Source organism: Ruegeria sp. CF3, assembly GCF_056537365.1.
This window is the reverse complement of sequence record NZ_JBQFRK010000001.1, coordinates 789,882-846,869: the sequence shown is the minus strand read 5'-3', so window position 1 is coordinate 846,869 and position 56,988 is coordinate 789,882. Positions and strand designations below refer to the sequence as shown.

General features: G+C 57.5%; 51 protein-coding genes (2 of these 51 running past the window's edge). 28 read left to right on the top strand and 23 right to left on the bottom strand.

Translation table 11 applies throughout. The annotated features are described in order from the left end of the window. On the bottom strand, positions 1-110 hold the start of the coding sequence (locus tag ACR0KC_RS04270) for an FtsB family cell division protein (RefSeq protein WP_170626672.1). Its footprint begins 190 nt before the window's first position; only the first 110 of its 300 coding nucleotides appear in the window; the start codon lies at positions 108-110; the stop codon falls past the left edge of the window. Positions 111-240: 130 nt separating this feature from the next. Next, entirely contained in the window at positions 241-1,431 is a 1,191-nt protein-coding gene (locus tag ACR0KC_RS04265) for a phosphoglycerate kinase (RefSeq protein WP_480771524.1), read from the bottom strand. Between the two features lie 135 nt (positions 1,432-1,566). Between ACR0KC_RS04265 and ACR0KC_RS04260 the strand changes: the two genes are divergently transcribed. Both ACR0KC_RS04260 and ACR0KC_RS04255 read left to right on the top strand, forming a co-directional pair. Further along, a complete protein-coding gene (locus ACR0KC_RS04260; RefSeq protein ID WP_480771523.1) occupies positions 1,567-2,073 on the top strand; it encodes a peptidylprolyl isomerase in 507 nt (168 codons plus the stop codon). Further along, on the top strand, positions 2,066-2,614 hold the full coding sequence (locus tag ACR0KC_RS04255) for a peptidylprolyl isomerase (protein WP_170512043.1): 549 nt from the start codon (positions 2,066-2,068) through the stop codon (positions 2,612-2,614). The genes ACR0KC_RS04260 and ACR0KC_RS04255 overlap by 8 nt, the downstream gene beginning before the upstream one ends. A gap of 50 nt (positions 2,615-2,664) precedes the next feature. On the opposite strand, the gene aqpZ is transcribed toward ACR0KC_RS04255, so the two are convergent. Beyond that, positions 2,665-3,354 carry an aquaporin Z gene (gene aqpZ, locus ACR0KC_RS04250; RefSeq protein WP_170396526.1) on the bottom strand — a complete coding sequence of 230 codons (690 nt, stop codon included), beginning with the start codon at positions 3,352-3,354 and terminating at the stop codon, positions 2,665-2,667. A 238-nt stretch (positions 3,355-3,592) separates the two neighbouring features. Between aqpZ and ACR0KC_RS04245 the strand changes: the two genes are divergently transcribed. Continuing rightward, complete coding sequence (locus ACR0KC_RS04245) at positions 3,593-3,958, top strand: cupin domain-containing protein (protein WP_170403066.1); 366 nt, start codon at positions 3,593-3,595, stop codon at positions 3,956-3,958. Positions 3,959-4,133: 175 nt separating this feature from the next. Here ACR0KC_RS04245 and ACR0KC_RS04240 read toward each other — a convergent pair whose 3' ends face one another. The 4 genes from ACR0KC_RS04240 to ACR0KC_RS04225 form a co-directional block, all read right to left on the bottom strand. Next, the gene (locus ACR0KC_RS04240; RefSeq protein ID WP_170396528.1) at positions 4,134-4,634 is read right to left on the bottom strand and encodes a bactofilin family protein; all 501 of its coding nucleotides are present in this window, start codon (positions 4,632-4,634) and stop codon (positions 4,134-4,136) included. After that, positions 4,624-5,949, bottom strand: a complete 1,326-nt coding sequence (locus ACR0KC_RS04235; RefSeq protein ID WP_480762591.1) for a DUF5930 domain-containing protein — start codon at positions 5,947-5,949, stop codon at positions 4,624-4,626. The genes ACR0KC_RS04240 and ACR0KC_RS04235 overlap by 11 nt, the downstream gene beginning before the upstream one ends. A 178-nt stretch (positions 5,950-6,127) precedes the next feature. Next, entirely contained in the window at positions 6,128-6,946 is an 819-nt protein-coding gene (locus ACR0KC_RS04230; RefSeq protein ID WP_480585689.1) for a ferritin-like domain-containing protein, read from the bottom strand. An 85-nt stretch (positions 6,947-7,031) separates the two neighbouring features. Then, the gene (locus ACR0KC_RS04225; protein ID WP_170396533.1) at positions 7,032-7,493 is read right to left on the bottom strand and encodes a peroxiredoxin family protein; all 462 of its coding nucleotides are present in this window, start codon (positions 7,491-7,493) and stop codon (positions 7,032-7,034) included. Between the two features lie 68 nt (positions 7,494-7,561). On the opposite strand from ACR0KC_RS04225, the gene ACR0KC_RS04220 reads away from it, so the two are divergent. From ACR0KC_RS04220 to ACR0KC_RS04205, 4 genes are all read left to right on the top strand, one after another. Further along, a complete protein-coding gene (locus ACR0KC_RS04220; protein WP_480771522.1) occupies positions 7,562-10,945 on the top strand; it encodes a YhdP family protein in 3,384 nt (1,127 codons plus the stop codon). A gap of 44 nt (positions 10,946-10,989) precedes the next feature. Next, positions 10,990-12,036: a tRNA preQ1(34) S-adenosylmethionine ribosyltransferase-isomerase QueA gene (gene queA, locus ACR0KC_RS04215; RefSeq protein WP_480705740.1), complete on the top strand. Its 1,047-nt coding sequence runs from the start codon at positions 10,990-10,992 to the stop codon at positions 12,034-12,036. A gap of 106 nt (positions 12,037-12,142) precedes the next feature. Continuing rightward, positions 12,143-13,414, top strand: a complete 1,272-nt coding sequence (locus tag ACR0KC_RS04210) for an MFS transporter (protein ID WP_170422201.1) — start codon at positions 12,143-12,145, stop codon at positions 13,412-13,414. Between the two features lie 107 nt (positions 13,415-13,521). Beyond that, positions 13,522-14,100 (top strand): DUF924 family protein, encoded by a 579-nt coding sequence (locus ACR0KC_RS04205; protein ID WP_170396541.1) that lies wholly within the window; start codon positions 13,522-13,524, stop codon positions 14,098-14,100. Here the strand turns inward: ACR0KC_RS04205 and ACR0KC_RS04200 are convergent. Next, positions 14,097-14,531, bottom strand: coding sequence for a hypothetical protein (locus ACR0KC_RS04200; protein ID WP_480771521.1), 435 nt, complete (start codon positions 14,529-14,531; stop codon positions 14,097-14,099). The genes ACR0KC_RS04205 and ACR0KC_RS04200 overlap by 4 nt on opposite strands. Positions 14,532-14,743: 212 nt before the next feature. On the opposite strand from ACR0KC_RS04200, the gene lpdA reads away from it, so the two are divergent. Then, entirely contained in the window at positions 14,744-16,138 is a 1,395-nt protein-coding gene (gene lpdA / locus ACR0KC_RS04195) for a dihydrolipoyl dehydrogenase (RefSeq protein WP_480771520.1), read from the top strand. A 134-nt stretch (positions 16,139-16,272) separates the two neighbouring features. On the opposite strand, the gene ACR0KC_RS04190 is transcribed toward lpdA, so the two are convergent. Continuing rightward, a complete protein-coding gene (locus ACR0KC_RS04190) occupies positions 16,273-17,658 on the bottom strand; it encodes a dipeptidase (RefSeq protein ID WP_480705106.1) in 1,386 nt (461 codons plus the stop codon). 302 nt (positions 17,659-17,960) lie between these two features. On the opposite strand from ACR0KC_RS04190, the gene hemA reads away from it, so the two are divergent. From hemA to ispG, 3 genes are all read left to right on the top strand, one after another. Then, positions 17,961-19,184: a 5-aminolevulinate synthase gene (gene hemA, locus ACR0KC_RS04185; protein ID WP_480705104.1), complete on the top strand. Its 1,224-nt coding sequence runs from the start codon at positions 17,961-17,963 to the stop codon at positions 19,182-19,184. 130 nt (positions 19,185-19,314) lie between these two features. After that, positions 19,315-20,529 carry a helix-turn-helix domain-containing protein gene (locus ACR0KC_RS04180; protein WP_480771519.1) on the top strand — a complete coding sequence of 405 codons (1,215 nt, stop codon included), beginning with the start codon at positions 19,315-19,317 and terminating at the stop codon, positions 20,527-20,529. Positions 20,530-20,599: 70 nt separating this feature from the next. Next, positions 20,600-21,721 (top strand): flavodoxin-dependent (E)-4-hydroxy-3-methylbut-2-enyl-diphosphate synthase, encoded by a 1,122-nt coding sequence (ispG, locus tag ACR0KC_RS04175; protein WP_170396552.1) that lies wholly within the window; start codon positions 20,600-20,602, stop codon positions 21,719-21,721. Positions 21,722-21,727: 6 nt separating this feature from the next. Here the strand turns inward: ispG and ACR0KC_RS04170 are convergent, their stop codons facing one another. The 3 genes from ACR0KC_RS04170 to ACR0KC_RS04160 are packed head-to-tail and all read right to left on the bottom strand — an operon-like array spanning position 21,728 to position 24,961. Then, positions 21,728-22,798: an agmatine deiminase family protein gene (locus tag ACR0KC_RS04170; protein WP_480771518.1), complete on the bottom strand. Its 1,071-nt coding sequence runs from the start codon at positions 22,796-22,798 to the stop codon at positions 21,728-21,730. A 22-nt stretch (positions 22,799-22,820) separates the two neighbouring features. Continuing rightward, positions 22,821-23,579 carry a DsbA family protein gene (locus tag ACR0KC_RS04165; RefSeq protein ID WP_480771517.1) on the bottom strand — a complete coding sequence of 253 codons (759 nt, stop codon included), beginning with the start codon at positions 23,577-23,579 and terminating at the stop codon, positions 22,821-22,823. After that, positions 23,576-24,961 carry a M48 family metalloprotease gene (locus tag ACR0KC_RS04160; protein ID WP_480771516.1) on the bottom strand — a complete coding sequence of 462 codons (1,386 nt, stop codon included), beginning with the start codon at positions 24,959-24,961 and terminating at the stop codon, positions 23,576-23,578. The genes ACR0KC_RS04165 and ACR0KC_RS04160 overlap by 4 nt, the downstream gene beginning before the upstream one ends. Between ACR0KC_RS04160 and ACR0KC_RS04155 the strand changes: the two genes are divergently transcribed. The 7 genes from ACR0KC_RS04155 (at position 24,960) to ACR0KC_RS04125 (ending at position 34,259) form a co-directional block, all read left to right on the top strand. Further along, positions 24,960-26,123: a pyridoxal phosphate-dependent aminotransferase gene (locus ACR0KC_RS04155; protein ID WP_480771515.1), complete on the top strand. Its 1,164-nt coding sequence runs from the start codon at positions 24,960-24,962 to the stop codon at positions 26,121-26,123. The genes ACR0KC_RS04160 and ACR0KC_RS04155 overlap by 2 nt on opposite strands. Positions 26,124-26,189: 66 nt before the next feature. Next, positions 26,190-27,410, top strand: a complete 1,221-nt coding sequence (locus ACR0KC_RS04150) for an N-acetylmuramoyl-L-alanine amidase (RefSeq protein WP_170512067.1) — start codon at positions 26,190-26,192, stop codon at positions 27,408-27,410. Positions 27,411-27,505: 95 nt separating this feature from the next. Next, entirely contained in the window at positions 27,506-29,992 is a 2,487-nt protein-coding gene (locus tag ACR0KC_RS04145) for a penicillin-binding protein 1A (RefSeq protein WP_480585332.1), read from the top strand. An 89-nt stretch (positions 29,993-30,081) separates the two neighbouring features. Continuing rightward, a complete protein-coding gene (gene prfB / locus ACR0KC_RS04140) occupies positions 30,082-31,209 on the top strand; it encodes a peptide chain release factor 2 (RefSeq protein WP_170403025.1) in 1,128 nt (375 codons plus the stop codon). Continuing rightward, entirely contained in the window at positions 31,210-31,917 is a 708-nt protein-coding gene (locus ACR0KC_RS04135) for a M50 family metallopeptidase (RefSeq protein ID WP_480771514.1), read from the top strand. It begins immediately after the preceding gene. Positions 31,918-32,035: 118 nt separating this feature from the next. Continuing rightward, positions 32,036-33,433 carry an amidase gene (locus ACR0KC_RS04130; RefSeq protein ID WP_480771513.1) on the top strand — a complete coding sequence of 466 codons (1,398 nt, stop codon included), beginning with the start codon at positions 32,036-32,038 and terminating at the stop codon, positions 33,431-33,433. A gap of 28 nt (positions 33,434-33,461) precedes the next feature. Beyond that, on the top strand, positions 33,462-34,259 hold the full coding sequence (locus ACR0KC_RS04125) for a DUF2189 domain-containing protein (protein WP_480705091.1): 798 nt from the start codon (positions 33,462-33,464) through the stop codon (positions 34,257-34,259). Here ACR0KC_RS04125 and ACR0KC_RS04120 read toward each other — a convergent pair. From ACR0KC_RS04120 to ACR0KC_RS04105, 4 genes are all read right to left on the bottom strand, one after another. Further along, on the bottom strand, positions 34,256-34,951 hold the full coding sequence (locus tag ACR0KC_RS04120; protein ID WP_480705738.1) for a helix-turn-helix domain-containing protein: 696 nt from the start codon (positions 34,949-34,951) through the stop codon (positions 34,256-34,258). The genes ACR0KC_RS04125 and ACR0KC_RS04120 overlap by 4 nt on opposite strands. 341 nt (positions 34,952-35,292) lie before the next feature. After that, positions 35,293-35,853: an acetolactate synthase small subunit gene (ilvN, locus tag ACR0KC_RS04115; RefSeq protein ID WP_170396580.1), complete on the bottom strand. Its 561-nt coding sequence runs from the start codon at positions 35,851-35,853 to the stop codon at positions 35,293-35,295. Then, entirely contained in the window at positions 35,850-37,025 is a 1,176-nt protein-coding gene (locus tag ACR0KC_RS04110) for a glycosyltransferase family 87 protein (protein ID WP_480590063.1), read from the bottom strand. The genes ilvN and ACR0KC_RS04110 overlap by 4 nt, the downstream gene beginning before the upstream one ends. A gap of 169 nt (positions 37,026-37,194) precedes the next feature. Next, positions 37,195-38,946, bottom strand: coding sequence for an acetolactate synthase 3 large subunit (locus tag ACR0KC_RS04105; protein ID WP_170396584.1), 1,752 nt, complete (start codon positions 38,944-38,946; stop codon positions 37,195-37,197). A 425-nt stretch (positions 38,947-39,371) separates the two neighbouring features. Between ACR0KC_RS04105 and ACR0KC_RS04100 the strand changes: the two genes are divergently transcribed. Continuing rightward, complete coding sequence (locus ACR0KC_RS04100; RefSeq protein WP_170512087.1) at positions 39,372-40,217, top strand: HalD/BesD family halogenase; 846 nt, start codon at positions 39,372-39,374, stop codon at positions 40,215-40,217. Between the two features lie 43 nt (positions 40,218-40,260). Continuing rightward, positions 40,261-40,647: a bleomycin resistance protein gene (locus tag ACR0KC_RS04095; RefSeq protein WP_480705087.1), complete on the top strand. Its 387-nt coding sequence runs from the start codon at positions 40,261-40,263 to the stop codon at positions 40,645-40,647. A 74-nt stretch (positions 40,648-40,721) separates the two neighbouring features. Here the strand turns inward: ACR0KC_RS04095 and ACR0KC_RS04090 are convergent, their stop codons facing one another. Next, entirely contained in the window at positions 40,722-41,369 is a 648-nt protein-coding gene (locus ACR0KC_RS04090; RefSeq protein WP_170396590.1) for a response regulator transcription factor, read from the bottom strand. Then, positions 41,369-42,802, bottom strand: a complete 1,434-nt coding sequence (locus tag ACR0KC_RS04085; RefSeq protein WP_170646315.1) for a cache domain-containing protein — start codon at positions 42,800-42,802, stop codon at positions 41,369-41,371. Before ACR0KC_RS04085 ends, ACR0KC_RS04090 begins: the two co-directional genes overlap by 1 nt. A 246-nt stretch (positions 42,803-43,048) precedes the next feature. On the opposite strand from ACR0KC_RS04085, the gene ACR0KC_RS04080 reads away from it, so the two are divergent. The 3 genes from ACR0KC_RS04080 (at position 43,049) to ACR0KC_RS04070 (ending at position 47,547) form a co-directional block, all read left to right on the top strand. Next, the gene (locus ACR0KC_RS04080) at positions 43,049-44,131 is read left to right on the top strand and encodes a TRAP transporter substrate-binding protein (RefSeq protein ID WP_170396967.1); all 1,083 of its coding nucleotides are present in this window, start codon (positions 43,049-43,051) and stop codon (positions 44,129-44,131) included. 117 nt (positions 44,132-44,248) lie between these two features. Beyond that, positions 44,249-45,175, top strand: coding sequence for a TRAP transporter small permease subunit (locus tag ACR0KC_RS04075; RefSeq protein WP_170396594.1), 927 nt, complete (start codon positions 44,249-44,251; stop codon positions 45,173-45,175). Positions 45,176-45,192: 17 nt separating this feature from the next. Next, positions 45,193-47,547, top strand: a complete 2,355-nt coding sequence (locus ACR0KC_RS04070) for a TRAP transporter large permease subunit (protein ID WP_170396596.1) — start codon at positions 45,193-45,195, stop codon at positions 47,545-47,547. 53 nt (positions 47,548-47,600) lie between these two features. Here ACR0KC_RS04070 and ACR0KC_RS04065 read toward each other — a convergent pair whose 3' ends face one another. The 5 genes from ACR0KC_RS04065 to ACR0KC_RS04045 form a co-directional block, all read right to left on the bottom strand. Continuing rightward, the gene (locus tag ACR0KC_RS04065) at positions 47,601-48,959 is read right to left on the bottom strand and encodes a dicarboxylate/amino acid:cation symporter (protein ID WP_480771511.1); all 1,359 of its coding nucleotides are present in this window, start codon (positions 48,957-48,959) and stop codon (positions 47,601-47,603) included. A gap of 244 nt (positions 48,960-49,203) precedes the next feature. Beyond that, positions 49,204-49,611, bottom strand: a complete 408-nt coding sequence (locus ACR0KC_RS04060) for a VOC family protein (RefSeq protein WP_170396600.1) — start codon at positions 49,609-49,611, stop codon at positions 49,204-49,206. Positions 49,612-49,617: 6 nt separating this feature from the next. After that, on the bottom strand, positions 49,618-50,442 hold the full coding sequence (locus tag ACR0KC_RS04055; protein ID WP_170396602.1) for an arginyltransferase: 825 nt from the start codon (positions 50,440-50,442) through the stop codon (positions 49,618-49,620). A 74-nt stretch (positions 50,443-50,516) separates the two neighbouring features. Continuing rightward, complete coding sequence (locus tag ACR0KC_RS04050) at positions 50,517-50,948, bottom strand: RDD family protein (protein WP_170396604.1); 432 nt, start codon at positions 50,946-50,948, stop codon at positions 50,517-50,519. Positions 50,949-51,013: 65 nt separating this feature from the next. Beyond that, positions 51,014-51,436 (bottom strand): DUF2852 domain-containing protein, encoded by a 423-nt coding sequence (locus ACR0KC_RS04045; protein ID WP_170396606.1) that lies wholly within the window; start codon positions 51,434-51,436, stop codon positions 51,014-51,016. A 347-nt stretch (positions 51,437-51,783) separates the two neighbouring features. Here ACR0KC_RS04045 and ACR0KC_RS04040 point away from each other — a divergent pair, with 347 nt between their 5' ends. The 5 genes from ACR0KC_RS04040 to ACR0KC_RS04020 all read left to right on the top strand — a co-directional run. Next, positions 51,784-52,707: a hypothetical protein gene (locus ACR0KC_RS04040; RefSeq protein ID WP_480705079.1), complete on the top strand. Its 924-nt coding sequence runs from the start codon at positions 51,784-51,786 to the stop codon at positions 52,705-52,707. 112 nt (positions 52,708-52,819) lie between these two features. Continuing rightward, positions 52,820-53,209: a DUF4440 domain-containing protein gene (locus ACR0KC_RS04035; protein WP_480705077.1), complete on the top strand. Its 390-nt coding sequence runs from the start codon at positions 52,820-52,822 to the stop codon at positions 53,207-53,209. Continuing rightward, the gene (locus ACR0KC_RS04030) at positions 53,206-55,998 is read left to right on the top strand and encodes a [protein-PII] uridylyltransferase family protein (protein ID WP_480705075.1); all 2,793 of its coding nucleotides are present in this window, start codon (positions 53,206-53,208) and stop codon (positions 55,996-55,998) included. Before ACR0KC_RS04035 ends, ACR0KC_RS04030 begins: the two co-directional genes overlap by 4 nt. Beyond that, positions 55,985-56,257 carry a hypothetical protein gene (locus ACR0KC_RS04025; protein WP_170396636.1) on the top strand — a complete coding sequence of 91 codons (273 nt, stop codon included), beginning with the start codon at positions 55,985-55,987 and terminating at the stop codon, positions 56,255-56,257. The genes ACR0KC_RS04030 and ACR0KC_RS04025 overlap by 14 nt, the downstream gene beginning before the upstream one ends. 41 nt (positions 56,258-56,298) lie before the next feature. Continuing rightward, positions 56,299-56,988, top strand: partial view of an RSP_2647 family RNA methyltransferase gene (locus ACR0KC_RS04020; RefSeq protein WP_480771510.1) — the 5' portion only. It continues 513 nt past the right edge of the window; only the first 690 of its 1,203 coding nucleotides appear in the window; the start codon lies at positions 56,299-56,301; its stop codon lies beyond the right edge, outside the window.

Here is a 56,988-nt window from a genome sequence, read left to right as displayed (position 1 = left end):
AACAGACCGTAATCCCCTTGAACGGCGGCAAAGGTGAAATACACCCCCAGCATGAAGGCGATCGTGAAGAAAATGAAGGCCCCTAAACCGGGCCGATTGGAACGGGACACTGTGTTAACCGCCGTGTGAAATACTGCCTCAGAAACGCACCCTTTTTGGATGTCTCGACGCACTATGTCACAGGTGATTCGGCTTGTGAATCCCCTGAGTAGAAAAAGCTGAGACCTGAGGTTTGAGCGCTTACGGGTCCAGCGCGGCCACACCCGGCAAGGTCTTGCCTTCCATCCATTCAAGGAAGGCACCACCAGCAGTAGAGATATATGAGAAATCCGTTGCCGCGCCCGAGGCGTTCAGCGCGGCCACCGTGTCGCCCCCGCCCGCGACCGAGGTCAGCTTGCCATCGCGGGTTAGTGCTGCGGCCTTCAGCGCCGCCGCATTGGTTGCGGCATCGAACGGGGTCAGCTCAAACGCCCCCAGTGGGCCGTTCCAAATCAGGGTCTGGCTTTTTTCCAGCACTTCGGACACGGCTGCGACGCTTTCGGGACCGGCGTCTAGGATCATCGAGTCAGAAGGGCACTGATCAGCGGGCAGCACCTGATGCGGCGCGTTGGCCTCGAACACTTCGGCCACGACGATGTCGCGCGGCAGGACGATCGTACAGCCAGCGGCTTCGGCCTTGCCGAGGATTTCGGCGGCGGTATCGGTCATGGCGTGCTCGGCCAGTGATTTGCCGACATCGATCCCCTGCGCCAGTAGGAATGTATTCGCCATGCCGCCACCGATGACCAGATAGTCAACCTTCTCGATCAGGTTGCCCAGCAGGTCCAGCTTGGTCGACACTTTGGCGCCCCCGACAACCGCTGTGACAGGCCGCTTGGGCGCGCCCAGGGCGGCCTCAAGTGCGCTCAGTTCCTGCTGCATCAGGCGTCCGGCACAGGCGGGCAGCAGACGGGCCAGCGCCTCGGTCGAGCTGTGGGCGCGGTGCGCGGCCGAGAAGGCATCGTTGCAATAGATGTCGCCCAGCTTCGCCATGCCTTGGGCAAGTGGGACGCTGTTCTTGGTCTCCTCGGCATGGAAGCGGGTGTTTTCCAGCAGCAGAACCTCACCTTCCGCCAGGGCGGAGGCTGTGGTTTCAGCCTCATAGCCTACGCAATCATCGGCAAAGCGCACGGGAACCCCGAAAGCGGATTCAAGTGCTGGCACAAGCTGCTTCAATGACAGCTCGGGTACATGCTGACCACCGGGGCGTCCGAAATGGGCCAGCAGGATGGGTTTACCGCCTGCGGCGAGGATATCGCGCACGGTTGGCACGATCCGTTGAATGCGGGTGTCGTCGGTCACCACGCCATCCGCGACCGGTACGTTGATATCCACGCGCACCAGAACCCGCTTACCGCCAAGATCCATATCGTCCAGAGATTTCCAGCCCATCGCGCTCATCCTTGCCCATTGCATCCAGTTTCAGCGGTTCTTTTCCTGCATTTTGCGTTCAGGTCAATGCGTCACTTGGCATTCGCGCGCCCGCGTCATAGGTATTTGCGCAAGTTTCAAAGACAGGAGGGCCAGATGGCCGAGATCAAAGACCCCGAAAACACGATCATCATTGAGCTGAAAGACGGCAATGTCGTCATCGAATTGCTGCCTGATGTGGCCCCTCAGCACTCGGCTCGCATGAAAGAGCTGGCACGTGGTGGTGAATATGACAACGTCGCCTTCCACCGTGTGATCGACGGGTTCATGGCGCAAACCGGCGATGTGCAGCATGGCGACATGGAAGACGGGTTCAACATTCGTATGGCAGGCACCGGTGGATCGTCGCTGCCGAACGTACCTGCCGAGTTCTCGAAACTGCCTCATGATCGCGGCACGTTGGGTGCGGCACGCTCGGCCAACCCGGATTCGGCAAACTCGCAGTTCTTCATCAACTTCAAGGACAACCACTTCCTGAACGGCCAGTACACCGTTTATGGCCGCGTCATCGACGGGATGGAGCATGTGGACGCCATCGTACGCGGTGAACCGCCTGCAAGCCCCGACCGCATGATCCGCGTCAAGGTGGCCGCCGATGCATAAGCTGGCCGCTGTTTTTGCCCTTCTGGCCAGCCCTGCGCTGGCAACCGGGCTTGAGATTGAGATCGAGGGCGAGGGCGCCAATGGCACCGTCACCGTTGATCTATTCGAGGATATTGCACCCAAGCATGTAGAGCAGATCACCGCTCTGGCCGCTGCTGGTCAGTACGATGGGGTTGTGTTCCACCGTGTGATCGACGGCTTTATGGCGCAGACCGGCGATGTTGAGTTTGGCCGGGTCGGTGGCGACATGCGTCGTGCGGGTACGGGTGGATCGGATCGCCCTGATCTGCCTGCTGAGTTCTCGGATTTCAATTATGACCGGGGCGTCGTGGGTATGGCGCGGGCGCAGGACCCAGACAGCGCGAACTCGCAATTCTTCATTATGTTCGAGCCCGGCCCGTTCCTGAATGGTCAGTACACGGTTGTCGGTCAGGTGACAGAAGGGATGGACGTGGTCGATGCGATCAAGCGGGGCGATGGCCCTAATGGCGCAGTGATCGGACAACCGGATGCGATGAAAAAGGTCACTGTGACCGAATAAAAGAAAACCCCGGCGCGCTTCTGCGGGCCGGGGGTCTTGATGTGGCTGGGTCAATCGTCGTCCGACATCGCCCGCCAGATCAGTGCGCCAATCGCGCCGCCGATCAAAGGTGCCACCCAGAACAGCCACAGCTGCGCCAGGGCCGGACCATCGGCAAACAACGCCACGCCGGTTGACCGGGCAGGGTTCACCGAGGTGTTGGTCACCGGGATCGAGATCAGGTGGATCAGCGTCAGCCCCAATCCAATCGCAATCGGGGCGAAACCAGCAGGCGCGCCGCTGGATGTCGCACCGAGAATGATCACGATGAAGAAAGCTGTCATGACGATTTCGATCACCAACGCCGACATCATCGAATAGCCTTCGGGTGATGCCTCGCCATACCCGTTTGAGGCAAATCCCCCGACGCCTTCAAAGCCCGGTGCTCCGCTGACAATCAGATAGAGCACGGCTGCTGCGGCGATCGCTCCAATCACCTGCGCGATCCAATAGGGGATCAGATCCTTGGCATCGAACCGCCCGCCGATCATCAGCCCAAGGCTGACCGCCGGGTTGAAATGCCCGCCCGAGATATGACCGACCGCGTAGGCCATGGTCAGCACCGTCAGGCCGAAAGCAAAAGAAACACCCAGCCAACCGATGCCGACATCAGCAACACCTGCAGCCAGCACCGCGCTGCCACAGCCACCCAGTACCAGCCAGAATGTACCGAAGAATTCGGCCATGAGTTTTGATGACATGAAAAGCCCTCCTGAAATCAATGACTTTAAGGTTAATTCAAAAAATGCTTTTTGTGAAACTGTGGATTGTGGGGAATTTTCCTTCAAGACACGTCAGATAGGGGGACTGTTAGGGAATATGCTTATTCCGGTGAGCTGGCGATTGAGAACGACACACTCGGCCCAACTTGCGTTTTTCTCCTTTGCGCCCCAATGTCCGGTATCGGTTTTGGGCTTGTGATGTGGCGGGGGTATCAAAGTGAAGTTCAAAAAACTGTATTCGGATGCTCAAGGCGAAAGCCATTGGAAAGACATCGAAGTCGAACTTGAAGAGCAAAGCTTTGCACCACCTGCGAAAGCAATCGAGATTTCAAAGCCAGAAGCTGTCAAGCAAACCATGTTCTTGAGACTCAAGAAGGGTTGGGATGAGCCAATTCATCCCACACCTGTCGCTCAAAAGCTCATTTGTCTTTCTGGCTCAGTGCGCGTGACCGCGAGCGACGGGGAATTCAGAGATATTGGTCCGGGTGACGTCTGGCATATGGAAGACAAACACGGCAAAGGCCACCACACAGTAGTAACAAGCGATGATGATTTTCTTTCGGTGATCGTGCAGTACGAGTAGCGGGGGCAGCGCAGACCAAGCCCTCCTGATCAACCAAGCGCATTGCGGCACTTGCGCGGTGTAAGGCCGCTTCGTCCCGCATTGAGGTCATTGTCAGATTTAGACGAACACCCCAAAACAAAAAAACGCCGCAAGGTATCCTGCGGCGTTGCTGATTTGTCTTGCCGATAAGTGTTTACTGCTTCACTTCCGCCGCCGGGTTGGCACCCGATTTGCCGCTGCGGCCCGGGTTCAGCGGGTCGTCCTGACGCTGCACCGAACCTTCGAAATGCGCGCCGCTTTCAATGGCGATGGTCTTGTGGATGATGTCACCTTCGACGCGGGCGGTTGAGGTCAGGCGGACCTTCAGGCCGCGGACGCGGCCCACGATACGGCCGTTGACCACTACGTCATCTGCAGTGACTTCGCCCTTGATGGTGGCAGTCTCGCCGATGGTCAGCAGATGGGCGCGGATGTCTCCTTCGACGGTGCCCTCGACCTGGATATCGCCCGAGGTCTTGATGTTACCGGTGATGTGCAAATCCGAGGACAGCACCGATGCGGGTGGCTTGGGCTTGGGAGGGGTGCTGGCCTTTGTTTCAGCCGGTGCAGGTGTTGCCGGAGTGGCCGGAGCGGCTGGTTTTGCTGCCTCAGTCTCTTTCGATCCGGGTTCGTTGATTTTGCTCTTAGAAAACATTTCTCGCAGCCTTGATGTAAGTCATTGGGTTAACAGGTTTTCCGTTCACACGGACCTCGTAGTGCAGGTGTGTGCCGGTCGACCGTCCGGTGCTACCCATATCAGCAATATGATCCCCGCGCGAGACCCTTTGACCAACCTTTACGCGTACCTTGGTGTTATGAGCGTAAAGTGTCTCAATCCCAAAGGCGTGCTTGATCTTTACCAGCCGTCCGAAACCCGATTGCCAGCCTGCATGAGTGACAACACCATCAGCAGTCGCGAAGATATCGGTGCCCGAGGGGCCGGCGAAATCGGCGCCATTATGCATGCGGCGCCCGCCGGTTTTAGGGTCGCGGCGGGTTCCGTAGCCACTGGTATAACGGACAGCGGCGCGCACCGGGCTGGCGAAGGGGGCCTTTTCCGCAGCGATGCGATAGAGGTTCAGCTGGTCCATCTGTTCCAGCAGGATATTGGCGCGGATCTGGTCGGGGCTCAGCTCCTCACCGCGGGTGCTGAAGGATAAAGGGGTCAGCGGACCGCCCATACCGCTATATCCGCGCCGAACTTCGTCGAGGATACGATCTGTTGGCATGCCCGCGCTGCGGAACATCTTGTCGAGAGGTTCGACTGAGATCAGCATCGCCTCTTCCAACTGGCGGAAAATCTCGTCGCTGCGCTCCTGCATCAGGCGGATTTCAAGCTCGAGCTCGTCACGCTGGTCCAACGCGCCTTGCGCATCGGCGGCGATCTGGTCGCGCTGCGCCGCGGTCCGGGCCAGGGCATCGGTCATAAATGCCATCTGTTCCGGGTTTGCCGATGCCATCGCATAAGCCGCGTCCGCATCATTGCTGGGTTGCAGTTCGGCCAGTTTGGTCCGCGCGTCTTCGCGTTGCTTCATAGTGGCACGCAGCGTGGTTTGGATCACCTCGATGCCGGTTTCCAACTCGCGCCGGCGGTTTTCGGATTCCAGCAATTCGGACTGCATGACCGAAATCTGTTCCAGAGCTGCGTTAAACCTGTCATGTGCAGCCAGCGCTTCGGCCGCACGCGCATCGCGCTCTTCCGACAGGATGTTCAGACGTTCTTGATACGTAGCCTGATCGCGCTTGGCCTGTTCCCGGAAATTGCCCGATCCGATGCTGTCCATCAACAGAACTGACGTGGCAATCGCGGTCCAGGCGACCATCACCGACACACCGGCGACTGCAGCGATCTGAGTTTCAGAACTCAGTCGGATGAACCGTGTGTCGTTGTCAGATTTCAGAAAAACACGGCGCTCTGGAAAGTGCCGCTCGAGCAGTGAGTGTAGTTTAATTGCCAGACGTGTCCGCACGCGTCCTACCTCAATTGTCCCCATATCTCGGAGCCGGTCGTGAGTGAGTAGCCGCTCCTTGACGCGATTGCATAAAGCGGTCGAGGCATTCGGGCAAGTTTGTTAACCAATCAAGAGCTATGAACGGAGAATTACCGCACGTGATCGGCGAGAACTTGCCGATAGCGAGCATTTGCTGTCAATCCGACACAACTCCGGGTGGTGGCAGGTCTTCGGTCAGGGGCCAATAGAAATCTGGCGGCAGTCCGGCCTCGGCCCGTTTCTCTTCGTTAAATGGTGGTTTCAGCGCGCCGTGGAAATAGCGGCGGACGAGGGCGTGGAATACATCCTTGGGGTCGGCATTCTCGCGCCCGCACAAGAAGTGGAACCATTTCGAGCCATAGGCGACGTGACCAACTTCCTCGGCATAAATCACTTCCAGTGCAGCGACTGCGTCGTCAGCCTTGGCCTTGCGGAAAATGTCGACCATTCCGGGGGTCACGTCCAACCCACGTGCCTCAAGCACCATTGGGACGACGGCAAGACGACCCATAAGATCCTGTGCGGTGTCCTCGGCGGCGCGCCACATGCCTGCATGGGCGGGCAGGGCGCCATAGTGGCTGCCCATCTGTTCGAGGCAGTCGCAGACCATCTCAAAATGGCGCGATTCTTCTTCGGCGCATTTCACCCAATCGTCATAGAAGCCGATGGGCATGGGCACATGGCCAAAGCGCGCGATGATATCCCAATGCAGATCAACGGCGTTCAACTCTATATGAGCGACAGCGTGCAACAGTGCGATGCGGCCGGCCTCGGACCCAGCCCTTCGGCGCGGTACATCACGAGGCGACAACAGTTCGGGCTTTTCAGGTCGCGCAGGGTATAGCGGTGGCTTTGCGGTGCCCACTTCGATCTTGGGCGCGTCGCCCTGCCGGGCTGCGAACCAGGCAGCGGCGTATCGTTTGGACAGGGCGGTTTTCTCGCGACCGACTGATGTGGTCAAAACCTCGGTCGCCATTTCGGTCAGTGTTTTTGACACGCTTGCCCCCTTACGCTGCACTCCGCGCGGGTCATACCCTTGATGCCCGCGCGGGTCGAGAGGGCTAGAGCGCGCGTGCGGCCTCCAACACTTCGTCCACATGACCCGGCACTTTCACCTTGCGCCAGACACGGGCGATTTTTCCATCCGCATCAATCAGAAAGGTCGAGCGTTCGATCCCCATGGATTTGCGTCCGTACATGTTCTTTTCGACCCAGACGCCATAATCTTCGCACACGCTCTGACCCTCATCGGACAAAAGCGGCGTCGTAAGGCCGTGCTTGGCGACAAATTTGTCATGCTTTGCCACGGTATCGCGCGAGATGCCGAAAACGTTAGCACCCGCATCCGCAAAGGCTTGTAGTTGTTCCGAGAAACCGATGGATTCCTTGGTGCAGCCCGGCGTATCATCGCGGGGATAGAAAAACAGAACGACCGCGCGGCCACGCTGTTCCGACAGGGTCACCTCGCCGCCGCCGTCGCGAGGCAGTGTAAAGTCGGGTGCGATGTCTGAGACTTCGGGCATATTCAAACTCCGGCTGAGAAATTAACGGTTGCCGCATATCATAGGGCTCCGTTGACAGGTTGAAAGGCGTGAGACGCAAATTGGTCCAGCAAGAACAGCAGGATGACACGAAGGCGGATAAGAAACCCCGCCGTCGGTCGCGGCGTCGGACCGCCGGGCTGTGGACATTGCGCGGTGTCTTCATCCTTGGATTTCTGGCACTGGTCACCGGCTTTATGGTTGTCGGCCAGCGCATGCACGCGCCGGATTGGTTGCGCGACCGGGTCGAGGCGCGCCTTGATCAGACATTGGGTGGCGTCAAAGTTCGGTTCGGCGATGTCAGTTTCATCATTCATGAAGGCTGGCGTCCGCGACTGCGACTGACTGATGTTCGTATCAGCGATGCGGACGGACGGCAGATTGCCGAAGTGTCCGACCTGCGGGCCAGCCTGTCGATGCGCCCGCTGCTGCGCGGGCATGTGCGCCCGAAGCGGATCATATTGCAAGGCGCGCAGATTGCACTGACACGGGGTGTCGATGGAGCGCTGTCGCTGACCGTCGGTGCCGGAAGTGCGCCGGTCGGTCAGGCCCGGAACCTGGCGCAGCTGATTGAATCATCGGACGAGGTGTTCCAGGCGCCTATTTTGTCAGCCCTGACCTCGGTCGAACTGGATGCAATTACGCTGGACTATCAGGACCTGCGGTTGGGCCGGTCCTGGGTGCTGGACGGCGGGCGTATTCAGGCCAACCGCAGCGCGGGTGAGGTTCGTCTGGCCACCAATTTCTCGGTGCTGGCCGGTCGCGATTATGTCAGCACGATCGAGGCCAACTATACCAGTTTGCTGGGCAGTCCCGCTGCGCAGTTCGGCATCTCGATCACCGATCTTCCCGCCGAGGATATCGCAGGCCACAGCCCGGCGCTGGCATGGATGCAGGTACTTCGCACACCGATCTCAGGTGCTTTGAGGGGTGGCATTGATACTGAGGGCGCGCTGGGGCCGGTCTTTGCCACGTTGAATCTGGGTGCAGGCGCCGTGCAGCCCACGCCTGAAACAACACCGATCAAATTCGACGCGGCGCGGACGTATTTTACCTACGACCCGAAACAACAGGCGCTGGATTTCAACGAAGTCTCGATCCAGTCTGCCTGGGGTACGGTGCAGGCAGATGGCAAGGCCTTTCTACATGGGGTCAAAGCTGGCGGGTTGGACAGTATGTCGGGGCAGTTCCGCCTCAGCGGGATTGAGATCAACCCGGCCAATCTGTTCCCCGAAGCACTGAATCTGACGCGGGCCGATGTTGATTTCCAGATGAAACTTGCGCCGTTCCGTATACAGCTGGGGCAAATGACGGTTGAAGACGGTGCACATCGCGCACGGCTCAGCGGGTCTCTGGCTGGTTTGACCGACGGCTGGGTCGCAGCCATTGATGCACAGATTGATCGGATGAGCTCTGATCAGCTGTTGAACTACTGGCCCGAACGACTTGCCCCGAAACCGCGCCTTTGGGTCACCGATAACCTCTATCACGGAGAAATGTCCGATCTGGATTTCGCCCTGCGTTTGCGGCCCGGAGAAAAGCCGGACATCTATGCGGATTTCGAATTCGACAAGACCGAGATACGGTTCGCCAAGACGTTGCCAACCATCCAAGACGCGCAGGGACAGGCCAGCCTGCTCAACCGGCGCTTTACCGTCTCGGCGCAAAAGGGGATTGTGATCGCGGATGAAGGAGGTACCGTTGATGCCTCGGGCACCTCGTTCATCATCCCCGATACCGGCATCAAAAAAACCACCCCGGCCATTGCGCGGATTAAGGCCAGCGGCAGTGTAACCGCAGCCATGTCATTGCTGGACCGCCCGCCGCTGCAACTGTTGACCAAGGCCAATCTGCCGGTGGATCTGGCCGACGGTCAGGTCAGTCTGAGTGGAACGCTTTCCTTGCCGCTGATCAAGGGCCTGAAGCTGGAAGATACCAGGTTCCATTTCATTGGCGAGTTGTCGAATTTGGACAGCAGCAAGCTGGTACCCGGATTTGAAGTCAGCGCAGACCGATTGGACCTGAACGGCGACCAGACGCAAGTGGCCATCCAGGGCGAGGGGCTGTTTGGTGTCGTACCGGTTGAAGCGCTTTGGCGGCAGCCGATCGGAGGCGAAACCCCGCAGCAAAGCGAACTGACAGGTCAAATCGAACTCTCCCCGCGTCTGATGGAACAAATCAATGCCGGACTGCCGCGCGGCATGTTGACCGGAGAGGGGATCGCCGATTTCAGCCTGAGTCTTGGTGCGGGTGAGCCCCCGCGCTTATCGGCACAGTCCGATTTGGTTGGCGTCGCGTTGGCGATCCCTGAGCTTGGATGGCGCAAATCAGCCAGCACTGGCGGCTCTCTGACTGCCGAGGCCACGCTGGGCGCTCAGCTAAGTGTCGATTCCCTTCGGATCAACGCTGCTGGTCTACGGACAACTGCAGCGATCTCGTTCCGGGATGGCGGGTTCGAAAGGGTACGGTTCAGCACGTTCGAACTGGGCGACTGGCTTGCAGTTCCGGCGGAATTGATTGGGCGTGGCGCCGCGCTGCCGGATATCCGTGTGTTGGGCGGCGTCCTTGATCTGGGAAAATCCACCATCGGCGAGGGAGGCAGCAGCAGTGGTGCTGCCGGGCCCGGGCCAAAGCTGGATGTGAAGCTGGACCGACTACAAGTCACTGAATCCGTTGCGTTGACCGGGTTGACTGGCTCGTTTCAAACCACTGGCGGACTGACCGGCAACTTTGCGTCGCAAGTCAATGGCGGTGCAGCGATCCGCGGACAGGTCACCCCGCGCGCGTCCCGATCTGCGGTTGGTCTAACCTCGGACGATGCGGGGGCAGTTCTGCGATCAGCGGGGGTTCTGACGCAGGCACGCGGTGGAACAATGCAATTGCAGCTGGATCCGATCGCGGAGCCTGGAAACTATGACGTCGACCTGAAAATCAAAAATACGCGGATCACGGACGCCCCGGCCATGGCAGCGATATTGAACGCGATCAGTCTGGTGGGGTTGCTGGATGAAATGGCGGGGCAAGGTATTTTCTTCGCAGCCATCGACAGCAAAATGCGTATCACTCCGACCGAGGTGAAGGTGCTGAGCGGTAGTGCCGTGGGGCCATCAATGGGGCTGTCCTTTGATGGTACGGTCGACACTGTAGCCGGGATGCTGAACCTGCGCGGCGCGATTTCACCGATCTATCTGGTCAATGCAATTGGCAGCGTTCTGACCAAAAAGGGGGAAGGTATCTTTGCCTTCAACTACACTTTATCCGGACCGCTGTCCGACCCGCAAGTTTCGGTCAATCCTCTGTCTGGTCTCGCACCTCTGTTTCTGCGCAACCTGTTGCGCGAGCCTGCGCCAACGGTCTCGGATGGCCCGAATGCCACACCGGATCGATCTGGCGAACCCAATCCCGCCTTCCAGACACGTGGCGAGGATCGCTGATCTGAGCTGTGGCCGAATCTGTCGGGCCGATGTATGGCGCGGCCATGAAACTCAGCGACTTTGACTTCCACCTGCCCGAACACCTGATTGCCATGCGTCCCGCCAGCCCGCGCTCGTCCGCGCGACTGCTGCTTGCGCAGGGTGATGCTGTTCAGGACCGGCGCGTGTTCGATCTGCCGGACATATTGCAGCCCGGGGACCGTCTGGTGCTGAACGACACCCGCGTCATTCCCGCTCGCCTCAGCGGTCGCCGCCACCGTGACAGCGCGCAAGGGCCGGTATCTGCCGCGATTGAGGCGACATTGCTGGACCCGCAATCTGATGGTTGTTGGGCCGCGCTGATCAAGCCGCTTAAGAAGATCAAACCGGGCGAAGAGATCGTATTCTCAGACGATCTGAGCGCAACCCTGGACCGAGTTGCCGATGGCCAAGCCTATCTGCGCTTTAACCTGACCGGAGAGGATTTCGATCAAGCGTTGGAGCAGGCCGGCGCGATGCCGTTGCCTCCCTACATCGCAGCGAAACGTGCAGCGGATGAACAGGACAAGACCGACTACCAAACTGTGTGGGCGCGAAACTCCGGAGCCGTAGCGGCCCCAACCGCGTCCTTGCATTTTGATGATGCGCTTTTGCAGGCGCTATCGGAGCGCGGTGTCGAGTTCACGCATGTCACGCTGCATGTGGGGGCAGGCACATTTCTGCCGGTCAAAGTGGAAGACGTGACCTCCCACAAGATGCACGCCGAATGGGGACGGGTCAGCGCGCAGGCCGCTGCCGAGATTGCGGCGACCAAAGAAGCGGGCGGGCGCGTTATCCCGGTGGGCACAACCGCCCTTCGACTGATCGAAAGCGCGGCACGCTGCGGCCGGATCGCGCCGTGGGAAGGCGAGACCGATATCTTCATATACCCAGGTTTTGAATTTCACGTCACTGATGCGCTGATGACCAACTTCCACCTGCCGAAATCCACATTGCTGATGCTGGTTTCGGCGTTGATTGGGCAGGATCGGATCAAGTCGGTCTATGACCACGCTATCGCAGAAGAATATCGCTTTTTCTCATACGGCGACGCGTCTCTGCTGATACCATAGTCGTATCTTGGCCATCTGCGCCCTTACAATGTCGTAGACAAGCGCGACGTGCTTCGTCATTGACGGCAAAGCGGACAAAACACACCGGCAATTTTGGATAGGCAGAATGCTTCAGGTTCTTTCCAGCGCTTGGGCGCTTCTTCTGGGAATGGGGTTGCTGATGGTCGGCAACGGCCTGCAGGGCACGTTGCTGGGGGTGCGTGGAGAAATCGAGGGATTCTCGACTCTAGAGATGTCCTTTGTGATGTCGGCCTATTTCCTTGGGTTCCTTGGCGGCTCGCGTCTGGCACCTGAAATGATCCGCCGCGTCGGGCACGTGCGCGTGTTTGCGGCGCTGGCCTCGTTTATCTCGGCGGTCATGATCATGTATCCGATGCTGACCGATCCAATTGCATGGTCGATTGGCCGCGTGATTATCGGGTTCTGTTTTTCGGGCGTGTATGTGACCGCGGAAAGCTGGCTGAACAATGCCGCAAACAACGAGAACCGAGGGCAGGCGCTGTCGCTTTATATGATGGTGCAGATGACAGGTGTGGTGAGTGCCCAGGCCTTGTTGCTGGTCGGCGACCCGGCAGGATATGAGACCTTTGTCATCGCTTCTATACTGGTTTCGATCTCATTTGCGCCTATCCTGCTGTCCATTTCTCCGACCCCGGCGTTCGATACCACCAAACCGATGACATTGCGCCAGCTGATGGAAACATCGCCGCTGGGCTGCGTCGGCATGTTCTTGCTTGGCGGGATATTTTCAGCGCAATTCGGGATGAGCGCCGTTTATGGCGCCCAGGTTGGATTGAGTCTGGTCGAGATTTCGACCTTCGTAGCGGTGTTTTATATCGGCGCCGTAGTCCTGCAATATCCGTTGGGCTGGATGTCCGACAGAATGGACCGCCGTCTGCTGATCATGCTGGTGGCCGCTGTTGGTGGGGTAGGCGCCGTGATAGGCATGATACTGGGCGTCACTTTCACCATGCTTCTCGTAGCTGCCTTTATCATCGGCGGCATGACAAGCCCGCTCTATTCTCTGTTGATCGCGTATACCAATGACTACTTGGAGTATGACGATATGTCGGCGGCTTCGGGCGGCCTGGTTTTTATTAACGGCTTGGGCGCTATCGCAGGTCCAATTATCACCGGTTGGCTAATGGGGGCTGGCGTGCTCGGCCCACAAGGCTTTTTCCTGTTCATCGCGGCGCTGATGTTCATCATGGCCGCCTATGCGGCCTATCGTATGACCCAGCGCGTCTACAAACCCGTGGATGAAACCGGATCGATTGCCCCGATTTACCCGACATCTTCGCCCGTTGCTCTGGAAGTTGCGCAAGAGGTCGCCATTGAGGCAGCCCAGGACGAGCAGGATACGCAAGAACCCGCCTGAGCGCCGGAAATGTGACTTTTGTGTTGCAATATGTTACTGTCACAAATCTGTAAAAGTGATTTTAATGACGTTACGTCCTGGGGAGGGCAATTACGGAGTCTAGGGCAATGGTAGGTCCTGAAGAAGTATTGAGTTTTTGGTTAGATGAGGTTGGCCCCGAGGGGTGGTACCTGCAGGATGAAGCGCTGGATGCGCGGATCCGGGATAAATTTCTTTCAACATGGGAAGCCGCGTGTGAGGGTAAATTCTCGCTTTGGCTGACCTATCCTAGCGGTTCGCTGGCCTATATTATTCTTATGGATCAGTTGCCTCGCAACATGTTCCGAGGAAGCAAACAGGCCTTTGCATCGGATCGGGCAGCACTGGCTGCAGCGAAATGCGCGGTCGACAAAGGCTGGGATCTTAAGATCGACGAACCGGCGCGGCAGTTCTTTTATTTGCCGATGATGCATTCGGAAAATCTGTGCGATCAGGAGCGCTGTGTGCGCCTTATGATCGAACGGATGCCGGAAGGCGGCGAGAGCAATCTGCTTCATGCGCGCGCTCATCGTGAAGTGATCCGCAAGTTCGGTCGTTTCCCGTATCGAAACGATGCGCTGGAACGCGCGACCACTGAACACGAAGCCGCATATGTCAGTAATGGCGGATATGGTTCGACTGTGCGCGAGTTGCAGGCCGCGACCTAGGTCGTGGGCTCACAGCCTTTTAGGATCAGAAGGCGGTCGGTGACAGTGTCGGCGGATGTCGTGATGGCATAGTCGATCAAGTCTTCTGGTTTTTCGACCAGGCCCGCCAATCGGGTCTGAGTGTCTTCCAGCTTCCCCTCCAGATCACCCAAACGTCGCAATGCCGCATTCAGCTGTTGGCGCGTGACCGCATCGAGTTGCGTGCCCTGACTGCTAAGGGTTGCAAGATCGCTGCGCAACGCGGCCAGTTCCCCACGAATTCCCTGCGCCTGATCTCGTAGCGGCGCCACGACCTGCAGGTTCTCAGCAAACCCGACCCGGATCTGATCGACAGACTGCGCAAGTTTCCACCCCAGAAACAGGCATAAAGCCAACAATATCAATGTCGCGTTCAAAAGAGCGAGCAGTAAATCTTTGAGCGTTTTAGCCATGATACGCCTTTCGAAAATCGGGAAGGTCAAAAACTGGTAGTGCATATTCGTCAGTTCTAGCCTTTGCGGTAACGTGGGTATAGGCTGAATTCAGCCCCAAATACCTGATTTGACCCCGCGTCACATATGTCGCGGGCTCTGATGTTGATGCGTTGTAAAAAATAGTTTAACGGTAAACTAGTTTTTGAACTGACCTGTGCCGAGAGGGAAACATGGCTGCACAATCTTATGATCTGATCGTAATCGGGGCTGGCCCCGGTGGCTATGTAGCCGCTATTCGCGCGGCGCAACTGGGCCTGAAGACCGCTGTTGTCGAGCGCGAGCATCTGGGTGGTATCTGCCTGAACTGGGGTTGTATCCCGACAAAGGCACTACTGCGGTCATCGGAAGTGTTTCACCTGATGGAGCGTGCCAAGGATTTTGGCTTGAAAGCCGACAAGGTCGGCTACGATCTGGATGCGGTTGTGAAGCGCTCGCGCGGTGTTGCCGCGCAGTTGTCCGGCGGTATAGGTCATCTGCTGAAAAAGAACAAAGTCGCTGTTGTCATGGGCGAGGCATCGATCCCCGCCAAGGGCAAGGTCAGCGTCAAAACAGACAAAGGCACGGAAGACCTAACCGCGAAGAATATCGTTCTGGCCACCGGTGCCCGGGCGCGCGAACTGCCGGGCCTTGAAGCGGATGGCGATCTGGTCTGGACGTACAAACACGCGCTGCAACCGCCGCGGATGCCCAAGAAACTGCTGGTCATCGGCTCGGGTGCGATCGGGATCGAATTCGCCAGCTTCTATAACACGTTGGGCGCGGACACGACCGTGGTCGAGGTGATGGATCGAGTGCTGCCTGTAGAAGATGCCGAGATCAGTGCATTTGCCAAGAAAGCTTTCACCAAGCAGGGCATGACCATCATGGAAAAGGCGATGGTTAAACAATTGGACCGCGCCAAGGGCAAGGTGACTGCGCATATCGAGCTGAAAGGCAAGGTTGAGAAACACGATTTTGACACGGTGATCTCGGCCGTGGGCATCGTCGGCAATGTGGAAAACCTCGGGCTTGAAGCCTTGGGTGTGAAGATCGACCGCACGCACGTGGTCACCGATGAATACTGCCGCACTGGGGTAGACGGGCTTTACGCAATAGGTGATATCGCCGGGGCGCCCTGGCTGGCACACAAAGCCAGCCACGAAGGCGTGATGGTAGCTGAGCTGATCGCGGGCAAACACGCACATCCGGTCAAGCCTGAAAGCATCGCGGGCTGCACTTATTGCCAGCCTCAGGTCGCTTCGGTTGGGTATAGCGAAGCCAAGGCCAAAGAGCTGGGCTATGAGATCAAGGTCGGACGCTTCCCGTTCATCGGCAACGGCAAGGCCATCGCGCTTGGTGAGCCCGAGGGACTGATCAAGACCGTCTTCGATGCCAAGACTGGGGAACTGCTAGGTGCACACATGATCGGTGCCGAAGTCACAGAGCTTATTCAGGGCTATGTGGTCGGTCGCCAGTTGGAAACCACTGAAGAAGACCTGATGAACACCGTCTTCCCGCATCCGACGCTGTCTGAAATGATGCATGAAAGCGTGCTGGATGCCTATGGACGCGTGATCCACATGTAAGGACAGGGGGCTCTGCCCCCGCCGCGGCAAGCCGCGACTCCCCCGAGATATTTATAGCCAGATGAAGCAGGGGATCCGTACTTCATCTGGCCGAAAATACCTCGGAGCGCGAGGCAGAGCCTCGCAAAGGATCCTCATTTATTTATTGCTTCCAATATACGGGCCCACGAGCGGATGCCTTTGTGGAAGCTTTTGACGTCGTATTTCTCGTTCGGCGAGTGGATGGCATCATCGTCATTGGCATACCCAACCAGCATCGAATCCAGCCCCAACACTGTATTGAAATATCCAACCACCGGGATTGATCCGCCCATCCCGGTGAAAACGGCCTCGCGATTCCACTCGTCCGAAAGTGCTCTGCGGGCCGCTTCGAATTCTGGGCGGCTAAGGTTCATCACCGAAGCAGGAGAGCCTTCGAGATCACTGTCCCAGACCACTTTTGCATCCGTAGACAGGCGCTCTTCGACATGTTTGCGGATCCTTTTGCGGAGCGCGTCCGGGTCCATGTCGCCGACCAGGCGGCAGGTGATCTTGCAATGTGCCTCGGACGGGATAACGGTTTTGGATCCCGCGCCGTTGTAACCTCCCCAAAGGCCATTCACTTCGAGCGTGGGTCGCGCCCATTGTTGTTCCAGCGTGGAATAGCCTGTTTCACCGTGCGGCTCGGTATAGCCAACCGAATTCAGGTATTCCGCTTCATCGAACCCGCAATTCTCCCATTGGCGCAACTGCTCGGCCGGGACTTCGTGTACGCCTTCGTAAAAACCTTCGACTGCGACGCGGCCGGTTTCTTCATCATAGAAGGATGCGACGATGCGCGACAGTTCCCGCAGCGGGTTCAGACCCGGCCCGCCATAGTGGCCCGAATGCAGGTCGATGCGGGGACCGATGATTGTGAATTCATCCTTGAGCATGCCGCGCAATTGCGACGCTATCGAAGGCACCCCCCGCGACACCATCGAAGTATCACAGACCAGCGCGAGATCCGCCTGAAGCTCGGATTTGTTTGCTTTGAGAAATGGCACGAGCGAGGGCGACCCGGATTCTTCCTCACCTTCGAAGAAAAACGTGATGCGGCAGGGCAGGGTGCCATGCACTGCTTTCCAGGCGCGGCAGGCCTCGACGAAGGTCATCAGTTGGCCTTTGTCGTCAGAAGCGCCGCGCCCGCGTATCACCTGTCCGTGTGGAGTGTCTTCCAAAGCCGGATCGAAAGGATCGCGTGTCCACAGCTCCAGCGGATCGACAGGTTGCACATCATAGTGCCCATAGAACAGAACATGCGGCCCACCGCTGTCCTCACCGACATGGCCAACGACCATGGGATGTCCCGGAGTTTCGCGCTTTTCGGCTGCAATACCGATACTTTTCAGATCCGCCACCAGCCAATCGGCAGCCAGGTCGACTTGGTCCTTGAAGGCCGGGTCAGTCGAGATGGAGGGAATGCGCAGAAACTCCATCAGGCGGTCGATGGAGGTGGTCAGATCGGCGTCGATCCGGCTCAGTACAGCGTCAAGCGACATAGGGGTCTCCTGGGAAGGTCTTGAAATTGGGCAGAGCCTATCAGCATGGGCGGTACCGTCCAGCAGGTTTCTGTGCTGGATCTGGGGGAAAGGCCTGCGGCGTTTCCTCGCGTCTTGTGGTCGTAACTTTGCTTGTCGGTTTAGGCGTTTGGCGTTATTTGATGCAAATCAAAGTTGGGTTCGGCTGTTCGGCTGTAGGCCAGTTGGACAGATGAACGCGACGCCATACTTCCAGCCCGGCTTGTGAAGTGGCGAAAAAAGTCGCCCGGGGCTACAATAACCGGGCATCCAAGGAGGGTCCGTTGGACTATACTGCTCAGCTCGATACAGCGATTGCCAGGCTGCATGACGAAGGACGTTATCGAACCTTTATCGATATTGAACGTCGGAACGGTCATTTTCCGTATGCGGTACGGACTTGTCCCGATGGTTCGCAGCAGAACATCACCGTGTGGTGTGGCAATGATTATTTGGGCATGGGTCAGAATCCTGTTGTTTTGGAGGCCATGCACGAGGCGGTGGAGGCCGCAGGCGCAGGCTCGGGCGGGACGCGCAACATTTCAGGCACGACAGTCTATCACAAACGGCTGGAAGCTGAATTGGCGGACTTGCACGGCAAAGAAGCCGCACTGCTATTCACGAGTGCCTATATCGCCAATGACGCGACACTCAGCACTCTGCCAAAACTGTTCCCCGGCCTGATTATATATTCCGATGCACTGAACCATGCGTCGATGATCGAAGGCGTGCGCCGCAACGGGGGTGCCAAACGCATCTTCCGCCACAATGACGTGGCACATCTGCGTGAGTTGCTGGAGGCTGATGACCCTGCAGCCCCCAAGCTGATCGCGTTTGAGTCGGTCTATTCGATGGATGGCGATTTCGGACCCATTGAAGAGATTTGCGATCTGGCCGATGAATTCGGTGCTTTGACCTATATTGATGAGGTTCACGCGGTTGGCATGTACGGCCCCCGCGGCGGGGGTGTAACCGAGCGTGATCGGTTGGCGCATCGCATTGACATCATCAACGGAACGCTTGCCAAAGCCTATGGTGTCATGGGCGGCTACATCGCGGCTAGTGCCAAGATGTGTGACGCCATCCGGTCCTATGCGCCGGGCTTCATCTTCACTACCTCGCTGCCACCTGCGGTTGCGGCAGGGGCGGCAGCCTCGGTGGCCTATCTCAAGCGCGCGCCTGAACTGCGCGAGCAGCACCAGACCCAGGCCAGCATTCTTAAGCTGAGGCTGAAAGGGCTTGGCATGCCTCTGATTGATCACGGCAGCCACATTGTGCCGGTGATCGTTGGCAACCCAGTCCACACCAAGAAGTTGAGCGATATGCTGCTGGATGACTATGGTATCTATGTGCAGCCAATCAATTTCCCGACCGTTCCGCGCGGCACCGAACGTCTGCGGTTTACGCCATCTCCGGTGCATGGACCCGACGAAATGAACCGTCTGGTGCAGGCGATGGACGAACTTTGGTCACATTGTGCGCTAAATCGCGCCGAACTTGCTGGATAACCTCACGCTAAAGTGTGCAACGAGTTTGCTGCGTGTTAAGCTTACGCTAACAAAAGAAGCGGACGAATCGTTATAGGGGCGATTCGACGTTTGCGCGTAACACGCGACAGGCAAAGATGGGGCAGCAGGAATGATTGGGCGCAGATCACAGCGCGATTCCGAAGAAGACATGGACGTCAGACCCAAGGGTTTTGATGACTATGAGGTACGGCTTGGCGATGTCATGCGCGGCGAACGTGCAACGATGGGCAAGTCGCTTCTGGATGTGCAGCGTGAACTGCGAATCAAAGCCAACTACATCGCCGCCATCGAAAATGCAGATCCCGATGCCTTTGACACACCCGGCTTCATCGCCGGGTATGTGCGTTCATATGCCCGCTATCTGGGCATGAACCCCGATGAGACTTTTGCGACCTTCTGTCAGGAAAGCGGTTTCGAGGTTGCGCATGGCATGTCGGCCGAGGCGTCGGTGGTCAAAAAAGCGCAAGGTGGTTTGCCCTCACGCGGGCCGATGGGACGTGATCCGTTTGTCTCGCCCAGTACGCCTTATATACCGGGCCGCGAATCCGTAGTCAGCCAGATTGAACCGCGTGCTATTGGATCGACGCTGGTGCTGTTGGCCGTCATTGGCGGCATCGGTTATGGGGGCTGGTCGGTTCTGAACCGCATTCAGCAGGTGCAGGTCAGCCCGGTTGAGCAGGCCCCCGTCGTGCTTACAGACCTTGACCCGCTGGATGCCGCACAGGCCCGGCCCGAGGCAACGGAACTGGCCAGCGCCGAGGTGCCAAGCTCTGAAGCGCTGGATCGTCTGTATCGTCCGCAGGCACTTGATGTGCCGGTGCTGGTGGCGCGGGATGCGCCGATTTCCACCCTTGATCCGCGCAATGTCGGAACGTTCCGCGCGCCCGAACCTCCGCAGATCAAGGTGACCGAAGTTCATACGGTTGAACGCCCGGCCTTGCCTCAAGTGGTTGAAAAGCTGGATACGACGCTGAAGATCGTGGCCGTGAACCCTGCTTGGATGCGTGTCACGGCAGCCGATGGCAGCGTGATTTTCGAAGGAACTCTGGGTACCGTTGAGCAGGGCAGCACGTTTGAAGTGCCGCTCACCGAGGAACCCCCGCAACTGCGAGCAGGAGCCGCGGGGTCGGTCTATTTCTCGATGAATGGCGAACATTTTGGTCCTGTGGGCGCGCCGGGTACGGTGGCCAAAGGTGTTGTTCTGTCAAAAGATGCCGTTGCAGAAACCTTCGCAGTTGCCGATCTTGAGGCCGATCAGAACAGCGCACTCAAGCAACTGGTGGCCGAGTTGCAGACCGAGGCGGCAGAAGCGCCCACCGAGTGATCTTGGCATTGCTCCCCAAGGGATGGCGAACTATCTAAGGGTCAATTCAGGCTGATCCGGATCGATCCTCATGTCGCTCAATCACGTGCGCCCTTGGCGCAATATCTATCGCCGCAAATCCCGTCAGATCATGGTTGGCAATGTGCCCGTCGGAGGTGACGCACCGATTGCCGTGCAGACCATGACCAACACGCTGACCACCGACGTGGCTGCGACCGTGGCACAGGTGCAGGCGGCAGCAGAGGCGGGGGCGGATATCGTGCGGGTCTCGGTCCCGGATGAGGCCTCGTCAAAAGCGCTGAAAGAGATCGTGCGCGAAAGCCCTGTTCCTATCGTGGCTGATATTCATTTCCACTACCGTCGCGGAATCGAATCCGCCGAGGCCGGTGCGGCCTGTCTGCGGATCAATCCGGGCAATATCGGCGATGAAAAACGGGTGAAAGAGGTCATCAAAGCCGCGCGAGACCACAATTGCTCGATCCGGATCGGGGTGAACGCAGGGAGCCTGGAAAAGCACCTGCTTGAGAAATACGGCGAGCCGTGCCCCGAAGCGATGGTCGAGAGCGGGTTGGAGCATATCCGTATTCTCGAAGACAACGATTTTCACAACTTCAAGATCAGCGTGAAAGCCAGCGATGTATTCCTGTCAGCCGCGGCTTATCAGGGCATTGCCGAGGCGACGGATGCGCCCATCCATCTGGGCATCACCGAGGCCGGAGGGCTGGTCAGCGGCACCATCAAATCGGCCATCGGTCTGGGCAATCTGCTGTGGATGGGCATTGGCGACACGATCCGCGTCAGCCTGTCTGCTGATCCGGTGGAAGAGGTCAAGGTCGGCTATGAGATCCTGAAATCTCTGGGCCTGCGCCATCGCGGCGTGAACATCATCTCATGCCCCTCCTGCGCGCGACAGGGTTTTGACGTAATCAAAACGGTTGAGGCGTTGGAGCATCGCTTGGAACACATCAAGACACCCATGAGCCTGTCGATCATCGGCTGTGTCGTGAACGGTCCGGGTGAGGCGCTGATGACCGATGTCGGTTTCACCGGTGGCGGGGCAGGCTCGGGCATGGTCTATCTGGCAGGCAAAGCCAGCCACAAGATGTCAAACGACCAGATGATTGATCACATCGTTGAAGAGGTCGAAAAGAAGGCAGCAGAGCTGGATGCGGCAGCTGAAGCTGCTGAGTAACAAGGCCTATGCAACAGGCATTTGCTGTGTTGCGCAGTGAATGCCGCCGCCCAGCTCGCCCAATACGTCGACATTCAATGCAATGATCTCGCGCCCGGGGTAGTGACGAGCTAGGGCCATCTGTGCAATCTCATCGGTTTCGCGGTCTCCGAACTGGGCCATCACGATGCCGCCATTACAAACATAGTAATTAGCATAAGACGCCACGAATTCGGGATCGTTAACTCGGCGCCTATTGGGTTCAGGGATCACCTCAACCTGCAATCCTTCGGCGACGAGACGGTCATGAGTATCAAGGGCCGCGACATGAAACGGATCATCCATATCCGGCTCGTCTGGCAGGTTGATCAAAACGCGCCCAGGGCCGGTGAAGCGCGCCAGACTGTCGATGTGGTAATCGGTGATATCCTCGCCCCAGACCCCATCAGACCAGACCATGCGGTCAGCCCCATAGGCTGCCAGTAATCGGGATTCAATTTCGTTGCGTGACAGGTCTGGATTGCGGTTCTCATTCACCCACGAGCTTTCATGGGCCATGATCAACCCATGACCGTCTTGTTCTACACCGCCGGCCTCGCCTTTCAAGCCGGTTGGAAGCAGGGGTAGGCCGAGGTGATCGGCAACCTTACTGGCGATTTGCGCATCGTGTTTGTGCACCTGTTTCCGGCCCCAGCCGTTGAACTGGATATGACTGACCGCAATCCCGCCTCGATTGTCGATCACGAAGATTGGACCTGCGTCGCGGCACCACAAATCTTCGGTTGGAACATCCCAGAGCTCGACTGATGAGGAGAGTTTTTGACGTGCATCCGCATGGTGCTTTCCCGCCGCAAGCATCGTCACGGGTTCAAAGGCGGAAATGGCGTTCGCGATTTCCGCGATGGTTTGTTGCACCATATCCAGAAAGATCTGGTCACGGTAAACTTTGCGGCTGACCGGCCATTGCATAAATGTGCGTTCGTGGGGCGCTTCTTCCGCCGGTACAAAGAAGTTTGAGGTGCGCTGAGCGAGGGCTTGCTTAGACAGGCCCATAAAACTCAGCGCACCTCCAGTGAGTAAGAGGTTCCGTCGATCCATGCTGGAAACCCACAGTGATGACTTAACCCTGTTCTGCCCGAACACCATTTGCGATCTGGAGCATTTGGTCTGCGGGCAGGTACCCGCGCATCATTTCGGTGCCCAGAACAAAGGACGGTGTGCCTGAAATCCGCAGCTTTTGCGCCAGATCGCGGGTTTTTGCGATTTCTTCGGTGACCTCATCGTTGTTCATTGCCGCGATGATCGCGTCGCTGTCCAGACCCAGCCCATCTGAAATCCGGCGCAGGGTCACCTCGGAGGGCTCGCCGCTGAATTCCAGCAGAGCGTCATGGACCTGCTTATAGGCATCGTCTCCGGCCACCTGTTTTGTTGCGATGGCAAAGCGGGATGACGCTACAGAGGCATCGCCTAGGATCGGCAATTCCTTAATCACAAGACGGATATTGCCGTCCTCGGCCAGCAGGGTGGCCACTTCGGGCACGGCGCGCCGGCAGTAACCGCAACGGTAGTCCATGAACTCGACCAGAGTAATATCGCCGTCCGGATTGCCACCGACCCAGCTGTAACCGTCATTAAAAAGCTCGTCAGCGTTGGCCGCGACAAGCTCCTTGTCAGCCTGAGCCTCGGCAACGGCATTGCGTTCCTCAAGGATGTTGATCGCCTCGAGGATCACTTCGGGGTTTTCCAGAAGGTATTCGCGCACCTGTGCGCCAAACTCGGCCTTCTCGGCGTCGCTCATCGCGTTCAATTCCAGCGCCTGCGCAGGACCAGTGATCAGGGAAAGACCCAATAGGGCCGGTGCAGCATGTCTCAGGATCATTTCCGTTTCCTCTTTTTCTTCTTCTTTGCGCGCTCCGAGGCAATCAACACATCCTGTGCCCTTTGCCAACCCGGAGAGCCTTCGGGGAGCTGTGCAACAGCCCGTTTAGCATGTATGCCCGCATCATCAAGTCGGCCCTGCAGCGCATAGCGTTCTGCAGTCACCGCAGACGCCATTCCGTTGTTGCCCACCTGCGAATAGGCAGAACCCAGATCCTGCATCAGCCGGGCATTGCGATAGTCGCGTGCGCGCGCCTCTTCAAGCACTTGCAGGGCTTTCTTCGTCTTGCCATCCGCCAGCAAAGCACGTCCGTAACCGGCGAGGATCAGGGCATTGTTGGGCGCCATATCAACGGCTGCACCGTAGGCATCCACAGCTTCGCGCACGCGCCGGTTCTCCAATAGAATCTGGCCCTTCAATTCATAAAAAAACGGATCGTCAGGGCGAATCTCCAGCGCACCATCGATTGCGGCGCGGGCACTGGCGAGATCGCGATTTTGATGATGGGCCGATGCCTCGCGCATCAGGCGTATGTCACGATCTTTTTCTTCGCCCGCGCGACGCATGGTCCAGGTCGGGGATCGAAGAAAGGCTGACAACTTACCTTTGATCCGCGCGAACCAGTAATCGGCATTTGCGTTTTGCTCTGCCTTGTCGCCGAATTCGTTCAGAAAGGCCTCGGCGGCGCGCAAACGTTCGCGGCTGGTAGGGTGTGAGCGCATGTAGGGGTCTTGATTGACGGGGTTCAACAGCTCTTGCCCCGCGAACTTACGGTGCAGGTTGACCATCCCGCGCGGAGATACTCCCGCCCAACGCAAATAGCTGGCAGCACTTCGATCCGCCGAGGCTTCTTCAGCCCGCGTATGGCCCAGAAAGCTGCGCAGCGCCGAGGCTTGTGTGCCCGCTGCAATTCCTGCTGCAGCTTCTCCGCCACCTGCGGCCGCGGCTGCAAGTGCTAAAAGCGTCCCAAGCTGCGCGTTACGTTGCGCCGCGCGCAGGTTCTCTGAGCGTCTGGCCAAGTGGCCGTTGGCGATGTGCGCGGCCTCGTGTGCGATCACCGCTTGCAGCATCTCGGGCGTATCGACGCTTAGGATCAAGCCATAGTTGATATAGATCGTGTTGTAATCGATCACGAAGGCATTGAACGTACCATCATTGACGATCAGTACGCGCACCCGGTTGGTGTTCAGGCCAGCGGCCCGCAGGATCGGAAAGGCGAGCTCTTGCAGCCCGTGTTCAATGTCGGGATCGCGGATAAGGCTTTGCGCGCTGGCCTGCATGGCGCTGATCGACCATGTCACTGCCAGCAGCAACACGGCCGGGATTGACGCCAGCCGGGATAAGCGTTCAAAAGCCATGGCTGCAACATGGGAGATGGCCATGAGAAACTCAACCCGTTCCGGGGTCGATCCCTTCATCGTGATGGACGTGATGGAGGCCGCGCGCAAGGCGGAAGAAGCCGGGCGGCATGTCGTTCACATGGAAGTAGGTCAACCGGGGACCGGCGCACCCAAAGGGGCAACCGAAGCATTGGCGAAGGCCATGGAACAAGGGCCGCTTGGGTATACGGTGGCTTTGGGTTTGCCCGCTCTTCGTCAGCGGATCGCGCAGATGTATGGTGAATGGTATGGCGTTGATCTCAATCCAGAACGGGTGGTCATCACACCGGGATCATCGGGCGGGTTTTTGCTCGCCTTTACCGCTCTGTTCGACAGCGGTGATCGGGTGGGGATTGGTGCCCCGGGATATCCCTCATATAGGCAAATCCTGAAAGCATTGGGTTTGGTGCCGGTAGACTTGCCGACAGCACCGGAAAACCGGCTGCAGCCGGTGCCCGCCGATTTTACGGGGCTTGATTTGCAGGGATTGATGGTTGCCTCGCCTGCCAACCCGACTGGGACAATGCTGGATCATGCGGCGATGCAGGCGCTGATCGATGCGGCGCACGCGCAGGGTGCATCGTTCATCAGTGACGAGATTTATCACGGGCTGGAATACGAGGCCAAAGCCGTCACTGCGCTGGAGCTGACGGATGAGTGCTATGTGATCAACTCATTCTCCAAATATTTCTCGATGACCGGTTGGCGCGTTGGCTGGATGGTTGTGCCCGAAGATCAGGTACGGGTGGTTGAGCGGATTGCCCAGAACATGTTCATCTGCGCGCCTCACGCCAGTCAGGTGGCCGCATTGGCAGCTATGGATTGTAACGACGAATTGCAGGCAAATCTGGATGTATACCGCCGCAATCGTCTGTTGATGCTGGACGGGTTGCCCAAGGCCGGTTTTACCAATATCGCACCGCCGGATGGGGCGTTTTATGTTTACGCGGATGTCTCAGACTTGACCGATGACAGCCGGGCATTTGCAGCCGAGATTCTCGACAAAGCCGGGGTTGCCGTGACGCCGGGGCTGGATTTCGACCCGGTGCGCGGGCACACGACGCTGCGATTTTCCTATGCGCGATCGACCGAAGACATTCAGGATGGGCTGGATCGGCTGCAACGTTTTATGGCCAAGCGGGGTGCGATCCCGCAATCGGCCTAAAGCGTTCACAAAGGCGGCGTCATGCGATAGGCTCTGCCTCAAACGATCTCGGGATAACTTGAGGCCATGAGCAGGATTTTCTACGCAATCGCCCTGATATGGGCGCTGACTGGTGCTGCTGTCGCGCAGGACTTTAGCGCGCTTGCACGCGTCCTTCCGGACCAGAGCGGAATCGTCGATGATGGCAATACCGGCGTAAGGGTCGAACTTGGGTTGACTCAAGGCGTGCCATACCGCGTGTTCACACTGCGCGATCCATACCGCGTGGTGCTGGATTTCCAAGAGGTCGACTGGTCTGGCCTGAACCGCGAGACCTTTCTGCAAACCAGCCGGATCAGCGGTGTTCAATTCGGCGCATACGTGCCCGGTTGGTCGCGTCTGGTGTTGGAGCTGGGCGCTCCGCTGGCGGTGGAAACAGCTGATCTGCGGGTTGATCAGGCGACGGGCACTGCTCAACTATCGCTGCACCTGAAAGGCACTGATTTTGACAGTTTTGCAGCCAGCGCAGGTGCCCCCCGTCAGCCCGGCTGGGATTTGCCGGAACCCGCAGTGACACCGGCACTGCCGCGGCGCGACGGCGTGCGGGCGGTACGGGTCATGCTGGATCCCGGGCATGGCGGCATTGATCCCGGGGCAGAATTCGCTGATACCAATGAGAAAACACTGATGCTGACCTTCGCGCGAGAGCTGCGAGAGGCGCTGCTGCGTACCGGCGGTTTCGAAGTGGTGATGACGCGTGTTGACGATCAATTCGTCTCGCTCGAACGCCGTATCTCGCTGGCACATCAGGCCGGGGCCGACGTGTTTATCTCACTGCATGCGGATTCGCTTTCCGAAGGGCTGGCGCATGGGTCGGTCGTGTACACTCTTTCAGAGGAAGCTTCAGACGTTGCCAGTCAAAAGCTGGCCGAACGGCATGACCGGAGTGATTTGATCGCAGGTATTGATCTCAGCGGTGCAGACGATCAGGTCGCTGATGTGTTGCTGGATCTGGCTCGGCAAGAGACTGTGCCACGCAGTAGCGCACTGGCGCGCTCGCTGGTGGATGGAATGACGCAGCAGGGAGGCCCGATGAATCGTCGTCCGCTACGTTCTTCGTCGTTTTCGGTGTTGAAGGCAGCCGATATCCCATCGGTTCTGGTTGAGTTGGGTTTTTTGTCCAGCCCGCGCGATTTCAAGAACATCTCTGATCCAAACTGGCGCGCATCCATGGCGCATGGGCTTGTGCAGGGGCTTGAGAACTGGCGTCGGGACGATCTGGTGAAGCGATCTCTGATCGGACAATGACGCAGCGGCGCAAAACAGCCATTGTAGCCTTTCGTGTTTTGACCCTGCGCGGGGGCGACACTATATAGGCGTCATCGCGAGTAAAAGGCAGTAACGTGATCCGGTTCATTCTTTCGTTCTTCGGGGCAATTTTCAGTCTCGTGACATTAGGTATTTTTATGGCCGCGCTGGTCGTTGGCGCGGTGTTCTGGATGTATGGCCGAGACCTGCCCAGTCATGAATCATTGGCACAATACAAACCACCGACGATCAGCCGGATTTACTCGGGTGAGGGCCAGCTGATCGACGAATTTGCGCAGGAGCGCCGCCTGTTCACGCCGTCCGAGGAAATTCCCGATCTGGTGAAACAGGCGTTTATCTCGGCGGAAGACAAGAATTTCTATACCCATCAGGGCTATGACCCGCGGGGTATCATTGCTGCCGGGGTCGAGGCCGTGCGCACCAAGGGCGAAACCGTACGTGGTGCATCAACGATTACACAGCAGGTGATGAAGAACTTCCTGCTGTCCGGTGACCGCCGGGCCGAGCGCAAGATTAAGGAAATCATCCTCGCCACCCGGCTTGAGGATACGCTCGACAAAGAACAGATCCTCGAACTCTATATGAACGAGATATTTCTGGGCCAGAACTCTTATGGTGTGACCGCTGCTGCGCAGACCTATTTCAACAAAACTCTGCAGGAACTGGCCCCGCATGAAGCCGCGATGCTGGCGGCGATGCCCAAGGCACCATCGGACTACCATCCTGTGCGGCAGAAAGAACGTTTGCTGAACCGCCGCAACTATGTGCTGCGCGAGATGCAGCAGAACGGCTATATCGATCAGGCCACCTATGAGACCGAAGTCGAGATGCCTTTGCGTTCGGTTCAGAACGGCGATTTTGAAAGCTTCCGCACTGCACTGCCGCCGCGTGACTATTTCACCGACGAAATCCGTCGCCAGTTGAGTGAGGATTTTGGCGAGGGTGAGTTCTTCACTGGCGGTTTCACCGTACGCGCCTCGGTGGATGAGGAAATGCAGGTCGAAGCGGCGAAAGCCCTGCGCACGGCGCTGCAGAAATACGACCGCTCTCGTGGGCGGTGGCGCGGCACAGGCGAGGTCATCGCCGAGGAGAAGCTGGCGGATGAAGCACAGTGGCGCGAGGCGCTGGCGATCATGGAAATCCCCCGCGACGTGGTGCTGCCGACGCAGTGGTATCCTGCCGTTGTTCTGAACGTGGCCGACCAATCCCTGACCGTCGGGATCGAAGATGGTCCAGCAGATGGCACCATCCCGCGCGAAGACATCAAGTGGATGCAGGGCAATTTCCAGGACAATTTCAAACGCGGCGATGTCATTCTGGTAATGGCTGGCGAAGAGGGGCAGTGGTCTGCCCGTCAGGTGCCAGAAGTGCAGGGCGGCTTTGTCGCGATGGACGTGAATTCGGGCCGTGTTCTGGCGATGCAGGGCGGGTTCTCGTATCAGGATACCGTGTTTAACCGCGCCACTCAGGCACAGCGCCAACCCGGGTCGAGCTTCAAACCGTTCGTTTATGCAGCGGCGCTAGACAGCGGATACAGCCCCGCAACGATCGTTGTGGATGCGCCGATTGAAGTGAATACACCGCAGGGACTGTGGCGACCCAAGAACTCGACGAACAAGTTTTACGGTCCAACGCCCTTGCGTACCGGGATCGAACAGTCGCGGAACCTGATGACCATCCGTCTGGCGCAAGAAGTCACAATGCCCGTGGTCGCAGGCTATGCCGAGCGGTTTGGCGTTTATGACCGGATGGGTGCGTTCCTTGCGAACTCGCTAGGGTCTGAAGAGACTACGCTGTACAAAATGGTCGCTGCCTATGCGATGTTCGCCAATGGTGGCGAGCGGGTTGAACCCACACTGGTTGACCGTATTCAGGACCGGTTTGGCAAGACCATCTATCGCCATGACGATCGCCAGTGCGTCGATTGTAACTCTAGCTGGCTAGAGCCTGATGAGTCGCCCACGATCCTCACCGATCGCAGCCAGGTCATGGATGCCATCACCGCCTACCAGTTGACGTCGATGATGAAGGGCGTGGTTGATCGCGGCACTGCATCACGTGTTGTGAACCTGCCCGTGCCCACAGCGGGCAAGACCGGCACCACGAACGAATCCAAGGATGCGTGGTTCATCGGTTTCACCTCAAATATCGTGGCCGGTTGCTACATCGGTTATGACCGCCCGCGCCCGATGGGCCGGGGGGCCTACGGCGGCACCTTGTGCGGTCCTGTGTTCCAAAGCTTTATGGAAAAAGCAGTCGAGAAATACGGCGGTGGCCCGTTCGAGGTGCCTCCGGGTGGCCATTTCATCAAGATTGACCGTTTCAGCGGCGCGCGCCTGCCAGAAGACGCGAGTGGAGAATATGTGGTCGCCGAGTATTTCCGTGATGGCGTGGATGGTTTTATCGATCGCGTATATGACGGTGGCTTCGCGATGGGATCTGACCTGCCGTTGTTTGAAGAGGCAAGTTCGGGCCGTCAGGTGACCACCTCAACCGGGGATACGATCACGGTTGGCCCCAATGCCAGCCAGGGCGATCTGCAGGGCGGCGGGCTTTACTGATCCGTCCAAGTTTCCCGGCTCAGTCGTCTTGTGGTGCCTCGCACCTCTTGCTATCACGCACACCTGATTGAGCAAGTTGGGACCTGACCATGCGCGCCGAAACCCAGAATATTGTGGCGGAAATCGAAAAGTCGCTGGAGCTGCTGGCGCAGCGCATGGACTATGAAACAGCGCCGCACCGGTTGGAGGAATTCAACGCGCGTGTTGAAGATCCGAACCTGTGGGACAATCCTGAGAACGCGCAGAAATTGATGCGCGAACGGCAGTTGCTGGTCGATGCCATCGAGACCTACGAATCCATCAAGACCGATCTCAGCGACAATATCGAGCTGATCGAACTGGGCGAGATGGAAGAGGACGAAGAGGTCGTAACCGACGCCGAAGAAGCGATCAAAAAGCTGCAGACCAAGGCCGCAAAGAAAGAGCTTGAGGCGCTGCTTGATGGCGAAGCGGACGGCAATGATACCTTCCTTGAGATCAACTCGGGCGCGGGCGGTACGGAAAGCTGCGACTGGGCCTCGATGCTGGCGCGGATGTATGTCCGCTGGGCCGAGAAAAAGGGCTATACGGTCGAACTGCAATCCGAGACAGCGGGGGAAGAGGCGGGGATCAAGTCCGCCGCCTACAAGATCACTGGCCACAACGCCTATGGCTGGTTGAAATCGGAAAGTGGCGTGCACCGTCTGGTGCGTATCTCTCCGTTCGACTCGGCGGCCAAGCGTCATACCTCGTTCAGTTCGGTCTGGGTTTATCCTGTGGTGGATGACAATATTGAGATTGAGGTGAACCCGGCCGATATCCGCGTAGATACCTATCGGTCGTCCGGTGCCGGTGGTCAGCACGTGAACACCACCGACTCGGCGGTTCGGATTACGCATATTCCAACCGGAATTGTGGTGACCAGTTCCGAGAAATCGCAGCACCAGAACCGAGATATTGCCATGAAGGCGCTCAAGTCCCGGCTGTACCAGCAAGAGCTGGATCGCAGAAACGCCGAGATCAACGCCGCCCACGAAGCCAAGGGCGATGCGGGTTGGGGCAACCAGATCCGGTCTTACGTGCTGCAGCCCTATCAGATGGTCAAAGACTTGCGGACCAATCATGAAACATCCGACACCAAAGGTGTGCTGGATGGCGATCTGGATGGTTTCATGGCGGCGACACTGGCCCTGAATGTCTCGGGCAAAAGCCGGTCCGAGGCGCAGGGCGAGGGCTAATTGCGGCAGTCCCTGACCTCGGCTGTGAACCTGATCAAGGGCCACTGGCAATTGATCGCAATTGTCGCGTTGGTGTTTGTGTTCTGGAACACGATGCTGGTGCTTCCGTTGAAAATCCTGGTTGTGTTCCTGCATGAGCTTTCACATGCCGGTGTCATTATCCTGACCGGTGGTTCGGTTGAAAGTTTCTCGGTCTCTCCACAACAAGGTGGTCTGGTTATTGGCCGAGGAGGCAATCGGTTTGTCAGTCTGTCAGCGGGATATCTTGGGTCCTTGATGCTTGGGATGGGCCTGCTGATGATCGCCCTGCGCACCAATGCCGATCGGGCTGCGCTTGGTCTCTTTGGGGGAGTCATGCTGATTATTGCGCTCCTGTATATCCGGGAACCGTTTGCCATGGCGTTCAGCGCGGGCTGTGGAGCGGTGATGCTGGCCACCGCGTGGTTCCTGAACCGCAACCTGTGTGATCTGATTCTACGGGTCATCGGGCTGACCAGCATGATCTACGTTCCGTTTGACATTTTCGATGACACGATCCGACGCGCGGGATTGCGATCAGATGCATATATGCTGGCTGAAGAATTCGGCGGAACCACCATGATGTGGGGCGGGTTGTGGCTGGTGCTTAGTCTGGTGATGATCGTCTTTGGTCTGAAGAATGTGCTGGGCCGCGATAGCAATGTGCGGATCGACCTCAGTATCAGATGATGCGCGCTCTTGCGCCGCTCTTCTTCGCGAAATTCTAAAAAGATACATTTAAACAGTGGCTTTAAATGGTCCGAGCACGTCGCTAGGCTGATGACGAGCAGCCAAAGGACCAACCCGCATGGATTTGACCAGAGCATCCGCGACGGACATCCTTGACGCCTTGTCCCGCCGACAGCTTTCAGCTGCAGAACTGATGCGCGCGACGCTGGATCGGATCGCCCAGGTGAACGGTGAGGTAAACGCGATGGTCGCGCTGCGGGATGAAGACGCTTTGATGGCCGAGGCGCGGGCGGCGGATGCCGCGTCATCTCGCGGCGCGCTGCACGGGTTGCCGATAGCGGTGAAAGATCTGGTAAATGTGGCAGGGATCACTTCGACACAGGGTTCGCCATTGTTCAAGGATCATGTGCCGCAAACTGACGATCTGCTGGCCGCCCGGCTAAGGGCTGCTGGGGCAATTCTGATCGGTAAGACCAACACGCCGGAATTCGGACTGGGTTCGCATACGTTCAATCCTGTCTATGGTGCAACCCGCAACCCTTATGATCCCACGAAAACCTGTGGAGGTTCGTCGGGCGGTGCAGCAGTGGCGTTGGCGACTGGAATGCTGGCGCTGGCAGACGGCTCGGACATGATGGGCAGCCTGCGCAACCCGGCCGCATGGAACAACGTCTACGGGTTCAGGCCAAGTTGGGGGCGCGTTCCGTCTGAGCCAGTTGGGGACAGTTATCTGCATCAGCTTTCAACACTGGGGCCCATGGCGCGCAGCCCCGAAGACATCGGGCTATTGCTTGACGTCATATCCGGCCCCGATCCAAGGATGCCATTAAGCACAGAGGTCGAGCGCGTGTCGCCCGTTCAAGCGGCTGATCTGACAGGGATGCGCATAGGCTGGTTGGGCGACTGGGGCGGGGCGTTTCCATGCGAAGAGGGTATCCTCGCGCTATGCCGCGATGCGTTGCACGTTTTCGAAGAACGCGGTGCGCGAGTTGAGGCGCTTGCACCCCCGTTTGACGCGGACCTGATCTGGGACAGTTGGATTACTCTGCGCTCCTGGTCAGTGGCCGCAGGGTTGGAGCCTTTGGCGAAGAAGAAATCATCACTCAAAGACACCGCTCAATGGGAATTGGAGCGAGGCCTGGCGCTCAGCGCGATGGATGTGCACCGGGCCAGTGTGAACCGGTCTGACTGGCACAAGCGGGCGGTGGAGCTTTTCGAAGACTATGACGCTTTGGTGTTGCCCGCAGCGCAGGTCTGGCCGTTCGAGCTTGAAACGCCGTACCCAACCGAAATCAAGGGGCAGGGGATGGATACCTACCATCGCTGGATGCAGGTCGTGACACCCGTCAGCCTTTTAGGGTTGCCCTGTCTGGGTGCGCCTGTCGGTTTCGGACCACAAGGGCTGCCGATGGGAATGCAGCTGTTCGGTCCGCGTGGTGCAGATGCGCGGATCTTGTCGATTGGGGCGGCATATCATTCTGCAACGCTTTGGCCTCAGAAACGACCCGCCATTTAGAACAACCGCCCGGGAGGAGAAAACAAGAATGGATAAACCCTTTGGTGTGCCGACGCTGAAACCCGTCGATTCCGCGATACTGAAAGAGGCACTGCGCCGAGCGTGGCAGGATTATCGCCGCGCGCCGCTTTTTGGGCTTCTGTTTGCGGGCTTCTACGTGCTGGCCGGGTGGCTGATGGCGTGGGTCACGCTGCAGACGGGAACGTCGTTCTGGCTGGTTTTGGCCGCGATCGGCTTTCCCCTGATCGGGCCGTTTGCTGCCGTGGGATTGTATGAGGTCTCGCACCGGCTGGAACAGGGCGAGCCGTTGAATCCCGGTGCGATATTCGGCGTGGTCATACAGCAAAGCCGAAGGCAACTGCCGTCGATCTGCGCCATTATCGTGGTGATCTTTCTGTTCTGGTTCTTTCTGGGCCACATGATCTTTGCGCTGTTCATGGGGCTGTCGACGATGACCAATATTTCAACATCATTTGAGGTGTTCCTGACTCCCAATGGGCTGAGCATGTTGGTACTGGGCACACTGGTCGGGGCCGTATTTGCAATCATTCTGTACATGATCACCGTGCTGTCGATTCCTATGCTGCTGGATCGTGAGCTGGATTTTGTGACCGCGATGATCACCAGCTTTGCCTATGTAAAAGCGAACATGGGTGTGATGCTGGCGTGGGGGGCCTTCATCGCGATCATCACTTTTTTGGCGATGATCCCTTGGTTCCTGGGCCTGTTTATCGTCCTGCCTTTGCTGGGGCATGCCAGCTGGCATCTTTATCGCTTGATCTTGGAAAACGATGCGTCCGGGGCTGCTCAGCCGAAACCCTCTTAAATCTGTCCGTTTAAGTCAGGCCCTGATGAATTGTGCGCCTTTCGGGCCGATTGAAGTGCTGCGGACAAATCATGCCCAAGGTGATGCAGCGTAAGCCGTCTTATATCGGATCCACTGCCAACGGCCAACCGATACACATAACCCGACCATTCCTGAGGTGCCCATTCAGGCGGAACGTTTAGAACCATCATTCTGCAATCCTGTGCGCCGGGCCGGGACATCAATGCGCAGACTTGTCTGCCGATGTGAGAAACGATGCCCTGAACCTCACGCGTGGGGGCGGAGCATCCGGGCATCTGCGACAAGGGCTCATAGCTGCGTAACAAGGTGCAATGCCGAATGCGGCGGATAAACAGCAGCCGGTGCAGTGTTGGTTCGCGTCGGTTTGGCGGGGCCTCAGCGGCGTGATAAAATCCGGTCGCCATAGTTTTTTCTGACCCGGTGACGAGAAATCGATCGATGATTTCTGATGCGGGATGAGCGGCGACCGGTTCTATTTCATCCAAAGGTTTCAGCAGGATACGCGCGTCGATATCGAAGAATCGACACATCCGGTCCAGCACATCCGGCCTGGGAAAACTTTCACCTGACAGATAGCGATTAAACTGAGTTCGATTGATACCCAATTGGCGGCAAAGCTCTGAAACCGACCGATAACTGTTTGCGAGCTGCCTGAGGTTGGCTCCGAACATGCTGCGCAATTCTGCGGGGCTGCGATTGATGTCGGTCACTTCTGTCCCAGATTTCCGTTTGTATCTTCAGCAAAAACAGGTTTGCGGCGGCACAGCGGCCGCGCAGTATTCAGAAATCGTAAAGTTGACCCCAACGGGCGCTGCAAAGCGCCTCGCTACGCGTCACAGGCTAGTCTGATGATAAGCAAAATCAATAGGCTTTCAGCCTATTTGCATGATCTTTTTCATGCTGTTGCTCATATTTGATGAACGCATAAAGCCTTTTTGAGGTTAGCAGGGCACCATGGCCAAGCAGGCCGCCGCCCCGAGAATGAATTCAGTCCCGGGGCGGAAATGGGGGCTTAGTCACCGCGCAACAGGGCTGCAACTCCGGTACGGGCGATTTCAATCAAGCCAAGAGGGCGCATCAGATCGGCAAAGGCATCGATCTTGTCCGGTGCACCGGTGATCTCGAAGATGAACGAATTCAGCGTACTATCGACGACATTGGCCCGGAAAATGTCGGCCAGTCGCAGGGCTTCGACCCGTTTATCGCCTTCACCCACAACCTTTATGATCGCCAGCTCGCGCTCGACCGAAGCACCTTCGACGGTCAGATCATGCACGTCACGGACTGACACGATGCGTCCAAGCTGCGCCTTGATCTGCTCGATCACTTGCGGGGTGCCGGTGGTGACGATGGTAATTCGGCTGAGATGCCCGGTATGGTCAACCTCAGCAACCGTTAGACTTTCAATATTATAGCCACGACCCGAGAACAGACCAATTACGCGCGCCAGAACCCCCGGTTCGTTTTCAACCAGCACCGCGATCGTGTGTTGTTCCTGCACGTCCGAGAATGTCGGGCGTAGGTTATATGCAGAATGGCGGGTGGAGCCTTTGACGATGTTTAGCGGAGTCATTGATAGACCTCATCTTGGACATAAGTTTCTTCGGGCTTTCGTAGCGCAGAGATCAGCGCTTGGAGGCAAACTACGCAAGCCAGTATTAGGATCGGGGCAAACACGAGGCGCAAAGACAATATCTCGGTCATCTTGAAAAGCACCATATGTGTTGCTGGTCCGATACCGATCCACATTGCGGCGGCCAGTACCAGACGCCATGGAGAAGTTGTCAGGACGCCAGCTCGAAGCAGGAACAGTGCAACGATTGCAAGCAGCCCAGATTCATAGAACCAGAAGTACGGTGTAGACATGGAAATACCTAGAAAGAGCACCGCTACCCGCAAGTCAAAACCTACTCTTGGGCTGCGCCATGCAACGAAGACTGCAATTCCAGACAACACTGTCAGAGTCCATTGCATCGCAAGCGCGAGCGTTTCTGGCACACCGATGCTGGCCAACAAGGAATAAGGGCTAAGCATCAGCGTATTGAGATGGATGGATTCTCGTATCTCTTCAAAGTGGACGCCCATCATGTTGCGCATTTCGGTCCAATATTCGACGCCAACGACCAGGGTGGCCAGAACGGACAAGACCACCGTCGTGACCGTTGCTGATATGATCGTTTTCCACGCACCGCTTGCCAAAAGCGCAAGCGGTATGAGCAGGCCGAGTTGGGGTTTAAGCGTCAGCAATCCAATAAAGAACCCTGCCAGCACGAAGCGGTCGTTCTTTAGCGCCGCTAGTGCGGCCAGAAGGCCTGCTGCCCAAAGGGTTGTGGTCTGCCCCATATACAAGTTTGGCAACATGGCGGGGGAGAGTGCAAAAGCAAACCAAACCGGTACAATTCCGCAGGAAAACGGTCGCACAGCAAGAAGCATTGCGACAATTGAGATCGCCGTGAAAATTGCCCAAGCCGGAGAAAACGACAATGCCCCGAGTGGTTGGAGTGCGACAAGGAACGAGGGAGGATAAGACCAAGGCATCCAATCGTCTTCCTTGGACGCTTCGTGTATTTCCGACAATCTGTCGATATCAAATGCCGCAAGCGGTTCGCCTAAATGCGCGAGGTGACCTGCAGCCCAGAACACCTTGAAATCAACGGATAACGCCATTTTTCCTTGATCAACAACGGCATACCAGCCTGTGCCGACCCAGAACAATATCAACGCTAGAACGAAGAGTGGAACCATGAGCCCCACTTGCCAACCGCGACGGCCGGCGAATATCGACAAATTCTCTTCCGGGCTCGAAGCTCTGGCTGAGAACTGACTGCTGAGATCACGCATGATCTAACCCTTTTTCATGTCACGTGCGGTGACCTTAGCTCCGGCATTTGACCTAGATGTGGCAAAGCGGTGCTCAAACAAGCACAGCTCCACCAGCTTGGATAACACCTTGCGTTTCGGCTTCGCCCAGCAGCATCTCATTGTGGGCCTTGCCCGATGGGATCATCGGGAAGCAATTCTCGTGCTTTTCGACCACGCAGTCGAAGATGACCGGACCGTCGTAATTGATCATCTCCATGATCGCGTCGTCCAGATCAGCTGGGTCGGAACAAAGAATACCCTTTGCGCCGAAAGCTTCTGCGAGTTTAACGAAATCGGGCAGGGCCTCTGACCACGAATGCGAATAGCGTTCGCCGTGCAGCAGCTCTTGCCATTGGCGCACCATTCCCAGCCGCTCGTTATTTAGGATGAACTGCTTCACGGGCAGGCGGTACTGCGCGGCCGTGCCCATTTCCTGCATGTTCATCAGCCACGAGGCCTCACCGGCCACGTTGATGACCAGCGCATCGGGATGTGCCATTTGCACACCGATCGAGGCGGGGAAACCATAGCCCATGGTGCCCAGACCGCCCGAGGTCATCCAGCGGTTGGGGTCTTCAAAACCCAGGTATTGCGCCGCCCACATCTGGTGCTGTCCAACCTCGGTTGTGACATAGCGGTCGTATTTCTTCGTCAGCTCTTCAAGCCGTTGCAGCGCGTATTGCGGCTTGATGGTCTTCTCGCTGTTTGTGAAGGCAAGGCAGTTGACCTTACGCCATTCATTGATCTGGTCCTGCCACTGTTTGATGTTAGCTGCGTCGGTCTTGCGGCCACGGGCTTTCCAGACTTTCAGAATATCCTCAAGCACATGGGCAACGTCGCCAACGATAGGGATATCTACGCGGATGACCTTGTTGATCGACGACGGGTCGATATCCACATGGGCCTTGATCGAATTTGGCGAGAACGCATCGATACGGCCGGTGATACGGTCGTCAAATCGCGCGCCGATGTTGATCATCAGGTCGCAATCATGCATCGCCATGTTGGCCTCGTAGAGTCCATGCATCCCCAGCATACCGATCCAGTTTTCACCCGAGGCCGGATAAGCCCCAAGCCCCATCAGGGTCGAGGTGATCGGGAAGCCGGTTGCGTCCACAAGCTCGCGCAACAGCTGGCTGGCAGCTGGGCCGGAGTTGATGACGCCGCCGCCGGTGTAGAACACTGGCTTTTTCGCGGTCTCGATTGCCGCGACGAGTTCCGTGATTTCTTCCAGATCGCCCTTCAATACCGGCTGATAGTGAGAGGTCGACGGTTTTGGCGTCGTATACTCACCCGAAGCGAACTGAACGTCCTTCGGAATGTCGACCAGCACGGGGCCGGGGCGGCCGGAAGTGGCCACGTGGAAGGCTTCGTGCATCGTTGCGGCCAACGAGTCCGTATCCTTCACCAGCCAGTTGTGCTTGGTGCAGGGGCGGGTGATGCCTACGGTGTCGGCTTCCTGAAAGGCGTCAGATCCAATCATGAAGGTCGGAACCTGCCCGGTCAGAACGACAATCGGGATCGAGTCCAACAACGCATCGGTCAAGCCGGTCACGGCATTGGTCGCGCCAGGACCGGATGTGACCAAAGCAACGCCCGGCTTGCCGGTCGAGCGGGCATAGCCTTCGGCAGCATGTACCGCACCTTGCTCATGCCGTACCAGAATGTGACGGATGTCATTTTGCAGAAAGATCTCGTCATAGATCGGTAGGACGGCGCCACCTGGGTATCCGAATACCGTGTCCACGCCCTGATCCTTGAGGGCCTGAACAACCATCTTTGCGCCGGTCATCTCACGTGTCATCTGCTTTGCTCCGTTCGCGACATGTGTCTTGCGTGTTGCCAAAAAAAAGCCCCCGAGATTTTCGGAGGCGCATGGGTTCGATTATGGTTTACCGTTACCGGCCCATGCGCGTGTTTCCTACGATTACGACTAGCGCTTTCATCGCCAGAGGCTCCTTCTTTGCGTGCAGGGACATTATGGTTGAGGGGAAGGGGCGTCAACAGGCAAATACAAAAATATTGTAAGTCTGGGCTTGTGGGATTTGATATTTTGTTGCGCAAAATGACGCAGGTCGAGAAATATCCGCGAAAATTCGCCGTAAATTGGTGGGCAATCGGGTGATCAACAGTGGTCTGATTGCGTCAGGCCCATGTCTGAAACAGACCAGAGCAGCGCCCGATGCTGAGGCAGGCTGGTGAAAACAGCGCTAAATCGGGAGGTCAGACATGCTGCACGATCTTGTGGATCTGGGGCGCTATCCGATCGATCGGCCTGATTCATACGGGTACAGGCAGCTGATCGCGGACCTGAGGCGGGACCTGGAAGCTGATGGATGCGCGGTCCTCCCCGGCTTTGTGCACGAAGATGGCCTTGGGAAACTGATCGCTGAGGCCGATCACGTCGCTCCCAAAGCCCATCGATCGTTCAATCGCACGAATGCCTATTTTACGCAGGATGATCCCAGTTACGGGATCGGTCATCCAATCCGACGGTTTTATGACCGATCCAACGCCTTTGTTCCGGCTGACAACTTCCCTGTCACAAGCCCGCTGCGGCGTATTTATGAGTATGAAGGTTTCATGCCTTTCATCCGCACGGCTTTGAACGAGCCGGAGGATCGGTTCTTCCGATATGATGACCCGTTGGCGGATGTGATCATCAATGTGGTCGAGAAGGGAGGCGGCTTTCCGTGGCATTTTGACACCAATAATTACACCGTGACGCTGGCAATCCAGAATGGCGAGGAGGGCGGTGCATTCGAATACGCACCCAATCTGCGGACCAGTGAAGACGAGAATTTCAAAGGCGTCGCTGCGATTTTGGATGGCAGCAGGAGGGGCGTACACCAACTGGAACTGCAACCGGGCGACCTGCAGATTTTCAAGGGGCGCTATGCCTTGCACCGGGTAGCGCCGGTCGAAGGACAACGGAAACGCTATGTTGGTATCTTTTCGTTTGTCGAAACCGAAGGCATGTGTGGTGGGGTGGAGCGGACCCGTCAACTCTATGGCCGTGTGCTGCCGCATCATTATGAGCGTGAAGGGTTGCGGGGTGATCAACTGCTTGACTGATATGTGCTAGTCTCGGACCCGAGGTTGGAAGAGGGCTGTTTTGATGCAGATATTACAACTTACACCATTTGTCCTTTGTTCTTCTTTGGACGCGCAGATTGAGTTCTACACTCAGCGGCTTGGGTTTTCCTGCACATTCAGGCAGAACAATTATGCCTTCTTGCGCCGTGATCCTGTGGCGATCCGATTATTGGAATGTCCACCGCGTCAGGATGGGCGCGCATTGGGGGATGAGCAGTCGTTTTATGTTGACGTCAAAGGAATCGACAGCCTGTTCGAAAGCCTGCGCCCCGGGTTGGAGGAGCTGCCTGAAGGGCGGGTGCGCCCGCCATTCGATCAGCCGTATCAGCAGCGCGAATTTCATGTCCTCGATGAAGACGGGACTTTGGTGTTCTTTGGTGAAGATATCAGTGAACGCGGCAGCGGGTAGTGCTCCCGCCCGACTTCAATGTGCCGTTGGCACATCTCCTTCGGTTGGGCCGGGCAGCGCGTTTCGCGCTGCGGTCATAGCCCGGGGCTGGTGCCCTGCAGGACGCCATGCTCCAGGGCATAGCGGGTCAAGCCGGCGGTGGAGGAGATGCCAAGTTTGCGCTTGATGTTCTTGCGATGCGTCTCAACCGTGCGCACCGAAATGTCCAGCGCCAGTGCCACCTCTTTGTTGGATTTACCCTGCGCCAATTCCAGCAGGATTGTCTGTTCCCGGCCGGTCAGCGCCTCGCGCGTGTTGCCGTCCTTGGGCTCCAGCGAGCCGCTGGCCCCGGTACAAAGATACCGCTCGCCCCGCATCACGGCATCGATGGCTTGCTTGATCTCTTCGGTGGGAACGTCCTTGAGGATATAGCCTTTGGCGCCGTGGCTGAGCGCGGTTGAGATGTATTCGGGACTGTCATGCATCGACAGGATCAGAACGCGGGTTTTGGGCAGGCGCTCTAAAATGATCTCGGTGGCGTTCAACCCGCTCAGGCCGGGCATGTTGAGATCCATCAGGATCACGTCCGGCTGCAGGTGGGTTGCTCGATCGACAGCTTCTTGTCCGTTGGAAAGTGTGCCGACAACTTCGATCTCATCATAGCTTTCCAGCAGAGACTGAATGCCTTCGGCGACCATGGGATGATCGTCGACAATAAGGACCCGGATGATTGAGTCGGACATCAGATACCGGCCTTTCGTTTTGGCGTTGGGTCTTCCTGTGGTGGCAGCATATGACTGAGCGGCAAGCTGACCTCAATCACGGTGCCGCTACGCCCGCCGCGCGATGAGAGGATGCGTAAAGTGCCGTCAAGCTGTTCGATCCGTTCCTGCATGTTGCGTAGCCCGATTCCGGTGCTGACATGGCCTGGTTCGTTCCGCAACCCGCGACCATTGTCCGTAATCCGCATCGTGGCGCCTTTCTTATGACCCCGCAGGTCAATGGTAACACGGGTTGCTCCCGAGTGGCGCTCGATATTGGTCAGGGCTTCCTGCGCAATACGGTAGAGGGCAATCTTGCTGTCTTGATCCAATCGGTTTCGGAACACCACGGTTGAGAAATCGGTTTCAATACCCGTGCGTTCACTGAAATCGTCGGTCAAAGCCTTGAGCGCTGGCCCAAGCCCCAGATCATCCAGAACACCCGGACGCAGGTCGCGGCTGATGCGGCGAACCTCGGTGATGGCGGTTGCCAGATTGTCGATACCTGTTTGCAATGGTTCCTGCGCCGACACGTCGTCCCCGCGGATCAGACGTCGTCGGGCGTTGTCCAGTGCATAGCGTACGCCAACCAGAATCTGGCTGATGCCGTCATGCAATTCGCGGGCGACGCGCCCGCGCTCTTCTTCCTGAGCGTCCAGTACCCGCTGTGTCAGTTCCTTAAGCTTGGCATCAGCCAGCCGCCGTTCGCGGAAGTTCAGCAACATGCCCGAGGCAAAGACGATCAGAACAGCGGCCAGAACAATGCCTCCGATATAAAGGAAGGTTCGCTGCACGCGCGCCTCAACCTCAGCCCGGGCATTGGCGACGGTGGCGACGATGTCATCGATGAACACACCCGTGCCCACCACCCAGCGCCAGTCCTGCAGGCCAACAACATAGGCGATCATCTGAGCCTCTTCACCGGTCGATGGTTTTTGCCACATAAAGCTGTGCCAGCCTGCACCCTGTCGGGCGAGCGTGATAAACTCATCCACAATCGGGGTGCCATCGCTGTCGGTCAGATCGGCCCAGTTGCGATTGATGAATTCGGTCTGGCGCGGGCTGACGAGGTTGTTGCCGTCATAGTCATAGACAAAGAAGAACCCGTCCTTGCCGTAAATCATCGCCGACAGAATCTGGGTCACGAGGTTTTTTGCGATTTCGTCATCCGGGGAGGCGCGACCGTAAATATAGGCAAACCCGTTCCGCGCCTGGGTCACGTAATTACGCAGCTCTTCTTTTTTGGCTTCGATCAGGCGGCGCTCGAGGGCCTGTATCTCACTCTCGGCGGTCGCGCGCGATTCATAAGCGACCACCATTGCAATGGCCGCAACCGCTGCGATCAGCGGGATTGCGGCAACCAGCGACAGTTTTTGCGCATAGGTTAGCGAGATTAGGTTCCGGATTCCTCCCATGTTCGAATCGATACGCAAGCTGCCGGGAAATTGCAAAAAATTTGGAAGAACACAGCGTTCGGCCACAGCGATTTGGGCGTGAGCGGGTAAAATCAACCGGATTTGTGCTTTTGAATGTGGAAAAACCCGACTGGCTACGTAGTAGTAGGTATTCACATTCATGTGTGTGGAACTAGGCTAACGCGCACTAGAAACGATCGACCCGGCATCACCCGGGGAATGAATATGAAGGGGAGGATCACTCATATGGATCGTCGTAAGTTTCTGAAAACATCAGCACTGGGCGGCTCGGCCGCTGCAGCCACCACGCTGGCAGCGCCCGCCTATGCGCAAGGCAAGCGCACGCTGACTATGGTCACCTCGTGGGGCCGTGGCCTTGCGGGTGTGTTCGACAGCGCGCAGCGCTGCGCCGACAGCATCACCACCATGTCGGATGGCGACCTGAACGTTGAAATCAAAGCAGCCGGTGAACTGGTTGGTGCGTTCGAAGTGTTTGACGCGGTATCGTCCGGTCAGGCCGATATGTACCACGCGGCAGACTACTACTTTGTGGGTCAGCACCCGGGCTATGCGTTCTTCACCGCTGTTCCGTTCGGCATGACCGCGCAGGAATTGGTGAACTGGTACTACCATGCCGGCGGGATGGAGCTGCATGATGAGCTGGGCGAAATCTTCGGCCTGAAATCCTTCCTGGCCGGTAACACTGGCGCGCAGGCGGGTGGCTGGTACTCGAAAGAGATCAACAGCCCCGAAGACTTTAACGGCCTGAAGTTCCGTATGCCGGGTCTGGGTGGCAAGGCGCTGGGTAAACTAGGCGCATCCGTTCAAAACATTCCGGGCTCAGAGGTGTATCAGGCGCTTTCGTCCGGTGCGATTGACGGAACCGAGTGGATCGGTCCCTGGGCTGACGAAAAAGCAGGCTTCCAGGAAATCACCAAGACCTACTACACTGCGGGCTTCCACGAGCCGGGTGCGGGTCTGTCGCTGGCTACCAACCGCGAGGTTTATGACAGCCTGTCCGCCGCGCAGCAGAAGATCATCGAGATCGCAGCGGCCGAGTGCCACCAGTGGAACCTGGCACAATTCCTGGCCAATAACGGTGCAGCGCTGCAGCGTCTGCAGGCCGGTGGTGTCAAGGTCATGGAATTCCCGGACAGCGTTTGGGATGCGTTTGGTGCAGCAAGCCAAGAAGTTCTGGATGAAAACATGGGTGATGAGCTGTTCAAGCGCATTCACGACAGTGCCATGGAGTCGATGGCAGCATCGTCGGCATGGAACAACCTGTCGTCGGGTGTCTACACCTCGCAGCGTGACCGCGTACGCGGCTAAGCAATCCGCTCAATGCAATCGGTTCCCCCGTCAGCGGGGGAGCCTTTCCTGTTGCACATAAGCGGCCCGGACATGCCGTCATAACCAAACGTGCAACCGATGCGACCTGGGGACAACATGCAGGACGAAAACGGTATCTCGTTCTTCGGCGCCCTGTGGAATGGACTGGTCTGGTTCATTCAGAACATTGCCGAAGCCTTCTATAATTTCGGATACGCCATCACGCATCCGCAGCTCTGGCTGGACTGGTCGAACAAAGAAGCAATCATGCGCTTTGTTTATTATGGCGGGTCGGTCGAGTTCTTCTTCGTGATCTTCGCGCTGTTTCTGGTGCTGACGGCCATTGGTCTTTACTATCGGAACTTCATGTGGGGAATGGTGCGCGGGCTCGAGGGCTTCGCCAATACCACTGGACGCTTCTTTGCGTGGGCGGGATTGCTGATGGTAATTCAGCAGATCGTTATCGTATTCATGCAGCGGGTGTTCACACGGCCGGATATGTCCTTTGGGCTGGGTATCCCTTTTCAAATGGATATCAGTTGGTTCGCCGAAGAACTTAAACTCTACAACGCCATGGTTGTGTGCCTTTGCTGCACCTACACATTCGTGCAGGGCGGCCATGTGCGCGTTGACCTGATTTATGCGGGCATCAGTCACAAGGCCAAACGCGTCGTTGATATGTGCGGGGCGGTTCTGTTCATGATGCCCATGGCCGTTCTGACCTGGATGTATGGATGGTACTTCATGTGGCGGCACCTGATCGTGCCGAAACCCTCGGCCAGTGACACGCTGGATAGGCTTGTGGCCAAGTCCCGAGCGCTGCGTTGGAACGTGGAAACCATCGGGTTTAGTCCCAACGGGTTCAACGCCTACTTCCTGTTCAAAATCCTGCTGGTGGCCTTTGCCGCCATGGTGTTCCTGCACGCGATTGCGTTCCTGTATCGCTCGTATCTGGAATACGTGGAAGGGCCGGAAAGTGAAGGAAAATACCTCGACAAGGACAGCCTTGGCGAGGGTGAAGAAGCCTACGAAGGCGCGCATTAGGGACGGAGAACCAGACAATGCTATTCGGACTTGATGGCGTCGAGATAGGCCTCATTATCGTATTTTTCTGCCTCTTCGGAGGCATTCTTTCGGGTTTCCCCGTGGCCTTTGCCATCGGTGGGGCCGGGGTGATTTCGTTCGGGATTATCGCTGCATTGGATAGTGCCGGACTGTTGATCCACCAGGCGATCGACACCGGCTCGCAAGCCTACCGCGACGTGGTGAATTCTGGCGTCAAACCTGACGTGATATCCGTGTTCCGATACCCGGATTTGCCAAGGATCGCCGAGCCGGTCTTTGTACAAGGCTGGGAAACCGCGCTGGACCGGAATGTTTCCTTCATCGTGAACCGCATGAACGAACGTGTTCTGGCCGGGCAGTCGATCGAGACGCTGCTGGCGGTGCTGATGTTCGTTCTGATGGGCATCACGCTGGAGCGTTCAAAAATTGCAAACGACCTGCTGACCACGATGGCGCGCGTCTTTGGCCCGCTGCCCGGTGGCCTTGCGGTCTCGATTGTGGTCGTGGGCGCGTTCCTTGCTGCCTCGACCGGTATCGTCGGCGCGACCGTTGTTACCATGGGACTGTTGGCCCTGCCGACCATGCTGCGGAACAACTATTCGCCGGAATTGGCGACAGGTGTGATCGCGGCCTCGGGTACGTTGGGGCAGATCATTCCACCCTCCATCGTGATCGTTCTGCTAGGTACACTGGCTGGTGACCTCTATTCGACCGCGCAGGAAACACGCGCGGTTGAGGCCGGGTGCACCGACGCGCTGACCTATCTGGGCGAGCCTGCAGTTGTTTCGGTGGGTACACTGTTCCAGGCGGCGCTGCTGCCTGGGATCATGTTGGCGCTGCTCTATGCGCTCTATGCCTTTGGCTATGCGCTGTTGAACCCGGAAAAGGCCCCGGCTGTTGAATTGTCGGGAGGCTCGGGTGAAACCATCACGCGCTCGGAAGGGCTGACCTGGCTGCTGGGCGCTCCGGTTGCTCTGATTGTTGGCGCGGTGCTTCTGGGAAGCGCGGGAGTGATTGGCAGCCAGAACATCTCGGTCTCGGCATTTACGGATATCGGGCAGGGCGCCTCGCTGCGCACGAACGTGTCCGAAGAGTGTAAGGCTTCGATGATCGAACTGCATGGGCAATCAGCCTGGGATCAGGCCGTGGCCGAGCAGGAAGCGATTGACGAAGCAGGTGGTTCGTCCGAAGCCCAGCGTCTGAGCGAAGAGGAACTGGCTGCTGCGCAAGAGGCCAAGATCGCCGCTGCAGCGCCAATTGGCAACGGTGTCGCCGTGATTGTGGTACTGCTGGGTCTGACACTGGTACTGGGTCGCGGAATCGCACCGTCGCAAGCGCCGCAGCCTCTGATCGTCGGAGCGATTGGCCTGTTGCTGATGCTGTTGGTCGACGTGTTGCTGATCGCGCCAACGACTTCGTCCGGGGCTACGTTCCTGATACTCGCCATACCTTTTGCGCTCGCAATGCATGGGTGCAAAGAAGCTGCCGCCCGTTGCGCGACCAATGATCTGATCCGTGTGGTCTTCCCACCGCTGGTGCTGATCATCGCGGTGTTGGGTTCGATCCTTGGCGGTGTCACCAACCCTACGCCGGCTGCGGCACTAGGGGCGGGTGGAGCGATCATGCTAGCGGCCTATCGGAAACTTCAGGATCAGAACCGGTCGGGCAAAGTGATCATCTGGTCAACCTTCGCAGTGATCATCGCACTGGTGATGGGGGTGAACTTCGATCTGCGCATCAATCAGGGCAATGTTTCGGTTGAAAGCTGGATAGCGTTCATCATCGCCTATTCGGCCTACCTCTATGCGCTGTTCGGCTTGATCTACGGCTGCTGGGTGCTGTTCTCAAGCGGGGTTCTGACACCGGTGGTGCGTGAGACAGCTAAGGTGACGTCGATGGTCTTCACCATCCTGATCGGATCGCAACTGCTGAACCTGGTGGTGATTTCGTTTGGTGGAGAGCACTATATCCAGCAGTTCCTGCGCAGCTTTGATAATGAATTCACGGTCTTCCTGATCGTGATGCTGGTGCTGTTCATTCTTGGCTTTGTGCTGGATTTCCTTGAGATCATCTATATCGTGATCCCGATCGTGGGCCCCGTGATCTATGGCGGATCGTTTGATCCGAAATGGGTGACCATCATGGTAGCGGTGAACCTGCAGACCTCGTTCCTGACGCCTCCGTTCGGATTTGCGCTGTTCTATCTCAGGGGTGTTGCGCCGAAAGAGGTCACCACTGGCCACATCTATCGCGGCATCATACCGTTCGTGATCATTCAGGTTGTGGGCATCGCAATCCTGTGGTTCTTCCCGTCGATTGTAACCATCGTTCCTGACCTGATCCCGAACTGATCTGTCGCTTAGACTGACGAATACGGAGGCCCATTAGGGCCTCCGTTTGTTTTTCAGGAATTCGGCTGTGGGTGTGTCAGCCTTTCGAACTCCGCTTCAGTGGCATGATCGATTGCAAGGTCTGTGGTCTCGACAAGTCCGGCATTGGGATTGTCGAACGTGGCCTTGTCCAGCTTGCCGACCGTTTGCCCGACAATGGTGGTCACCACCGCATCGCCAGTGACATTCACAACCGTCCGCATCATATCGAGGATCCGGTCGACGGCCAGAATGATGCCGATGCCTTCCAGCGGCATACCCAACTGGTTCAGAACCATCGCCAGCATCACTATCCCCACACCGGGCACACCTGCCGTGCCGATTGAGGCCAGAACCGAGATTGAAATCACGGTCAGATAACCGCTTAGCCCCAGATCAATGCCATAGGCATTAGCCAGAAAAACGGTCGCCACTCCATGCATGATTGCGGTGCCATCCATGTTGATCGTCGCCCCTAGGGGAATACCGAACGACGCCACGGAACGGTCAACGCCGACTCTCTGAGTCACGCATTGTAAGCTGGCCGGAATTGTCGCGTTCGAGCTTGAGGTCGAGAACGCAAACACCTGCGCCGAGCGCATCTTGCGCAGGAATACCCGAGGGCTCAGCCCGGTCGTAAAATACAGCAGCGCCATCAACGTGACACACAGATGGAATACCAGCGTCAGGCTGATCGTGGTCAGATAGCCGATCACCGGTCCGAATAAGCCAAAGCCCTCCATCGCAAAGGTTTTGGCAATCAGGCTGAAGACGCCGATGGGGGCGAAGGCCATGACGATATTGACGATCTTCATCGCCAGTTCATTCATGAACTCGCAGCCTTCCACAAAGGCCTTGGCGCGGCTGCCCATCATTAGCACTGCAATACCAACGACCATCACGTAGAAGATGATCTGCAGCATCTCACCATTGGCCAGAGCGTTGATCGGGTTCTTTGGGATGATGTTCGCCAGTATTTCCCAAGTGGTCTGCGGGTCGGCGACGCTTACGCTATCACCGGCCAGATGCAGGCTCGTGAATCCGGTGCCCGGCCCAATGAGGCCCGCAAAGATCAAGGCAGTTGTCACGGCCAAGGCCGTGGTGGCCAGATAGGTGACGAAGGTCAGCCCTCCGACACGGCCCAGCAATTTGACATCGCCAATGCCGACAACGCCGCACAGCAATGAGAACACAACCAGCGGCACAACAAGCATTTGAAGTGCATTAAGGAACATTTGCCCAAACATGGACAGCACACCCTGCACAAGTGTTGCGTTGAGCGCAGCGATATCGAGATAGTTCAAGACCAGACCAAAGATCGAGCCCAAGGCGAGCGCGACCAGAATCTGGGTCGTCAGCGTGGCCGAAACCAGTCGGCGTGCGGCATATGTCATTTTCCCCCTCCTTCAGAACCTCTGCGACAGGGTGGGAGGCCTGCCGTAGCGACAATAAAGCCAGCCCGGTCAGCGTCTGATTGAGCTGCGGGTTTCAGGTTTGGGCTGGACGTTTAGAAGTGCGGCTAATTTGGTGACCTAGCGTCAACTTTCAATCGCACGGGTGGGGGAAGGTCGATTAAGATTGCTTAACAATTGGGCGCAGCATGGCGGAAGGTAGTTTAACGTGATGAAAAAAATGTATTTATTTTGTCGATACAGGTGCTGAAAATTCGATCAAATCCCAACGATTTCCGAAAGGATCCCGCCAGACGGCGACAATTCCATAGGGTTCATGGCGCGGGCGCTCTTCAAATCCTACGCCTGCTTCCAGCATCGCCGCGTGATCGCGGTAGAAATCATCTGTTTCGAGGAAAAAGCCAACGCGCCCACCGGTTTGATTGCCGACCGATGCGATCTGTTCCGCGCCCACCGCCTTGGCCAGCAACAACGAAGCACCATCCGAGCCCGGAGGCGTGATCCGCACCCAGCGTTTACCATCGCCCAGATCAATATCCTGCGTCAGAGTAAAGCACAGCACTTTGGTGTAGAACGCGATCGCTGCGTCATAATCCGGGACGACCAGCGTCACCGCATGAAGGCTCTGACGCATGATAGATTAACCTTTGGTGGGGTGGCGGTCAGGCAGTTGGATGTTGGCCACCTGCTCGGCAATCGGGGCCGACGATAGGGGGTGGTGGGCCGTATGGTCACACTGCTCGGGATTTTTAATTCGCTGCCATTCACCCTGCATATAGACCTGCAAGCCCGCGAATTTGGCCTTGTACCCCATCTTGGGGCTGCCGGGCACCCAATAGCCCAGATAAATATAGGGCAACCCAGCCTCGCGCGCGATCTCGATATGGTCGAGAATCATGTAAGTGCCCAGCGAGCTTTGCTGGAACTCTGGATCGTAGAATGAGTAAACCATGCTCAGCCCGTCATCCAGTACATCGGTCAAACTGACGGCGATCAGCTCGCCGGTTTCGGGATCGGCATATTCTACGACTCGGCTGCGGATCGGGGTTTCCTCGATCATCGCGGCGAATTCGAAGACATCCATATCGGCCATGCCGCCATCCGCATGGCGCGCGTCCAGATACCGACGGAACAGGTCGAACTGCTCATCCGTTGCCCAGGGCGATGTTGCACGTCGGATCAAGTAGGAATTGCGCTTGTGGGCCCGTTTTTGGCTTTTGCTTGGCTGAAAGGCTGACACATCGATACGGGCAGACAGACAGGCGGCGCAGTCGGTGCAGGACGGGCGATACAGAACGTTCTGCGAGCGGCGAAATCCTTGTTGCGAAAGGCAATTGTTCAATTGATCCGCACCTTCCCCCTGTAGGGCGGTGAACAGTTTGCGCTCCATCCTGCCCTCAAGGTAAGGGCAGGGCTGGGGTGCCGTCACATAGAATTGTGGCGCAATTGGCAGCGTGTGTCGCATGAAGGTCCCGCATTTCCTCGGAACCGATGATAGCAACGGTTTTTGGCGCAGCCAAGTGTTTCACTCAGGTGTTTTTAGGCGCGCTGGTTGATCATCACGGTGCCGAGGAAGGCATCGGTCAGGCCCTGACAGCGGGCGCTGGTCATCATCATGATGACCGAAATGATCTGTAGTACCGGGATCGCCATGCTGACAAAGTAACCTGCCGTATGTGCAATGGCTTTGCCCGTATCCATCCGGGCGCCAAACGCGTCACGCAGCTCGATCCCCATGAACCGCATCCCCAGTGTGGCCGAGCCGTTGGCGATGGTGACGACGCGATAGACAAAGCTGATGACGGCGTAGATCAGCGCCAGAATGAAGAAGCCCATGCCAAAGGTCAGCAGGATCGCAACCGTGCAGAGCAATGAGATAAAGGCGATATCGAACAGCCACGCAAAAAAGCGCTTGGTCGCTACGGACTGATAGAATTCGGGTTGGCTGTCAGGGTCAGGCAGATGAGACATATACTGTGGTCCGGGTCTTGTACGGTAACACCCTGTCCCGATGGCCGGGACAGGGCAAGCCACGATTAGGCAGGTTGTTCGCCGTTTTCGTCATCACGATTATCGCGGGCGCGTTCATCCATGAACTCGTCGAACTCGGCCTTGTCCTTGGCTTCACGCAGGCGGTGCAGGAACGCCTCAAAGTCTTTCTGTTCACGCTCCAAACGCGCCAGTGTGTCGGCCTTGTAGGCGTCGAACGCGCTGTTGCCCGAAGGTTTCATGGCGCTCATGTGGCTGTTCCACGACGAACGGCGGCTGCAGGATTTGCTGAACATGCGTTTGCTCCAGATCATATAGGCAAGAAAGGCCAGGCCGATGGGCCAGAAGAAGATAAAGCCAAGGACCATTGCGGCGATCCAGGCGCCTTTTCCCTTGCTATCAAGCCAGGCTTCGCTTCGGTGCAGCCATCCCGGATTTTGGGGAACGGCGTGGTCGGACAATGCGGTCATGTGCTCTCTCCAGTTAGGATGTAAATGCTTTTCACATTACCAAGATGGGAGGGGGGATAGGTGGTTGCAAGGGGGTATGTGAAAAAGATTTACATTTTTCCGAATCCAGCGTCTGACCGGGCGAATCAATCAGCGGGGTAAGGCGGATTTGCGTCTCAGTATTTCAGGCCGAGCGACGCAGCCCATCGGTTAAACGTTTCATTAAGAACGCTTAATAATCAAACCCTTCCATAGGGTTTGCGCAATGGCTGCATACATAGTTTTCCGAGGAGCAATCAAGGGAGGTCGCTGAAATGAATGTTGTGAACACAACTCATTGGCCGTTCGGGTCAGAGGAGAGTTTCATCTTGTCGACCGAACCAGGCCTAGCTTCGCAAGGCGGCGTATCTAGTTCGATTGATCAAGTCGATTTGCCTTTTTTGAACCTCGATCCCCATGATCTCGAAGGGAAAGAAGATCTGCCGGATATCGAATTGCGCGGGTTTTGGGACGGGGTGATCGACAGCACGGTCAGCGCGTATCAAGGTGCTGGGTCTCACGAGGTTGAGTTCAATCTTTCGATGGTGAACCACGAGATCGCGACACGCGGAAGCGCCACGCTCATTTCCGAGCTGTACCATACACAGCAAGTCGCGCTTGAAACCATAAGCATGCATGGAACGGACATACCTGTTTCTTATGAGGCCCGGTCCGCCTTTGGATTTGAGGGCGTTCACATTGGTCAGGCAGCACAGTTTCAGCATCTGTCTATAGCCAGCGAACAGGGGGAGATGTTCGATGTGCATGGGTTCGATACAAATGGCGATCTGGTTTTGGCGTCATACGGCTATTACGAGGTCGTCGAGATCGCAGGCAAGCTTCACCAAAACGGAATTTCTGATTTTGCACTTAGTTTCGAGGTGTCGTTCGAGCTCGAAATGAATGAGACCGGTCTTTATGAAGTATTTGCTGCGGTCTCGTTCGATGGCCAAATTGACTTTAACGACGGAATGTCGCGCTACTTTGAGTTTGAAGAGGATATGTATTTCCCAGCTCGCGATCTGGGGAGTGTGGAATTTGGCCCTTTGCCAGATGGTTTGTTCCAACAACTGGCGATGTTTCAGGCTCATATGGGTGACGCCTGGGACGAGTTGGTGAGTTTGAACGATCAGCTTGAGGCGGTGTTTCTGCGGCTTCGTGAAGACGAGCACTATGATGAGTGGGATTTGGCCGGGCAGGGGATTGAAAATCCGTTCACTTTCGATTTGCCGCCAGTGGATCAGTGGCTATAACGATTTGGACATTCGGCCCTTTCTGCTGTTCAATCGGACAGGGCTAAGCCAACTCTGTCCGATCATGTGCGCTGGCCGCATCTGATTTTCGGCCGTCACAAGTCATAGGCAAATGGAAGATATTGAAAACACCAGCCCACCGTCACTGGATCAGATCCTCTCGCTGGAAAAACAGGTATGGACTGCGCTGGTCGAAGGCAATGCACAGGCCGACCGGGCGCTGCTGAGCCCCGATTTTCTGGGCGTGTATCCAACGGGTTTTGCCAATCGCGACGATCATGTTGGCCAGTTCGCCGATGCGCCTACGATGGCGCAATATGAACTCAGCGATACCAGGTTGCGCGTTTTATCGGCGGATTTGGTTTTACTCTCATACAGGGCAGATTATCTGCGACCCGAAGCACAGGAATGGGAGGCGATGCTGATCTCATCCCTGTGGGAGCGGCGTCACGATGTCTGGATCAACAGTTTCAGCCAGGACACACCACTGGAACGGTCATGAGCCAGTCTCTTGTTATCAACCGCTTGCCGCGCGCTTTTCATACCGATCTGGGTGACGAAACACGCGCGGCGCTGCCCGATTTGACTGCCGAGCAGGGGGAGTTGATCGCGGGAACTGCGGGCTCTAGCCCCTACCTGAAAGGGTTGATTGACCAAGAAAGGGACTGGTTGCCACAAGCGTTGCAGCAACCGGACCAGGCATTGTCGGAAGTGATGGACGCGGCGCGCGCGCTGCCGTCGGATCAGTTGAAACCCGGTTTGCGGCAAGCGAAGAGGCGCATGGCCTTGCTGACGGCGCTGGCCGATCTGGCAGGTGCGTGGCCGTTGGAAAAGGTAACCGCCGCGCTGACCGACTTTGGCGCTTTGGCCGCAGATGTGGCAGCGAAGGCCGAAATTGCTGCGCTGATCCGGCGCGGCAAGCTGCCGGGTATGACCGAAGATGATGTCGATACCGCTGCCGGAATGGTCATTCTGGCGATGGGCAAAATGGGCGCGTATGAGCTGAATTATAGCTCAGATATCGATCTGATCGTGCTGTTCGACGAAACCCGCTTTGATCCCGATGATTTCTACGAAGCGCGACAGGGCATGGTGCGCGCCACGCGGAATTTCTGTGCCACGCTTAGCGACAAGACGGCGGATGGCTATGTGTTCCGCACCGATCTGCGATTGCGCCCCGACCCGGCGGTGACGCCTGTGTGTCTGGCGATGGAAGCGGCTGAGCGCTACTATGAAAGCCTTGGGCGCACGTGGGAACGCGCGGCCTATATCAAGGCACGCCCCTGCGCCGGGGACATCGCGGCAGGTCAAAGATTCCTCGATGCATTGCGCCCGTTCGTCTGGCGGCGGCATCTGGATTTTGCCGCCATTCAAGACGCCCATGACATGCGCTTGCGCATTCGCGAGAACAAGGGAACGGGCGGAAGTCTCTCGATTCCCGGCCACGATATGAAGCTGGGGCAGGGCGGTATTCGAGAGATCGAGTTTTTTACTCAGACCCGTCAATTGATCGCGGGCGGACGTGATCCAGACCTTCGCGTCCGGGGCACCGTTCCCGGTCTGGCGGCGCTGGCCTCAAAAGGCTGGGTGCCCGAAGATGTCGCCGAGAAGCTGACCGATCATTACCGTGCCCACCGCGAGGTCGAGCATCGAATCCAGATGGTGCATGACGCGCAGACCCATAAGGTGCCAAATTCAGAGGACGGTTTCGAACGGGTCGCGTGCTTGATGGGGATCAGCAGCGCCGAATTGACCGCCGAACTGACCCGCCGCCTGACCGAAGTGCACGAACTGACCGAAGGGTTCTTCGCCCCTGGACCAGGCGCGGCACCCGTGCCGCTTCAGGAGGTTGAGTTTGACAAGGGTGTGCTGGCCCGTTGGCCGACTTACCCGGCGCTTCGATCGCAGCGTGGTGCACGGATATTCGAGCGGCTCAGACCGGAACTTTTAGCGCGATTGGCGAAAACTGCGAAACCCGACGAAGCATTGCTGGCGCTGGATGGGTTTTTGGCAGGATTACCCGCTGGGGTGCAGCTGTTTTCCCTGTTCGAAGCGAACCCGCATCTGATTGATCTGCTGGTCGATATCGTTGGGACGTCACATGCGCTCGCCACCCATCTGTCGCGCAACGCCTCGGTTTTTGATGCGGTGATTGGTGGCAGTTTCTTCAGCGATTGGCCCGGGCAGGCGACCTTGCAGTTGGACTTGACGCAGGCCTTGGCAGAGGAAAGCGACTATGAAACACAGCTCGATTTCGCACGTCGCTGGTGCAAGGAGTGGCACTTTCGCATCGGTGTGCATCATCTGCGCGGACTGATCGATGGGGCGCAGGCCGGGCAGCAATATGCCGAACTGGCGCAGGCCGTGATTGCGGCGGTTCTGCCCTGCGTTGTCGACCAGTTCTCCAAAAAGCATGGACCGGTGCCGGGGCGCGGCGCTGCGGTTTTGGGCATGGGGTCACTTGGGGCAGGGCGCATCAACTCGCAATCCGATCTGGACATGATTGTCATCTACGATCCTCAGGATCAGGACATGTCCGATGGCCCTCGCCCGCTGGCAACGCGGACATACTACGCTCGTTTCACCCAGGCTCTGATCACGGCGCTCAGCGCGCCAATGTCGCAGGGACGGCTTTATGAGGTCGACATGCGTCTGCGCCCGTCGGGCAATCAGGGGCCGGTGGCTACAAGCTGGGTCAGCTTCACCAACTATCAGCAGAATGAGGCCTGGGTGTGGGAACACCTTGCTTTGACCCGCGCCCATGTGGTCGCAGGCGACGCCGGTCTGGCCGAGGATATCGAAAGCTTCCGCGCCGATTTCCTGTCGCAAACGCGCGACCGCCAGAAGGTGCTGAAAGAAGTCGCCGAGATGCGCGAAAGACTGGCCGCAGCCAAAGCACCAGCGGGCGTTTGGGACGCAAAGAATGGGCCGGGCCGCATGATGGATATCGAGCTGATGGCAGAGACGGGCGCATTGCTGGCCGGATTCCCCCAGCGCGATGTCCATTCGGGTCTGGACGGGGCGGTCGCTGTCGGGCTGCTGGATGTCGCACAGGCGCAAACCCTGAAGGGTTGTTACGATTTATGCTGGTCGGTGCAATGTGCGGCGCGTCTGCTGTCGGGAAAGGTGATCGAGGCCGACAAGATCGGTGAAGGCGGTACGGCCTTTCTGTGTCGGGCGACCGGGTTCGATCAGGTCGAACAGCTGCAATCCGCGTTGCAAGACAATTACAGCACTGCGGCCTCGTTGATTGGCGCAGTTGTCGGAAGGGTTGAAGATGGCACGCAGTGATGATCCGAATGACCACAAAGGCCTGATCCGCGAGGCGTATCGCATTGAAGGCATCACCTTGCCCGAGTGTCGCAGCATCTTTCTGGATTGGGCGCTGAGCCTGCCCGGAGAGCTTGATCAAAATCAGGCCTTGACCAACCTGCACGCAGTCTATTCGGAACAGGCTGCTGATCATCCGATGACGCAGGTCCTGACCGAGGGTTTGCAGGCGGCCCAAGCCCCCAAGCGTCGTGGCGGCTGGCGCAAGCGCAATCGTTAACGGGGCTTTCACCCCCGTGCATTCACGATTATGAGGGCGCCATGACACCCGTAGCTGACCGCCCCCGTATCCGTTTGAAACCCAAGGCCAATGCGCGTGGCCTGCGCCACGGGTTTCCCTGGGTCTATGCCAATGACATCGTCACCGACCGCCGGACCCGCAAAATCGGGCCGGGGTCCTTGGCTGTGCTGGAAGACGAGAAGCGCGCGCCAATCGCTCTGGTCGCGGTGAATCCGGTCTCGAAGATCATGTGCCGGGTACTTGATCGCGATATCGGCGCGCAGTTGGATGCGGACTGGTTTGAAACCCGTCTGCGCCGCGCGCTTGAGATGCGCGAGCGACTGTTCGATGCGCCTTACTATCGCCTGATCCATGCCGAGGCGGATGGGTTTCCCGGGGTGATTATCGACAGGTTCGGAGACGCCTGCGTGATCCAACCCAACGCAGCCTGGGCTGAGGCACATCTTGAATCTCTGACCGACGCGCTAGTCAAGGTGACCGGGGTCGACACCGTGCTGAAGAACGCCTCAGGGCGCACGCGTGTGCTCGAGGGGTTGGACGACACCAATCTGACCTTGCGTGGAACTGTGCCTTATGAGCCTCTGCCAGTGCCAATGAATGGCGCAACCTACATGGCTGACCTGACTGGTGGGCAGAAAACCGGCCTGTTCTATGACCAACGCCCCAATCACGCGTTTGCCGCCAAGTTGGTTCACCCCGAGGCGCAGGTG

Excerpts from the sequence above, each read along its gene's own strand:
- ACR0KC_RS04265 (WP_480771524.1), bottom strand. The coding sequence starts at position 1,431 with ATGGGCTGGAAATCTCTGGACGATATGGATCTTGGCGGTAAGCGGGTT.
- ACR0KC_RS04260 (WP_480771523.1), top strand. The coding sequence starts at position 1,567 with ATGGCCGAGATCAAAGACCCCGAAAACACGATCATCATTGAGCTGAAA.
- ACR0KC_RS04255 (WP_170512043.1), top strand. The coding sequence starts at position 2,066 with ATGCATAAGCTGGCCGCTGTTTTTGCCCTTCTGGCCAGCCCTGCGCTG.
- aqpZ (WP_170396526.1), bottom strand. The coding sequence starts at position 3,354 with ATGTCATCAAAACTCATGGCCGAATTCTTCGGTACATTCTGGCTGGTA.
- ACR0KC_RS04240 (WP_170396528.1), bottom strand. The coding sequence starts at position 4,634 with ATGTTTTCTAAGAGCAAAATCAACGAACCCGGATCGAAAGAGACTGAG.
- ACR0KC_RS04230 (WP_480585689.1), bottom strand. The coding sequence starts at position 6,946 with ATGGCGACCGAGGTTTTGACCACATCAGTCGGTCGCGAGAAAACCGCC.
- ACR0KC_RS04225 (WP_170396533.1), bottom strand. The coding sequence starts at position 7,493 with ATGCCCGAAGTCTCAGACATCGCACCCGACTTTACACTGCCTCGCGAC.
- queA (WP_480705740.1), top strand. The coding sequence starts at position 10,990 with ATGAAACTCAGCGACTTTGACTTCCACCTGCCCGAACACCTGATTGCC.
- ACR0KC_RS04210 (WP_170422201.1), top strand. The coding sequence starts at position 12,143 with ATGCTTCAGGTTCTTTCCAGCGCTTGGGCGCTTCTTCTGGGAATGGGG.
- ACR0KC_RS04205 (WP_170396541.1), top strand. The coding sequence starts at position 13,522 with ATGGTAGGTCCTGAAGAAGTATTGAGTTTTTGGTTAGATGAGGTTGGC.
- ACR0KC_RS04200 (WP_480771521.1), bottom strand. The coding sequence starts at position 14,531 with ATGGCTAAAACGCTCAAAGATTTACTGCTCGCTCTTTTGAACGCGACA.
- lpdA (WP_480771520.1), top strand. The coding sequence starts at position 14,744 with ATGGCTGCACAATCTTATGATCTGATCGTAATCGGGGCTGGCCCCGGT.
- ACR0KC_RS04190 (WP_480705106.1), bottom strand. The coding sequence starts at position 17,658 with ATGTCGCTTGACGCTGTACTGAGCCGGATCGACGCCGATCTGACCACC.
- ACR0KC_RS04180 (WP_480771519.1), top strand. The coding sequence starts at position 19,315 with ATGATTGGGCGCAGATCACAGCGCGATTCCGAAGAAGACATGGACGTC.
- ispG (WP_170396552.1), top strand. The coding sequence starts at position 20,600 with ATGTCGCTCAATCACGTGCGCCCTTGGCGCAATATCTATCGCCGCAAA.
- ACR0KC_RS04170 (WP_480771518.1), bottom strand. The coding sequence starts at position 22,798 with ATGGATCGACGGAACCTCTTACTCACTGGAGGTGCGCTGAGTTTTATG.
- ACR0KC_RS04165 (WP_480771517.1), bottom strand. The coding sequence starts at position 23,579 with ATGATCCTGAGACATGCTGCACCGGCCCTATTGGGTCTTTCCCTGATC.
- ACR0KC_RS04155 (WP_480771515.1), top strand. The coding sequence starts at position 24,960 with ATGAGAAACTCAACCCGTTCCGGGGTCGATCCCTTCATCGTGATGGAC.
- ACR0KC_RS04160 (WP_480771516.1), bottom strand. The coding sequence starts at position 24,961 with ATGGCCATCTCCCATGTTGCAGCCATGGCTTTTGAACGCTTATCCCGG.
- ACR0KC_RS04150 (WP_170512067.1), top strand. The coding sequence starts at position 26,190 with ATGAGCAGGATTTTCTACGCAATCGCCCTGATATGGGCGCTGACTGGT.
- prfB (WP_170403025.1), top strand. The coding sequence starts at position 30,082 with ATGCGCGCCGAAACCCAGAATATTGTGGCGGAAATCGAAAAGTCGCTG.
- ACR0KC_RS04130 (WP_480771513.1), top strand. The coding sequence starts at position 32,036 with ATGGATTTGACCAGAGCATCCGCGACGGACATCCTTGACGCCTTGTCC.
- ACR0KC_RS04125 (WP_480705091.1), top strand. The coding sequence starts at position 33,462 with ATGGATAAACCCTTTGGTGTGCCGACGCTGAAACCCGTCGATTCCGCG.
- ACR0KC_RS04120 (WP_480705738.1), bottom strand. The coding sequence starts at position 34,951 with ATGTTCGGAGCCAACCTCAGGCAGCTCGCAAACAGTTATCGGTCGGTT.
- ilvN (WP_170396580.1), bottom strand. The coding sequence starts at position 35,853 with ATGACTCCGCTAAACATCGTCAAAGGCTCCACCCGCCATTCTGCATAT.
- ACR0KC_RS04110 (WP_480590063.1), bottom strand. The coding sequence starts at position 37,025 with ATGGTTCCACTCTTCGTTCTAGCGTTGATATTGTTCTGGGTCGGCACA.
- ACR0KC_RS04105 (WP_170396584.1), bottom strand. The coding sequence starts at position 38,946 with ATGACACGTGAGATGACCGGCGCAAAGATGGTTGTTCAGGCCCTCAAG.
- ACR0KC_RS04100 (WP_170512087.1), top strand. The coding sequence starts at position 39,372 with ATGCTGCACGATCTTGTGGATCTGGGGCGCTATCCGATCGATCGGCCT.
- ACR0KC_RS04095 (WP_480705087.1), top strand. The coding sequence starts at position 40,261 with ATGCAGATATTACAACTTACACCATTTGTCCTTTGTTCTTCTTTGGAC.
- ACR0KC_RS04090 (WP_170396590.1), bottom strand. The coding sequence starts at position 41,369 with ATGTCCGACTCAATCATCCGGGTCCTTATTGTCGACGATCATCCCATG.
- ACR0KC_RS04085 (WP_170646315.1), bottom strand. The coding sequence starts at position 42,802 with ATGGGAGGAATCCGGAACCTAATCTCGCTAACCTATGCGCAAAAACTG.
- ACR0KC_RS04080 (WP_170396967.1), top strand. The coding sequence starts at position 43,049 with ATGGATCGTCGTAAGTTTCTGAAAACATCAGCACTGGGCGGCTCGGCC.
- ACR0KC_RS04075 (WP_170396594.1), top strand. The coding sequence starts at position 44,249 with ATGCAGGACGAAAACGGTATCTCGTTCTTCGGCGCCCTGTGGAATGGA.
- ACR0KC_RS04070 (WP_170396596.1), top strand. The coding sequence starts at position 45,193 with ATGCTATTCGGACTTGATGGCGTCGAGATAGGCCTCATTATCGTATTT.
- ACR0KC_RS04065 (WP_480771511.1), bottom strand. The coding sequence starts at position 48,959 with ATGACATATGCCGCACGCCGACTGGTTTCGGCCACGCTGACGACCCAG.
- ACR0KC_RS04060 (WP_170396600.1), bottom strand. The coding sequence starts at position 49,611 with ATGCGTCAGAGCCTTCATGCGGTGACGCTGGTCGTCCCGGATTATGAC.
- ACR0KC_RS04055 (WP_170396602.1), bottom strand. The coding sequence starts at position 50,442 with ATGCGACACACGCTGCCAATTGCGCCACAATTCTATGTGACGGCACCC.
- ACR0KC_RS04050 (WP_170396604.1), bottom strand. The coding sequence starts at position 50,948 with ATGTCTCATCTGCCTGACCCTGACAGCCAACCCGAATTCTATCAGTCC.
- ACR0KC_RS04045 (WP_170396606.1), bottom strand. The coding sequence starts at position 51,436 with ATGACCGCATTGTCCGACCACGCCGTTCCCCAAAATCCGGGATGGCTG.
- ACR0KC_RS04035 (WP_480705077.1), top strand. The coding sequence starts at position 52,820 with ATGGAAGATATTGAAAACACCAGCCCACCGTCACTGGATCAGATCCTC.
- ACR0KC_RS04030 (WP_480705075.1), top strand. The coding sequence starts at position 53,206 with ATGAGCCAGTCTCTTGTTATCAACCGCTTGCCGCGCGCTTTTCATACC.
- ACR0KC_RS04025 (WP_170396636.1), top strand. The coding sequence starts at position 55,985 with ATGGCACGCAGTGATGATCCGAATGACCACAAAGGCCTGATCCGCGAG.